Here is a 56,184-nt window from a genome sequence, read left to right as displayed (position 1 = left end):
AATCGAGAATCGGCCGTCGTCGCTGGCCCGCTATTGCGCCAGGCGCTCGATCAAGGCGGCGGTGGGCTGATCCCGCTGCAATCGGAGCTATTCGCGGCCTTCGTCGGCTTCGGTGAGGCCGCCCCGGGAAGCCGCCCCGAACGGCTCGTGCTGGCTGGAGCGGGAGGGCCGCTCGCCGGTTTGAGCCGAGCCCAGTTAGTGCGGGTCACTCCGGCGCAACTCGGCACCTCGCGCAACCCCCGTGAACTTGGCGCCGCGGTGGGTGCAGCCTGCCTGATGCGCGACGGCCTGCTGGCGATCGCCGCCAAAGCCTTGCTGCGAGATGCGCCCGATCGGATCGAGGCGATGATCCAACCGCAGGCGCAAACCCACGTGCGGATCGAGTACGACGACGGCCAGCTGCGAATCCAGCCCGGCGCGGCAATGCTGCCGGAGGTGCTTGCCCGCGCATTGGCGTGGCCGGCATCGGCTGAAACGGCGGTCAACACGCCGGACGCCACCGCGCCGGCCATCGAGCAACCGGACCTGGCCAGCTTCCGCTGCCTTGCGCTCGCCTACCACGCCATGCGCGCAGGCGGCGACGCGGCAACCATCCTGAACGCGGCTTACGAGGTGGCGGTAGAGGCCTTCCTCGCCGGCTCCCTGTCGCTGCCGTCGGTTGCCGACCTGGTCGAGCAGATTCTGATGGAACTGCCGCCGATGCCCGTGGTCGATACCCAAACCCTCAGCGAACGCGATCGGGCCGCCCGGGGCGCCGCCCGGCGGGTACTTCGCAACGCTTGCTGATAAGCTTTGAGTTCCCTAGAGACGTACCTGCCTTGATGAATCCCTTTTTCGGCTCGGTGTTTTGGTTGCTGGTCACGCTTGGCGTGCTGGTGACCTTTCACGAATTCGGACACTACTGGGTCGCACGCCGCTGCGGCGTGAAGGTGCTGCGCTTCTCGGTCGGCTTCGGCCGCGCCATCTGGAAGCACGTTGCGCGTGACGGCACCGAATACCAGGTGGCTGCCATTCCGCTGGGCGGCTACGTCAAAATGCTCGATGCGCGCGAGGGCGAAGTCGACCCGGCGCTGCGCGAGCAGGAATTCACCGCGCAGCCGATCTGGAAGCGCATCGCCATCGTTGCTGCAGGCCCCGGCTTCAACATCATCTTTACCGTGGCTGCGTTCTGGCTGATGTTCGTGCTGGGCCGCACCGATTACGCGCCGGTAGTCACCGCGGAGCCGCAGAGCATCGCTGCCCAGGCCGGCATCCGTCCCGGCGACCGGCTGCTGAGCCTCGGCGGCGAGCAGGTCACCACCTGGACGGGCTCGCTCGACGCGATCGCCAACGCCATGCTCGGCCGTACCGCGCTGCCGGTCACCGTGCGCGGCACCGACGGCAGCCAGCGCTCGCTGGTGCTGCCGCTGGATCGGTTGCCGGCCGGGCAAGATATCGGCCAGTACATGGACAAGCTCGGCCTGGAACTGGCCGCCGCCCCTGCCGTCGCCGCCACCGTGTCGCCGGGCGACCCGGCCGCGCTGGCCGGCCTGCAGGCCGGCGACAAGATCCTCAGCATCGATGGCGTGGCCGTGAAGGATTTCAACGATCTGGGCAAGCAGATCGTGGCAGCGGCGGCCAAGTCGCCCAAGCTCAGCGTCGAAGTGGAACGCAACCACCGGCCGATGCAGTTCAGCGTTACCGCACGCATGGAGTCGCCCGAGGGCGGCGCGGCGCGCTGGGTGATCGGCGTAACGCCGGCAGCCTCGGAAGCGGCGATCCAGCATTACGGCCCGCTCAAGGCGTTCAGCGAGTCGCTCGACCTTACCTGGCAGCGCACCACCGACACCTTCACCATGGTCAGCAAGATGCTGACCGGGCAGGCCTCGACCAAGAACCTGTCCGGCGTGATCGGCATCGCGCAGGCGGCCAACATGTCGGCGCAGGCGGGGCTGGACCGTTTCCTGGAATTCCTCGGCCTGGTGTCGCTCAGCCTGGCGATCATCAACCTGCTGCCCATCCCGATCTTGGACGGGGGGCACCTGCTGTATTACCTTATCGAGCTGATCAAAGGCAGCCCGGTCAGCGAACGGACCATGATCGCGGGCCAGTATGTGGGCATCGCTTTGTTGTTCACGCTGATGGGGTTGGCGTTCTACAACGACATCCATCGCATCATCCTGCCCTCGTGATACGGATGCGCGCCGCTGACAACCTCTGGTTGGACGCTGGCCGCGGCTTCCCGATCGCATGGCAACCCACCCGCATCGCGCGGCGTCCGCGGCGAACGCTACGGGCAGGCCAGGCGCAGTGCGGTTAAAAACACGAGACCGGCACCAGGCCGGCCTCGCAAAAAAATACAGCGGGCCGGTCGCATGACCGGCCCGTCCGAATAACACAACGGATTCGACGATGAAGCGTATCGCCGCCCTGATTTTGCTTGCCTCCCTATCTACGAGCGTGCTCGCTCTCGAACCATTCGTCGTTTCCGATATCCGTATCGAAGGTCTCAGCCGCATCTCCGCAGGCACGGTGTTCAACTACCTGCAGATCAACAAGGGCGACCGCCTCACCAACGAAGAAGCCCAGCAGGCCATCCGCGCCCTGTACAACACCAAGTTCTTCAGCGATGTGGAACTGGAGCGCGATGGCGACATCCTGGTGGTCAAGGTGGTGGAACGCCCGTCGATCACCAAGCTGACCATTCGCGGCAACAGCGACATCAAGACCGACGACCTGAAGAAGGGCCTGAAGGACATCGGCCTGTCCGAAGGCGAAACCTTCGACCGCCTCGCGCTCGACCGCGTGCAGCAGGAACTGATCCGCCAGTACTACAACCGCGGCAAGTACAACGTGTCGGTCAGCCCGCACGTGACCGAGCTCGACCGCAACCGCGTGTCCATCGACATCGAAATCCGCGAAGGCAAGGTCGCCAAGCTCAAGGAAGTGAACATCGTCGGCAATACGGCGTTCACCACCCACGACATCGAGAAAGATTTCGAATCCGGCACCACCAACTGGCTGTCCTGGTATTCGAAGAACGACCAGTATTCGCAGGACAAGCTCTCGGGCGACCTGAAGAAGCTGCAGTCCTACTACATGGACCGCGGCTACGCCGACTTCGGCATCGATTCCACCCAGGTCACCATTGCGCCCGACAAGCGCGCGATGTACATCGCCGCCGACGTCACCCAGGGCGAGATCTACCACATCTCCGACACGCACCTGCTCGGCCAGCTGATCCTGCCGGAAGACACGCTGCGCAGGCTGGTGTTCGTGAAGAACGGCGACCTGTTCAACCGCCGCGCCATCGAAGCCACCTCCGACTCGATCAAGGCCCTGCTGGCGAACATCGGCTACGCCTTCGCCAAGGTCAATTCGGTACCGAAGCTCGACAAGGAAAAGAAGACCGTCGACGTGACCTGGTACATCCAGCCAGGTCCGCGCGTCTACGTGCGCCGCGTGATCTTCCAGGGCAACACCCGTACCGAAGACGACGTGCTGCGCCGCGAAATGCGCCAGCTCGAAGGCTCCTGGTACTCGCAGGCGGCGATCGACCGTTCCAAGATCCGCCTGCAGCAGCTGGGCTTCTTCAAGACGGTCAAGATCGACAAGCAGACCGTGCCGGGCACCGATGACGAAGTCGACCTGACCGTGAAGGTGGAAGAACAGTCCGCCGGCAGCCTGACCTTCGGCGTGGGCTACTCGCAGTATTCGGGCATCATCCTGTCCAGCTCGGTGTCGCAGCGAAACTTCCTCGGTACCGGCGACCAGTTCTCGATCGGTGCGGAACGCAGCGACTACCTCACCCAGATCAATGCGAGCTACTCCAACCCCTATCTGACCGACAGCGGCATCGGCATCGGCTACAACGCCAGCTTCTCGCGTGCGGACTACACCGACCTGGGCAGCGAGTACGCCAGCTACTCCAACAGCACCAAGTCGTTCTCCACCACGCTGGGCATCCCGATCACCGACTTCGACCGCCTCAGCGGCAGCCTCGGCATCAGCAGCACCACGATCAATACGTATGTGGGCTACACCCCGCAGATCCTGATCGACTACATGAATGCGCTGGACCACAAGACCATCCACACCTGGAACGGCTCGCTGAGCTGGGTGCACGACACGCGCAACTCCTACTGGGCGCCGACCCACGGCGGCCAGCTCACCGCCACGGTGAACGCGGCGCTGCCCGGCTCCACCGTGCAGTACTGGACCTTCAACGGCGAGGCCAACCATTACTGGCCGATCGGCGGCGGTTTCGTGCTGTACCTGGACGGCAAGGTCGGCTACGGCAGCACCTATGGCGGCAAGACCTTTGCCAACACCACCGACGACTACACCGCCGCCACCAGCACCAGCAGCCAGGTCGGCTACAAGGCTGGCCAGCAGGTCACCTTCCCGTTCTGGATGAACTTCTACGCCGGCGGCGTGACCGACCTGCGCGGCTTCCAGGACAACACCCTGGGCCCGCGCGCCTGCGCCGGCACCAACGCCAGCGGCGGCCCGATCTTGCCGTCGTCCAACGGCTACTGCGCCAACAGCACCTACTCCTATGCGCAGCCGATCGGCGGTGCGTTCAAGGTGCTGGGCACCGCGGAAATCTACCTGCCGCTGCCGTTCCTGAAGGACATCAACACCGCCCGCGTCTCGCTGTTCATGGACGTCGGCCAGGCCTACCAGGACATCAGCAGCTTCCGCGCCAAGCAGCTCGACGCCTCCGCCGGTATCTCGCTGCACTGGCAGGCGCCGATCGGTCCGCTGATCATCAGCCTGGGCATGCCGTTCCGCACCCAGCCTGGCGACAACCAGTACGAAGAACGCATCCAGTTCACCTTCGGCAGCCAGTTCTAAGCCGGCCTGCACGGATAGGTCCACAGCAAGCGCGGCCTGGCCGCGCTTTCTTTTGAAGCCGCATGCTGCCGCACGTTGTCCGGGCCCAGCCCGTACAATGCCGCGGATGCCGTGGAGCCCTGCATGAGCAAGATCCAATACAGCGTGGCCGAACTGGCCGAACGTTTCAGCCTGGAATTCCGTGGCGACGGCACGCGCATCATCGACGGCGTGGGTACGCTCGCTGGCGCAGGGCCCAGCCAGCTGAGCTTTCTTTCCAACAGCAAATACGCCGTGCAGCTGGGCAATACGCGCGCCGGCGTGGTCGTACTGCACCAGGACGCCGCCGAAGCCTGCCCCACGGCGGCGCTGGTCGCGCGCGATCCGTATGTGGCGTATGCACATATTGCCGCCCTGTTCGAACGCCTGCCGGCCGCCGTGCCGGGCATCCATCCAAGCGCAGTGGTCGCAGCCGGCGCCCGCGTCCATCCCAGCGCAAGCATCGGCCCCTGCTGCGTGGTCGATGACGGCGCCGTCATCGAGGAAGGCGTGGTGCTTGGGCCGCACTGCATCATCGGCGCCGAATGCGTGGTGGGGGCCCAGTCGCGGCTGGTAGCACGGGTCACCCTGGTCACCCGCGTCACGCTGGGCAAGCGCGTACTGGTGCATCCGGGGGCGGTGATCGGCTCGGATGGATTCGGCCTCGCTTTCGACCGCGACCATTGGGTGAAGCTGCCGCAGCTGGGCGGCGTGCGCATCGGCGACGATTGCGAGATCGGCGCCAACACCACCATCGACCGCGGCGCCCTGGACGACACGGTGCTGGAAGAAGACGTGCGCCTGGATAACCAGATCCAGATCGCCCACAACGTGTATGTGGGCGCACACACGGCGATGGCCGGCTGCGCGGCGGTGGCCGGCAGCGCGAAAATCGGCCGCTATTGCATGATCGGCGGCAATGCCGGCGTGCTGGGCCATCTGGAACTGGCCGACCGGGTTACCATTACCGCCAAGAGCCTGGTAACCCATTCGATTCGGGAGGCCGGCGAATACTCCTCCGGCGTACCGCTGCAGGAAAACCGTCAATGGCGCCGCAATGCCGCGCGCTTCAAGCATCTCGACGAGTACGCGCGCCGGCTGTCGGCGCTGGAAAAGGATAAGAACGATGACTGACAACACCGCTCCGATCGCGCTGCCGGTGACCGTGGAGCAGATCCAACAACTGCTGCCGCATCGCTACCCGTTCCTGCTGGTCGATCGCGTGATCGAGATCGTGCCGGATCAGAGCGTGGTGACGCTGAAGAACGTCACCATCAACGAACCGTTCTTCAACGGCCATTTCCCGGGCCACCCGGTCATGCCGGGCGTGCTGATCGTGGAAGCCATGGCGCAGTCGGCCGGCCTGCTCACGCAGCTCAGCGCGCGCCTGAAAGGCGGCTCGCCCAGCGCGCTGTTCTACCTGGCCAAGGTCGACAACGCCCGCTTCAACGCGCCGGTGGTGCCGGGCGACCAGCTGCGCATGGAAGTGCGCCTGAAGCGCCTGCTGCGCAGCATGGGCCTGTTCGAGGCGCGCACCCTGGTCGACGGCAAGGAAGTGGCCAGCTGCGAGCTGATGTGCGCAGCGAGGTCCGAAAAATGATCCATCCGACCGCGCAGATCGATCCCTCTGCCGTTATCGGCAATAACGTCAGCATCGGCGCCTATACCGTTATCGGCGCCCGCGTGCAGATCGGCGACGGCACCGTGATCGGCCCGCACGTGGTGATCGAAGGCCCCACCCGGATCGGACGCGACAATCGCATTGCGCAGTTCGCCTCGCTCGGCGGCGATCCGCAGGACATGAAGTTCAGCGGCGAGAGCACCGAGCTGGTCATCGGCGACCGCAATCTGATCCGCGAATTCGTCACCATCAACCGTGGCACCGGCGACGGCGGTGGCATGACCCAGATCGGCAACGACAACTGGCTGCTTGCCTACGTGCACGTGGCGCACGATTGCAAGATCGGCAACCACACCATCTTCTCCAACTACTCCGCGCTGGCCGGGCATGTGGAAGTGGGCGACTGGACGGTGTTCTCCGGCTATTCCGGCGCACATCAGTTCTGCAAGATCGGCGAGCACGCCTTTATCGCCATGGGCTGCCTGCTCGGCGCCGACGTGCCGCCGTTCCTGATGATGGCCAACGAGCAGAACGGTCGTCCGCGCGGCCTCAACACCACCGGCCTGAAGCGCCGCGGCTTCGAGCCGGAACGCATCACGGCGATCAAGCGCGCCTACCGCACGCTGTACACCTCGGGCCTGTCGCTGGCCGAGGCGCGCGAGCAACTGGCGACGCAGGCCAAGGACAGCGAAGACGTACGCCATATGCTCGACTTCCTCGACCGCAGCGAGCGGGGGTTGGCGCGTTGATCCTATGCGCCCCGCATAGGACCAAATCAAACACGAGCTCTTGCTTGGGGTGTCCTCATGCATGACGACAACCACCGGCCCCTGATCGCCATCATCGCCGGCGAAGAATCCGGCGACCAACTCGGCGCCGACCTGATCCCCGCACTACGCCGCCACTACCCGAACGCCCGCTTCGCCGGCATCGGCGGCAGCCGCATGCAAGCGCAGGACTTCGTGTCGTGGTACGACATGCGCGAGCTGTCGCTGTTCGGTTTCGCCGAAGTGGTGAGTCACCTGCCGCGCCTGCTCCGGCTGCGCAAGGAACTGGTGGCCCGACTCATCGCCGAAAAACCGATGGTGGTGATCGGCATCGATGCTCCCGATTTCAATCTCGGCGTCGAACGGCGCATCAAGCAGGCCGGTCTGCCGACCGTGCATTACGTCAGTCCATCGATCTGGGCCTGGCGCGAAAAACGCGCCGACAAGATCGGCGCCAGCGTCAGCCGCGTGCTGTGCCTGTTCCCGATGGAGCCGCCGATCTATGCGCGACACGGCATCGATGCGCGCTTCGTCGGCCATCCTCTGGCCGATCGCTTTCCGCTGGTATCCGATCGCATCCCGGCACGCCGCGCGTTGCAGCTGCCGCTGGATGTGCCGGTGCTGGCGGTGCTGCCGGGCAGTCGCCATTCCGAGCTGGAGCGGCTGGCCGTGCCGTTCCTGGATGCAGCGCGACGCCTCAGCGCCGCACTGCCCGGCCTGCGCGTGGTGATCCCCGCGGCCAATTCGCGGGCCCTGGCCACGCTCAAGACCTTGCTTGCACGCGGACCGCACGACGACATGGCGCCGATCCTGCTGGACGGCCACGCACACGATGCCATGCTCGCTGCCGATGTGGTGATGCTCGCCTCCGGCACCGCCACGCTGGAGGCGATGCTGGCCAAGCGGCCGATGGTGGTGGGCTATCGCGTGTCGCCGCTGAGCTATCGCATTGCGCGCATGCTGAAAATGCTCAAGACGGATGTATACGCGTTGCCGAACATCCTGGCCCGCGCCTGCGGCATGGGCAAAGACGCCCTGCTGGTGCCCGAGCTGATGCAGGACAACTGCACCGCCGCCAAATTGACCGAAGCCACCTTGACGCTGTTCCGCGACAGCGAACGGCGCGGCGCGATCGTGGCGGCGTTCGAGCAATTGCACGATGCCCTGCGTGGCAATCTGCATGGCCACGCCGGCGATCATGCTGCCGCGGCGATCGTGGATCTGTTGAACGGCACGGCGCATGACCAGCACTGATCGCCGCCGCAAAGCTGCGCTGCCGTCGATCGAGGAACTGCGCATTGCCGGTGTCGATGAAGCCGGCCGTGGGCCGCTGGCCGGCCCGGTAGTGGTCGCTGCGGTGGTGCTGGATCCGCGCAAACCGATCGACGGCCTGGACGATTCGAAAAAGCTCAGCGAAGCCAAGCGCGAGCGGCTTTATCCGCTGATCATGGAGCGCGCGCTGGCGCATTGCGTGGTGGTGATCGAGACCGAAGAAATCGATCGCCTGAATATTTTCCAGGCCACCATGGTCGGTATGAGCCGCGCCGTGGCCGGCCTGATGCCTGCCGCCACGGAGGCCTTGATCGACGGCAACTACGTGCCCAAGCAGTTGCCCTGCCCCGGCCGCGCCATCATCGGCGGCGATGCACTGGAACCGGCGATCAGCGCCGCGTCGATCCTCGCCAAGGTCAGCCGCGATCGCCTGATGGTGGCGATGGAAGCGCTGCATCCAGGCTACGGTTTCGCCACCCACAAAGGCTACGGCACGCCCGCACATCTGGCCGCGTTGCAGCAACTGGGTCCATGCAGCCAGCACCGGCGCAGTTTTGCACCGGTAAAAGAATGGCTCGATCAGGGTCGGCTTTTTTAGCGAAGTCTGTGCCGATAGTGCGTGCAGGTCATGCGCGTCACGGCAGCTTCACGCCGCAGATCCGATTACGCGCGATGACTTCCGACCCATGCAACGCTTCCTATTGCATCTGCATCAGAGCAGGTATAGGAATGGATTCGGAAAGCCGCTGCGGCAGACCGCATGCACTGCCGCCACGACCGCCTCGCAAGGACGCCAACGTAGCTGTCCGGTGACTAGCCGCGGAACGCCTGCCCGGCTTCGAGCACCGGAACTGGAGGGTGTCATGATGCTTCCTTTCCGCCGCCGCCCCAACTCGCCCAAACAGACCGCCGCCACACCGGCTGCCGATAGCGGCGAACCCCAGTCCTGCAAAATTGAAATCGGACTGAAACACCTCGACTACAACCTGCAGCCTCTCAATGTAGAGAGCCTGTCGCACTACATTGAACCGACCGTGGATGAGGAACGGTTCCGGGTGCATTAGCCAGCCGCAGGACCGGGAAAACGGAGCGCCGAACGTTAAGTTCGCCGTAACCCATGCGTTCCCCGTTTCCGGTTCCCCGATCCCCGCGCTTGTCAATTCTTGCCCGCTTCAGACCGCCCCGCTAGGCTGGGCCATTGCTTCGCGTGCGAGCCATGTCCCTCCGTTTCGCTCATCTGCATCTGCACAGCGAATATTCGCTGGTGGACTCGACCATCCGCATCAAGGCGCTGGTGGCTGCCTGCGTGCAGGCCGGCGTGCCCGCGGTCGCCCTCACCGACGAATGCAACATGTTCGCCCTGGTGAAGTTCTACAAGGCGTGCAGCGCGGCCGGCATCAAGCCGATCGGCGGCTGCGACCTGTGGATCAGCTCGCCGGATGATCCGCGCCCCTGGCGTCTCACCGTGCTGTGCCAGAACCACGAGGGCTACCTGAATCTGTCGCGCATGGTTTCGCGCGCCTGGCGCGAAGGCCAGCAGGGCGGACGCGCGCTTACCGAAGCCGCGTGGCTGACGCCCGACGCCACCGCCGGCCTGATCGCCGTGCTCGGACGCGAAAGCGAGGTGGCCCGCAGCGCCGTCAACCAGGGCACCGAGGCGGCCACACCGCGCCTGCGCTCGCTGATGCAGCTGTTTGCCGATCGCCTCTACCTTGAGCTCACCCGCACCGGTCGCGAGGGCGAGGAATCCTGGAACAACGCCGCACTGTTGCTGGCCACCGAACTGGATCTGCCGGTCATTGCCAGCAACGACATGCGCTTCCTCAAGCAGGAAGACTTCGAGGCACATGAAGCACGCGTGTGCATTCATCAAGGCCGCGTGCTGGCCGATCCCAAGCGCCCGCGCGACTACAGCGAACAGCAATACCTGAAGACGCCGGAAGACATGGCCACGCTCTTCGCGGATATTCCCGAAGCGCTGGAAAACACCGTCGAACTGGCCAAGCGCTGCAATCTGGAACTGAACTTCGGCACCTATTACCTGCCGAATTTCCCGGTGCCCGACGGCCATGACCTGGCCAGCTACATCCGCGAGCTTGCCCGCGACGGCCTGAAGGAGCGCCTTGCCGGTGCGCCGCTGGCCGAGGGCTACACGCTGGCCGATTACGAAGCACGCCTGGAACGCGAGCTGGACGTGATCGTCAAGATGGGCTTCCCCGGCTACTTCCTGATCGTGGCGGACTTCATCAACTGGGGTAAGCAGAACGGCATCCCGGTGGGTCCGGGCCGCGGCTCGGGCGCAGGCTCGCTGGTAGCCTGGGTGCTGAAGATCACCGATCTGGATCCGCTGCAGTTCAACCTGCTGTTCGAGCGCTTCCTCAATCCCGAACGTGTGTCGATGCCCGACTTCGACATCGACTTCTGCATGGATCGCCGCGACGAGGTGATCGACTACGTCGCGCGCAAATACGGCCGCGATCACGTCAGCCAGATCATCACCTATGGTTCGATGGCGGCGAAGGCGGTGCTGCGCGATTCCGGTCGCGTGCTGGGCATGGGCTACAACGCGGTCGACCGCATCGCCAAGCTGATTCCGCCGCGCCCGCTCGATCTCACCTTGTCCTGCGCGCTCGGCCGTTCGGAGAAGGCGCAGAAAGAACCCGATCGCGTGGTCAAGGAGTTCTGCGATCTCTACGCGCAGGACGAAGAAGCACGCACGCTGATCGACCTCGCGCTGAAGCTGGAAAGCCTGACCCGCAACGCCGGCAAACACGCCGGCGGCGTGGTGATCGGGCCCAAGCCGCTGACCGAATTCGCCCCGCTGTACTGCGAACCGGGCGGCGCCGGCGTGGTGACGCAGTACGACAAGGACGACGTGGAAGCGGTCGGCCTGGTGAAGTTCGACTTCCTCGGCCTGCGCACGCTCACCATCATCGACTGGGCGGTGAAAGCGATCAACGAACGTCGCGCCCAGACCGACGAAGCGCTGCTGGATATCGCCGCGCTACCGCTGGACGACAAAGAATCCTACGAGCTGCTCAAGCGCGCCCAGACCGTGGCCGTGTTCCAGCTCGAATCCTCCGGCATGCAGCGCATGCTGAAGGACGCCAAGCCCGACCGCTTCGAGGACATCATCGCGCTGGTGGCGTTGTACCGTCCCGGCCCGATGGACCTGATCCCCAGCTTCGTCGCGCGCAAGCACGGGCGCGAGGAAGTGGAATATCCCGACCCGCGCGTCGAGCCGATCCTGAAAGAGACCTACGGCATCATGGTCTACCAGGAGCAGGTGATGCAGATGGCGCAGATCGTCGGCGGCTACTCGCTCGGCGGCGCCGACCTGCTGCGCCGCGCGATGGGCAAGAAGAAACTCGAGGAAATGGCCAAGGAGCGCGCCAAGTTCCGCGAAGGCGCCGCCAAGGATGGACTGAGCGGAGAAAAAGCCGACTCCATCTTCGACCTGATGGAAAAATTCGCCGGCTACGGCTTCAACAAGTCGCACGCCGCCGCGTATGCGCTGGTCTCCTATCAGACCGCCTGGCTGAAGGCCCACTACCCCGCCGAATTCATGGCCGCGACGATCTCGTCGGACATGGACAACACCGACAAGGCGGTGACCTTCCTCGACGAATCGCGCGCGATCGGCCTGACCGTGCTGGCGCCCGACGTGAACGCGTCGGAATTCATGTTCGTCGCGGTAGAGCCCCGGGTAATCCGCTACGGCCTGGGCGCGATCAAGGGCGTGGGCCAGGGTGCCTGCGAGGCGATCGCCGACGAACGCCGCAACGGCGGCGCCTACAAGGACCTGGCCGACTTCTGCCGCCGCGTCGACAGCACCAAGCTCAACCGCCGCGTGCTGGAGGCCTTGATCCTGTCCGGCGCGCTGGATGCGCTGGCGCCCAACCGCGCCAGCCTGATGCTGCAGCTGCCGGGGGCGATGAAGGCAGCCGAGCAGCATCTGCGCGATCGCCAGTCCGGCCAGAACGACATGTTCGGCGCCATGATGGGGGCGGTCGCCCCGGTCGTGCAGGTCGAGCTGCCCACCGCGCCGGAGTGGCCGCTGGAGCAGAAGCTGCAGGGCGAGCGCGAGACGCTCGGCCATTACCTCTCCGGCCACCCCACCGACCCCTGGCGCGAGGAACTGGCCCAGCTCGCCACGTGCCCGCTGGGTGAGATCGCCGACCGTTACCAGCCGCCGCGCCCGCGCAAGAACGACGGCGACGACGGCAACCGCTTCCGCCGCGGCCCCGATACGCCCTGGACCGTCGCCGGCATGGTCACCGCCGTGCGCAAGCGCGGCGACAGCGACGCCTTCGTGCGCCTGGAAGACGGCAGCGGCATCATCGAGGTGAGCTTCTTCGGCGAGCTGTACCAGCAGGTGGCGCCGCTGCTCACGCGCGACGAAATGCTGGTGGTGGAAGGCGGCCTGCGCATCGACGAATTCTCCGGCGGCGGCTTCCAGGTACGCGCCCGCAGCGCCTACACCCTGGCCGACGCCTGCCGCCGCTACGCGCGCCTGCTGCGCGTGAAGGTGAACGGCATCGGCGCCGACTTCATCCCGCAATTCCGCCAGGCGCTGGCCGGGCATCGCGGCGGTCGCGCCAGTGTCATCCTCAGCGGTTATCACAATGCCAAGGCGCAGGCCGATTTCGAGCTGGGCGAGGAATGGCATGTCAACGCCATTCCGGAGCTGTTGCGGACCGTGCGCGGCATGCCCGGTGTGATCGCCGCGGGGGTCAGGCTGGTGAAAACAGGGGGCGGCGACTAGCCCCAGGCCCTCCCGACAGCACCCATACGGCCCCGTTTCCGCGTTTTTAGCGCCCCCGGTATACTGCCCCGCTTCTGTGCCATCCCAAGACCGGAATGAACCCCAATTTCCTCGACTTCGAACAGCCGATTGCCGATCTGGAAGCCAAGATCGAGGAGCTGCGCTTTGCGAGCAGCGGGCAGTCGGTCAACATCGACGACGAGATCCGGCGCTTGCGCGAAAAGCTCAAGATCAAGACCGCCGACATCTTCCGCAACCTGGATTCCTGGCAGACCACCCAGCTGTCGCGCCACCCGGCGCGCCCGTACACGCTCGACTACATCAGCGTGATCTGCGAGGAGTTCCACGAGCTGGCCGGCGACCGCGCGTTTGCCGATGACGGCGCCATTGTCGGCGGCCTGGGCCGCATCAACGGGCGGCCGGTGATGATCATCGGCCACCAGAAGGCGCGCGATACCAAGGGCAAGCTCAAGCGCAACTTCGGCATGCCGCGCCCGGAGGGTTATCGCAAGGCGCTGCGGCTGATGAAGATGGCCGAACGTTTCAAGCTGCCGCTGTTCACCTTCATCGACACCATGGGTGCCTACCCGGGCGTCGGCGCGGAAGAACGCGGCCAGAGCGAAGCCATTGCGCGCAACCTGCTGGAAATGGCCGAACTGAAAACCCCGATCATCTGCACCGTGATCGGCGAAGGCGGCTCCGGCGGCGCACTGGCGATCGGCGTGGGCGACCGCACGGTGATGCTGCAGTACTCCACTTACTCGGTGATCACGCCCGAGGGCTGCGCCTCGATCCTGTGGAAGAGCGGCGAGAAAACCAAGGATGCCGCCGAAGCGCTGGGCATGACCGCCCCGCGCCTGCTGGAGCTGGGCCTGATCGACAAGGTGGTGCGCGAGCCGCTGGGCGGCGCGCATCGCAATCCGCATGCGATGGCGGTGCGCCTGAAGGCCGTGCTGCTCAACGAGCTGGACAAGCTCCAAGCCGTCCCCGCCAACGAGTTGCTGGAACTGCGCTATCGCCGCCTGCGCGGCTACGGCGCCTTCCACGAATAACTGGCGGCATTCCACGTTTTGCTGAAGAATCGCCCGACATCTCACTGACGCGGTTCTTCCATGCAGGCTCGCTCCCTTTTGCGTCGCGCCCTCGCCGGCGCGGCCCTGGTTTGTGCCACGCACGCGGCGGCCCAGGCCGCCGCAGTGCAGGCCGGCTCCGCCGAAGTGCGCACCGCGCAGGCCTTCGAAGCCGCGCGCCAGCAAGGGCCGCTTGCACTGCACGCGTTCCTGGCCGGCATGCCCAAGGGCGGCGACCTGCATAACCATCTCAGCGGCGCGGTATATGCCGAATCGTGGATTGCGCAGGCTGCCGCCGACGGACTGTGCGTAGACATCGCCACCTCCAGCTTGCTGGAAAAGCACGCAGCCAGCGCACCGAACTGCGGTGCGGGACAACGTCCCGCGGCAGATGCGCTCAAAGACCAGCATTTTTACGATGCACTGGTCGATGCGTTTTCCATGCGCAGCTTCGTGCCTTCGGCGGGGCGCTCCGGCCACGACCAGTTCTTCGACACCTTTGGCCGCTTCGACAACATCAGCCCGCAGCAGCACATGGGCGACTGGCTCAACGAAGTCAGTGCGCGCGCCAGTACACAGAACGAGCAATACCTGGAACTGATGGTGACGCCGCCCTTTGCGCATGCAGCAGAACTCGCGCGCACGCTGGGCTGGCAAAACGATTTCGATGCTTTGCGCCGGCAATTGCTGGCGCACGGATTGAAAGACGAAATCGCCGCCGACGAACAGTTGCTCACCAGCGCCCTGGCCGAGCGCAAGCGCCAGCAGCATTGCGATAGCGCGCAGGCCGATGCTGCGTGCAAGGTGCAGATCCGCTTCCTGTACCAGGTATTGCGCGGCGCGGCGCCCGAACGCGTCTTCGCGCAGACCTTGCTTGGCTTCGAACTGGCCTCGGTCGATGCACGCTGGGTCGGCATCAATTTCGTGATGCCCGAAGACGGCTATCTGTCCATGCGCGACTACAGCCTGCAGATGCACATGCTCGATTACCTGCACCAGCACTATCCCAAGGTGCATATCAGCCTGCACGCCGGCGAACTGGCGCCAGGCCTGGTGCCGCCGGATGGGCTGCGTTTCCACATCCGCGAGGCGGTGGACATCGGCCATGCCGAGCGCATCGGGCACGGCGTGGACGTGATGTATGAGGATCGTCCCGAAGCACTGCTGGACGAACTGGCTGCGCGCCACGTGCTGGTGGAAATCAACCTCACCAGCAACGACGTGATCCTCGGCATCCAGAAAGCCGATCATCCCCTGCCGATGTACCTCAAGCACCACGTGCCGGTAGCGCTGTCCACCGACGACGAAGGTGTGTCGCGCATCGACCTCACGCACGAATACGTGCGTGCCGCGGAAGATTTCGCGCTCGACTATCCCACGCTCAAGCAGATGGCACGCAACAGCCTCAGCTACAGCTTCCTGCCCGGCGACAGCCTGTGGGCATCGGCCGCATGCCGGGACCCGTTGCCGGGCAGCGATCACCTCACTGCCGCCTGCCGCCAGCTGCTCGAACACAGCGCCAAGGCCAGCGCGCAATGGGAACTGGAACGCCGCCTGCAGGTCTTCGAGGCCGCACACTAAATAGCGCCGATTAGCGATACCATCCAGCCAACCTCACCGGGAGCCGCATCCATGGCCAACAACCATGCCACCAAGCTCGCCGTGCTGATCGATGCGGACAATGCACAACCCGGCATCGCCGACGGCCTGCTCGCCGAAGTAGCCAAGTACGGCACCGCGCACGTCAAGCGCGCCTATGGCGACTGGACCAGCAACCATCTGAAAGGCTGGAAAGACCAGCTGCTGATGCAGTCGATCCAGCCGATCCAGCAATTCGGCTATACCAGCGGCAAGAACGCCACCGATTCGGCCATGATCATCGACGCGATGGATCTGCTTTATTCGGGCCGCTTCGATGGCTTCTGCATCGTCTCCAGCGACAGCGACTTCACCCGCCTGGCCGCACGCATCCGCGAATCCGGACTGATCGTCTACGGCCTGGGCGAACGCAAGACGCCCGAGCCCTTCGTCGCCGCCTGCGACAAATTCATCTACACCGAAAACCTCGTCACCAAACTCGACGAAGAACAGCCGTTGAAACCGCGTACCACTGCGCAGCTGAAACAGGACAGCGGCCTGATCAACTTGCTGCGCAATGCCATCGAATCCTCGTCCGATGACGACGACGAAGGCTGGGCCGGCCTGGGCGGCGTCGGCTCCATCATCACCAAGCAGCGGCCGGACTTCGACTCGCGCAGCTACGGCTATGCCAAGCTGAGCGAACTGATCGACGCGATCAAGCTGTTCGAACTGGACCGGCGCAGCCCCGGCGATGGCCGGCCCAGGGCAATCTACGTGCGCAACAAGAGGAAGCCGGCAGCACGTGACTGACCACGCCGCCTTGCTCGATACCTTGCGGCAAGCCCTGTACACCCAGCCGCACGGAACACTCTGCGTCGCCTACAGCGGCGGCCCCGACTCCACCGCCCTGCTGCACGCCCTCGCCCAATTGCCGGCGGCGCAGGCACGCGGCCTGCGCGCCATGCATATCGATCACGGCCTGCATGCAGACAGCGCACGCTGGGCTGCGCATTGCCGCGCCTTCTGCGCCACGCTGGGGCTTCCCTGCGACGTGCACACTGTGAAAGTCGACCGCGCAGCCGGCATCGGCCTGGAAGCCGCCGCACGACACGCACGCTACGGCGCCTTCGCCGCGCATCTACATACTGGCGAACGGCTGATCTTCGGCCATCACCAGGACGACCAGGCAGAAACCGTGCTGATGAAATTGCTGCGCGGCGCGGGGCCGGAAGGCCTGGGCGGCATGCGCACCGAACGTCCGCTCGGCCACGGCATCGTCTGGCGCCCCTTACTCGCACTGCCCCGACAGGTGCTGCGCGACTACGTGACCGCGCACGCACTGCCGTGCATCCACGATCCCTCCAACGACGATCGCCAGCTGGCGCGCAACCAGCTGCGGCACGAGATCATGCCGCGCCTGCAATCGCACTGGCCGCAAGCGGCCATCTCCATCGCGCATAGCGCGATGCTCTGCCGCAAGGCGGCCGATACCTTGCAGCAGGATTGGCTCGCCGCCTACGAAACCTTGCGCGACGACAGCAGCAACAGCCTCGACGCACGCAGCTGGCTCGCCCTCCCCGCCGCCTTGCGCGAACCTCTGCTCGCCCATTGGCTGCACACCCAGGGACTGACCGCGCCGACCACCGCGCAACGCCAGCAGATCGAACGCCAATGCGTCGCGCAGGATGGCCAACTGCCCTGCATCCAGTGGCCCGGTGCTGAAGTGCACGTGTGGAAACATCGCCTATGGGCATTGGCGCCCCGGGCCACTGCCGAATGGCCCGGCGATCTGCGTTGGCAGGGTGAAACGCTGATGCTGCCAGGGGGCGGCCGGCTCCAATTGGAACCTGCTGCGCAGCTGCCAATGACGCTGACCGTTCGTCCACGCCGCGGCGGTGAACGCATCAAGCCCGCTGGCGATCGATATACCCGCGAACTGCGTGCGTTGTTTCAGGCTGGTGCTGTTCCGCCGTGGCAGCGTGCTGATTGTCCGTTGATTTATGAAGGCGATGCATTGATTGCCGTTGGCGATCGTTGGCTTAGCGAGCGGGCTGAGGTGATCTTTGGTCAGATCGGTACGCGTCCGCGCTGGATTGCAGCCACGTAGGCTGGACCATCCCGAACTTGGTCCGGGAAGCGCAGCAAATGCATGTGCGCAAGCATTGAAATGTGCGGCGTGGGTGCGGATTTTGTTGGGTTACGCTGCGCTAACCCAACCTACATGCCTCGCATCGTCTTCATCGCAAGAGTGCCCCCTCTCCCCGCAGGGGAGAGGGGGCAGAGCGTGCCTTGCGCACTCGATCACGCATGCGAAGAGCTCCACGCCTTTACCGGCGCAACGCGCCGTCACAGAGTGCGCGCCAGGATGGCGCGCCGCTCTACCCGGGGCCCCTAGGGAGCGGTGAAGGGTGGGAGGACAAGGCCCCGCAGGGGGCATGGGCACGACGCCCATGCCTTTTCGTCAGCACAGGATGTGCTGTCGAAAAGCCCCTCCCATCCTTCACGCACTTGATGGGCAGGACGCCCATCAAGCGCTCCCTCGGGGTGCCCTTCTCTTTGGTTACTTTCTCTCGAGCCCGCAGGGGCCGAAAGCGCCGCAGGCAATCGCACAGATCAACGCGACATGCACGCCAGGTCAAAGGAGGGAACAGACATCCAACCTACGCGAGCACAGCGCTCACGACTCCTGCCCAGCATTGCCCGGCAACACCGGCACCGCAGCAGCCGACACCCGCCGATTGACAAAAAACATCAACACAAACGACAGCAGCGTCGTACACACCAGCACATCGCCCAGCACCTCGAAGTGCAGCAGCCGCCCATCCGCCGCCTCCTTCACCACCAGCCCGCCAAGCATCGCCGCAATCCCGCCCGACATCTGCTGCAGCGACGAACTGATCGACATATACGCACCACGATCAGCCGGCTTCGGCAACGCCGACATCAAGGCCGAAGATGAAATCATGCGCGAGAAAATACCGATCTGCAGCAAGGCGCTGATCACGATCAGTACCCACAAGCCCACATGCGACATGCGCGTATAAACCAGCACCATCACGATCGTCGCCGCACAGCCAAAGGCAAACACGCGGAACTTGCCGAAGGTATCGCTGGCCCGGCCGATCAGCGGCCCCATGATCGCCGACACCGTGCCGGTAATCAGATACACCAGCGACAACTGCTCCACCGGAATGCCCACGTTGTGCACGATGAACAAGGTGGAATACGGCATCAGCAGAAAACCGCCCATGGTGAGCATGGCGGTGGTGATGTAGCCGATCAGGTAGGAACGCGTGGTCAACGTCTGTCGCAAGTGATGCACCGGATTGCGATCCGGATGCAGGGTCAGGTGTGCATTCACCGGCCGCAGGCGGCTGAAGATGGCTGCGCCAACCAGCGTGCACACCACCACGATCATGAAAAACGGCGCGTTCCAGTTCCAGCGGCTAGACAGTGCCAGACTGAGCGGCAAGCCCAGCACCGTACTGGCGGCGAACGCGGACTGGATAAAGCCCATCACGCGGCCGCGCATCGCCATCGGGAACAGATCGGTGACGATCGCCATCGAGGCGGCGCCCACCACGCCGGCAAACAGGCCGGTCACCATGCGTGCCAGCAGCAGCTCGTTATAGGTATGCGCCAATGCGCAGCACAGCGTGCCGAGCATGAAGCCGCTGTAGAAAAACAGCAGCAGTTTCTTCCGGTCGAAGCGATCGGCGAAACCTGCCGCGAGAATGCCCGATACGCCGGCCGCAAAGGCATACGCCGAAACCACGTCGCCGAACTGGCCTGGCGTGATCTTCAGCGCCGGAATGACGATCGCGCCCAGCGGCGCCAGCAGCATGAAATCCAGCACGATGGTGAACTGCAGGAATGCCAGCACGCCCACCACGAATTTCTGATAGCCGGAAAAGCCCATGCCACCGGATGCAGCGGCGGGCGAGGATGAAGGATTGGTCACGAAGAACTCCATGAGCGAACCAGATCCATCGGTTCGCGCGGTTTTGAGGATGGTCGCACAATAGTATTTCGATATATCGAAATCAAGCCTGCCGATAGTCATGACGGCGCGGCGGTGGCCTATCCTGACGCTGCATCACATTGAATTGTGACGATGATTGATTCCGCCCCGGCCCTGCGTTAGCGTTGCGGCCCATGGCCAAACCCACTTCCGCCCCCGCAGCCACCGCACCCGTCGCCGATTTCGAGCAGTCGCTGGACGAACTCGAGCAACTGGTCGCGCGCATGGAAGGCGGCGAGATGAGTCTGGATGAGTCGCTGAGCGCCTTCGAACGCGGCATCGGCCTGTATCGCCACTGCCAGCAGGCCCTCGACCAGGCCGAACTGCGCGTACGCCTGCTGCTCGACCCCGATGCGCCGGAGCACGCGGAGCCGTTCCAGCCCGAGCTTTGAGAGCCGCCGCCTGCGCATTGAAAAGCCCGTGCTAGCACGGGCTTTTCTGTTTATGGCGTGGCGTGAACCAGCGCCGTTCAATTCACCAGGCGCAGCGCAAACGGATAGCGATAGTGTCCGTCCGAGCTCACCTTCACTGCCGCGACAATGCAGAAGACCAGGTTCGCCAGCCACACCACGGTCATCAGCAGGCCGCCGATCAGGATGATCAACAGCACCCAGCTGATCACCCAGGCCAGCAGCACGGTGATCTGGAAATTCAGCGCTTCCTTGGCTTCGGTGGTGAGATAGGCCTTGTCCGGACGATCTTTGTGCAGCAGCCACACGATCAGCGGCACGATGACGGAAAGCACAAAACCCGAAAGATGAGTAAGCATGGCCAGGTTGCGATCGTTGCTGGATGCAACCGGCTCGGACGGCGGGGTGATCTGATCGGACGGCGTGCTCATCAGCTTCCTCCTTGCATGGCGGTAACCGACCGGCCCGCTGTCGGCAGCGGGTGGCGCGTATGCATCAATGCGGCTACTTGATCAGCCGCAGCGTAAACGGATAGCGATAACGCACGCCTTCATTGGCTTTCACCCCCGCAACGATCGTGAGCACCAGCCAGCCCACGCCGATCACTACCCACATCGGAATGGCGATGATGAAGCCGATGCCGAAGGTGAGCAGGGAAAGCAGCAGCAGGGCAAGCGTCGCGATGGCTACGCTGATATTGAAATTCAGCGCTTCCTTCGCCTGGTCGGCGACGAACGGCATGCTGTCTTTCTTGATCAGCCACACCACCAGCGGGCCGAGGAAACAGGCCCAGCCCGCGCCGTGCACCGAACTCAGCAGGGCGCCCAGCAAGGCGGAAAGGTGGGCCATCATGGCCCAGGTGCGTTCCTGGGCAGGAATATCGCTGGCAGGCGAAGAACTGCTCGGCGGAGGTACAGCAGACTCGGGCGGAACGCTCATATGCATCTCCCTTCAAGTCGTGCAAAGCACCGGCGCGGCCGGTTGCGGGCATCCTAGCAGGGCCCGCAACATCTTGCTGCAAAGTGCCGCGGCGCCCTTATTCGCCGGCGATGGTCATGTTGTCGAGCAGGATCGAACCGGTGAGCAGATGCGAGCGGCGATCCACATCGCTGCCGATGGCGCGGATGCCGGTGAACATGTCGCGCAGGTTGGCGGCGATGGTGATTTCCTCCACCGGATAGGCGATTTCGCCGTTTTCCACCCAGAACCCGGCGGCGCCGCGCGAATAGTCGCCGGTAATCGCATTCACGCCCTGCCCCATCACTTCGGTGAGCAGCAGGCCGGTGCCCAGTCGCTTGAGCATGCCCTGGAAATCATCGGCCGCGCCGCCGTCCGCATTGCCCGACTCGACCACCAGGTTGTGGATGCCGCCGGCGTTGCCGGTGGATTCCAGCCCCAGCTTGCGGGCGGAATAGCTGCCCAGGACATAACGCGCCAGCACGCCGTTCTCTACCAGCACGCTGTCGCGGCTGGCCACGCCCTCGGCATCGAACGCGCCGGAGCCCTGGCCGCGCAGCAAATGCGGGCGCTCCACGATATTCAGCCAGCCCGGCATGATCTGCTTGCCGGCGTGATCGACCAGGAAGCTGGCGCGCCGATACAGCGCGCCGCCGCTGACGGCGCCGAGCAGATGGCCGATCAGCCCGCGCGCGGTTTCCGGTGCAAACAGCACCGGACTCTGCCGGGTGGTCAGGCGGCGGGCGCCGACGCGTGCCAGCGTGCGTTCCGCAGCCTTGTCGCCCAACACCTGGGCGCTGATGAAATCGTTGGCGCTGCGTACGCTGTCGTACCAGTAATCGCGCTGCATGCTGGCTTCCTCGCCGGCAATCAGCGACAGCGACAGTGAATGCCGCGTACCGCGCTCGCGGCCGATGAAACCATGCGAATTGGCATACACCGACAGATTCTCGCCGGCCTGCACGCTGGCGCCCTCGGAATTGGTGATGCCCGCATGCGCGCGGCCCGCGGCTTCGACCTGCTGGCCCAGCAGGATCGCGTCGCTGGTATCGATCGCCCACGGATGCCACAGGTCCAGATCCGGAAACTGGGTGGCCATGCGCGCCGGATCGGCGAGCCCGGCGGCGGGGTCTTCCTCGGTGTAGCGGGCGATCGCGCAGGCCTGTTCCAGCGTGGCCTGGATCGAATCGGCATGCAGGTCCGCGGTGCTGGCCGAACCCTTGCGCTGGCCGAAATACACGGTCAGCCCAAAGCCGCGGTCGCGGGTGTGCTCGACCGTTTCCACCTCGCCCAGGCGCACGTTGACGTTGAGGCCGGTATCGATGCTGGCCGATACCTCGGCCTGGCTGGCGCCGGCGGCGCGTGCGCGGCGGATCACGTCCTCGGCCAGTTCAGCCAAGCGGTCGAGTTCGCGCCGGCTGGCGTCCTGGCTGATCGCAACATTGCTCACGAGGGGTTTCCTGCGGGGTTAGTGGCTACAATACGCAGACATAGGGCCGCCCACACCCATTGCCAACGCTGAATTTCAAAGGTTGCCACAGGAGCGGCCCATGTCCATAGCCACCGGTATCTATCGTCACTACAAGGGCCAGAGCTATCGCGTGCTGGGCATCGCCCGCCACAGCGAGACGATGGAAGAGCTGGTGGTCTACCAGGCGCTGTATGGCGATTTCGGGCTATGGGTGCGCCCCGCGGCGATGTTCGCCGAAAGCGTGGAACTGGATGGCGAACCCATCCCGCGCTTCGCCCTGATCGAGGCCCAGCCCGGCGCCCTTTCCTCCGAGTAAGCATTGTGAACCGCACGTACACCGACGATCCCGAACACGACTACGGCCCCACCCGCACGCAACAGCGGCGCGATGCGCTGGCCGTGCTGGCGCTTGCCACGCAGCTGTCAGAAATGCCGGCAAGCAAGCTCGCCCGTGCCGAACTGCCGGAGGATGTGCTGCGCGAGCTCGACAATTTGCGCCGCATCAACTCGCATATCGCACGCAAGCGGCAGTTGGCTTTTCTGGCCAAGGTGATGCGCCGCCATGACGACCAGGCCTTCGATGGGGTGAGGACACTGCTCGGTGAGAATCGCGACCAGCAGCGCAAGGAAACCGCCGCCATGCATCGGCTGGAAGCGCTGCGCGAAAAACTGCTGGACAGCGATGAGGCGCTACAGGAACTGATCGACCAGCATCCGGAAATCGATCGCCAGCATGTGCGCTCGCTGATCCGCCAGGCGCGGCTGGAGCGCGACGGCAACAAGCCGCCGCGGGCTTATCGAGAGATTTTTCAGCTGCTGAAGCAGTTGGGCAGCGACGCGGAAGATGCATAGCGCGTAGGTTGGGTTAGCGCAGCGTAACCCAACGATACTTGCCGCTTCGATGGAGATGGGTTGGGTTACGCTGCGCTAACCCAACCTACCCATCCGCGCTTACGAAGCGGTACCGCCTACCGTCATGCTTTCCACGCGCAGCGTCGGCTGGCCCACGCCTACGGGCACGCTCTGCCCATCCTTGCCACACACGCCGATGCCCTCGTCCAGCGCAAGGTCGTTGCCGATCATCGACACGCGCGTCAGCACGTCCGGGCCACTGCCGACCAGGGTGGCGCCCTTCACTGGCGCGGTGATCTTGCCGTCTTCGATCAGATAGGCCTCACTGGCGGAGAACACGAACTTGCCGTTGGTGATGTCGACCTGGCCGCCACCGAAATTCACCGCGTACAGGCCCTTTTTCACCGAACGGATGATGTCCTGCGGATCGTGCTGGCCGGCCAGCATGTAGGTATTGGTCATGCGCGGCATCGGCAGTTGCGCGAAGGATTCGCGACGGCCGTTGCCGGTGGGCGCCATGCCCATCAGGCGTGCGTTGAGCTTGTCCTGCATGTAGCCCTTGAGGATGCCGTCCTCGATCAAGGTGGTGCACTCGGTCGGCGTGCCTTCGTCGTCCACGCTGAGCGAGCCGCGGCGGCCGAACAGGGTGCCGTCGTCCACCACGGTGACGCCGGGCGCCGCCACGCGCTGGCCCATGCGGCCGGCGAAGGCGGAGCTGCCCTTGCGGTTGAAATCGCCTTCCAGGCCGTGGCCGATCGCTTCGTGCAGCAGCACGCCGGGCCAGCCCGGGCCGAGCACTACGGTCATGCTGCCGGCCGGCGCATCCACCGCATCGAGATTGACCAGTGCCTGGCGCACCGCTTCGTCGGCGAAAGCCATGGCGCGGCCGTTTTCCAGCAGCTCGCGATAGCCGTAGCGGCCACCGCCACCGGCATAACCCTGCTCGCGGCGACCATGGTGTTCGGCGATCACCTGCACGCTCAGGCGCACCAGCGGGCGCACATCGGCGGCCAGCGTGCCGTCGGAGGCGGCGATCAACACCGTATCGAGGGTGGCGTTGAGGCTGACGATCACCTGCTTCACGCGCGGATCGCGCGCGCGCGCATACGCATCCACTTCGCGCAGCACGGCGATCTTTTCCGGATTGGGCAGGCTGTCGACCGGATCGATCGCCGGATACAGCGCCTTGGCGCCGTGCACCGCCAGCGGCTTGCCGCTGCCGTTGCCGCCCTGCGCGATCGCGCGCGCCGCCTTGGAGGCGTCCAGCAGCTGCGGCAGCACGATTTCGTCGGAATAGGCGAAACCGGTTTTCTCGCCGCTGATCGCACGCACGCCCACGCCCTGCTCGATCGCATGGCTACCGTCCTTGACGATGCCTTCCTCCAGCAGCCAGGACTCGCTGCGCGAATGCTGGAAATACAGATCGGCCGCATCGATGGACGGTCCCATCAACTGCGCAAACACGCGGTCGAGGTCGCCGGTGGCGAGGCCGCCGGGCGTAAGCAGGCGGTGCTCGGCCTGTGCGATCAGGGAATTCATGCGTTGGCTACCGTGACAAAGCTGAGTGAATAAACGTAAGGGCGAATCCTGGCCCTTAAAGAGCCGCCTCACAAGCGCTGCTAGCGCCCTGCGGCGGAACTGGCGGCGGCAGGCGCAGGCGCCGAGGCGGCAGGTGCCGGCGCTGAACCGGCAGCGGCCGGTGCCACTGGGGTGGTTCCGCCCGAGGTGATCACCGGTTTATCCCAGGTGCCTCCAACGTGATAGCGCTGCGTGGCCACATGACTGAGGCCGCGCCCCAGCACACCCTGCACCGCAAAACCCGCTGCCGCGCCGATCGGGCCGCCGATCACCGCGCCGACCACCGGCAGGCTGCTGCCGACGTGCGGCAGCACCACCACCTGTTGGTCGTAGTCGCGGGCATGCAGGCCGGTGCGGCCGCTGACGCTGATATCCGCCGCCGGCCCCTTCACCTTCAGATTATTGGTGACCGCGTTACCGTCTTTCAGCCGGAAATCGCCGGTGATCGAATCGAAGCCGAAGCCCTTGCCGAACACGTCGCCGAAATCCAGCGACAGGCGGCGCGGAAATTCCACGATCGACGCCAGTCCGAAGAAGCGGCCGGTGACGCCGGGCGAGGCTTTGGGAATGCTGCCGTGGGTGACATCCACTTTCAGCGTGCCGTCCATATTGCCCAGCTCGAACGACCACGGGCCGCCCGGCCAGGTGGCATTGAGTTCGGCCTGGGTCTTGCCGCCCTCGAACAGCCCCTGGTAACCGAAGGTGGTGAGCATGTCGCCGATATTGTCGGAGCCGAAATCCACCCGCAGATGCGTGCTGCTGTTGCTGGCCGAACCGTTCCAGTCGCCGCCGGCATTGAGCTGCACGCTGCGGGACTGGGTCGAGAGCTGGTCGATATGCATGCCGGTCGCGGTCGGCCAGGTTTCCAGGCGTGCTTCGCCAAGCCGGGTATCGCCCAGGCGCAGGTCGTGCACCCAGATATGTTGCGGCGGCATTGCGGCAGGGTCGATGCCGGTATTGGCCGGATCGATCACCGGCACCGGCGCGGCGCCCGGCTTCTTCGGCGGCGCCGTGGGCTCTTTCGGCCAGTACATGCGCTGCAGGCGCGCGGTGACGCCACGCTTGTTCAGATCCTTGGTCGGCACGCTGAAATGGCCGGCGGCGGATTTGCTGTCGACATCCAGTTCGAGCGTGTCGGTCTTCGGTGCTGCGGTGATGTGCATCTGGTCGAAGTCGCGTCCGAACATTTCCGCATGCGCGGTGCTGACGTCGATGGTTTCCAGGCTCATGCCGTTATTGGCAGCGCTGCCGCCGATCGACTGCTTGACCCAGCCGGTAACGTCCAGCTCCGGCGCCTCGCCGCGAATGCGCAGGCCTTGCGTGGGCAGCGTATCGGGCATCTGGTCGCCGAACGCGAAGGTCGCCGCCAGCGGCGACTGGCCGGCCAGCGGCAGACGCAGCCTTCCGCGCATGACCGAGCCCAGCGAAATCTGCAGCATGCTGCCGCCGGTCGGCAGGCCCACGGTCGCATGCAGCGGCAGGCTGCTGTCGGCCGGCTTGTTCAACGGCACCGGAAAATTGAGTGCGACGCCGGACATTGGCGAATCGATGCTCAGCGTCTGCAAGTCAGCGCCGCCATCGCTGGCATGCGCGATCTGGTAGCCGATGTTGAACTGGCCGCGGCCGCTGGCGATATCGCCCAGCCATTTCAATTCCGGATAGCCCTGCAGCAATTCCTGCACGGTGTAATTGCCGCTGATAGTGGCGGCCAGCGCAGTGTTCGGATCGCCGGTAGCCTGCGCAATGGCCAGGTCCACTTGCGAGGGCTCGCCGCGGAATCCGCCGACAAGCGGGCCCGCATGGAAGCCATGCCGATCGAAGGTGGCCGGTCCATTGAGCTTGCTCAACTGCAGATTCCAGGCCTGTGCGTTGAGGTCGACATCCTGCAATTGCGCCGTGCCGTCGAGCAGGAAACTTTGCTGCATGTCGTGCGTGGGCAGCGACAGATGGAAATCGAAATTGCCGGTACCGCCAAGCTGCAATTTGCTCAGCACGTCGGCATGTTTGTTGGCGATCGGGCTCTTGGCGACGAAGTTGAGCAGATCCTGCGCATTGCCGTTGCCACTGACGTTGAGATCGAGCGTGGTATGCGCCAGCAGCGGAATCAGCGCCACGGCATTGGTAATTTTCACGCCCAGCGAATCGCCGCCGCTTGCTTGCACCAGCAGGCCGGCATCGATAAAGCTGGCGACCGCCTGGATATGGTCGGCCACCGGCCAGCTCTTGCCGTAGCTGAGGCTGAGATCGTGCAGGTTCGCGCGTGCCTCGAAGCGGCCTTCGTTATGGTGAAACGGCCAGTCGGCAAGGCTGCCGCGCAGCGTGACATCGGCATCCATGGTGCCGGCGACGAAGGCCTGGTCCAGCCACGCCACGGCCGGCGGCGGCGTGGAGTCGACCGGCCAGAACAGTTTCGCGGCGGTGACATCGGCATGCGTCACTGCGGCATAGATATCCATGAAAGGACGGCCACCCGCACTCGGCAACTGGATCTCGCCCTGCGCATTGCCGCCATAACCCTGCCCTTCGACATCGAGCTGGGCGATGCCGATATGGGTGGCATCGGCGTCGCGCCAGAAGGCGAAATCGCCGGAAAAACGACTCATCGCGAACGGCTGGCGAAATGTATGCGGCAGGCTGATCGCGGTGGCTTGTGCCGGCAACTCCAGCGAAACGGCTTCGGCATCGCCGCGCACTTCGCCTTGCAACGCATCCACGCCCGGCAATTTCCCGACCGAGGCAATGCCCAGGTTGTCGAACGTGCCATCCAGCTGTTGCAAACCGTCTGCCGCAGTCCAATGCACCACCGCCTGCCGCACGCGGCCATGCGGCTGCCCGGTCGCCAGCCACTGCGCTACGCCGGGCGACAGCCCCGGCTTCAGGCCTAGCCACGGCAACAGCGGTGCAAGCTGCAGGTTGCTGGCCTGCACATCGAGCCGTGCCTGCGGGGTGCCCAGCTGATCGAACTGTGCGCGCAAGGCGCTGCCGTCGTTACCGCCCCAGCGCACGGTATAACCCTTGTCGTTGCGGGCCAGTTCGGCCAGGCCGCTCCAGGCCGGCACGCTTACTTTCACCTGGTCCGGATTGGTCACGGCCAGGTTTTGCAGATCGAACTGGAACAGATCGCGCACCACCTTGCCGCGCCGCCAGTCCAGCCACGCGGCCAGGTCGCCGCTGCCGCTGTCGACCGAGTAGCCGCCCAGGTCGATGCCGGCCAGCATGCCGCGCAGATCCGCATTCTTGGTGGCGAACCAGAACTGGCCGGCGGCGCCGTCGTCGCGGAAACGTCCTGCCGCCTGCAATTGGCCGGTTGCGCCGAGCCGGTGCAGGCGTGCGCCGACGCGCACGTGATTGCCTTGATGCGTGATGCGCAACTGATCGGCCAGCAAGGTGTATTGCTGGTTCAAATGCAGGTCGGTGATGTTCACCCGCAGATCGTCCAGCCACAGCTCGACCGACAAATTGCCGAACGAAACATTCTGCCGCTGCGAACCGCCGGCTACGCCGAAGCCGTTGATATGCCAGGCGCCGTCCGCATCGCGGCTGAGGTCGAGCTCCAGCCCGCGCGCCTCGAGGTTCAACAGATGCCTGGAGGGAAACAGCCAGCCGCCGAAATCCAGCTTGAGATCCACCTCCGGCACCTGCAGCGGCGCATTGCTGCCATCTTGCGCCACGGCAAAGTCGCGCATCACGAAGCGCGGTCCCGAAGGCTCCCAGCGGCCATCCAGCGAGGCAAAACGCACCTCACGATGAAACTTGGCGCTAAGTTCGGCCGCCACCCATTGCGGGTGCTTGGCCAGCATCGGCAACAGCACCTGCGCCAGCGCGGCGCTGAGCGCGAGCGTGATGACCAGTATGCCCAGCACCCAACCGATTCCACGCGCTGCACGCTGCAGCCATGATTGCCAACGCACGCTCACCAAGCGACCAGGCGGTTAAAGAAGTACGACATCGAACTGCTCCTGCGAGTAATGCTCCTCGGCTTGAAAACGAATGCTCTTGGAAATGAATTCCTCCAGTTCCGCCACTGCCGTGGATTCTTCTTCCAGAATGCGGCCAACTACCTTGGGACTGGCCATCACCAGCAGCTTCTGCGCGTTGAACTGGCGCACCGCGCGGGTGATCTCGCGGAAAATTTCGTAGGTGACGGTTTCGGCGGTCTTCACCGTGCCGCGTCCCATGCAGGCCGGACACGGCTCGCACAGCTGGCGCTCCAGGCTTTCGGTAGTGCGCTTGCGGGTCATCTCCACCAGGCCCAGTTGCGACATCGGATACACCGTGGTCTTGGCGTGGTCGCGGCTCAGCCCTTTCTCCAGCATGCGGATGACCTGGCGCTTGTGTTCCTCGTCGGTCATGTCGATGAAGTCGATGATGATGATCCCGCCCAGGTTGCGCAGGCGCAGTTGCCGCGCAGCCGCCTGCGCGGCTTCCAGGTTGGTGCGGTAGACGGTTTCCTCCAGGTTGCGCGTACCCAGGTAGCCGCCGGTATTCACATCGATGGTGGTCATCGCCTCGGTCTGATCGACGATCAGGTAGCCGCCGGACTTCAGCGGCACTTCCTTGCGCAGCGCGCGCTGGATTTCGTCTTCCACGCCGTACAGGTCGAAGATCGGCCGCTCGCCGGCGTAATGTTCTACGCGGTCGTCCAGGTTCGGCATGAACTTGTGCACGAACTTGACCACCTTCTCGAAGGTTTCGCGCGAATCCACGCGTACTTTCTCGATATCGTCGTTGAGTAGATCACGTAGTGCGCGCAGCGGCAGTGAAAGTTCCTCGTACACGCGCTCGCCCACTTTGGCCTTGGCGATGTTCTCCTGCACCACGCGCCACACCTTGCCCAGGTAGGTGACGTCGAAGGCCAGCGATTCGGCCGACTGGCCTTCGGCATTGGTGCGCACGATGTAGCCCAGCGGGGTCTCGCCGAGCAGGGGGGTGAGTACGTCCTTGAGGCGCTGTCGCTCGGACTCGTCCTCAATGCGGGTGGAAATGCCTAGCGTGCGCGCATGCGGCAGCAGCACCAGGTAGCGCGACGGAATCGACAAATGGGTGGACAGCCGCGCGCCCTTGGTGCCGATCGGGTCCTTGACCACCTGCACCACGATTTCCTGCCCCTCGTGCACCAGCTCGCTGATCGAGGGCACGTGGCTGTTGCCGTTGCCGCCCCCGGCGGACGCCACTTCGGCGCCCTCCGGCAACGGCGGGCGCACGATGTCGGAGGCGTGCAGGAAGGCGGCCCGCTCCAGGCCGATGTCCACGAACACCGCCTGCATGCCGGGCATCACCCGCTGCACCCGCCCCTTGTACACATTGCCGACATAGCCGCGGCGGGAGGTCCGCTCGACATGCAATTCCTGCAGCATGCCGTTCTCCACCACGCCGACCCGGGTCTCGCGCGGGGTCATATTGATCAGAATTTCTTCGCTCACCGACTTCCCCGAAGGTCTGGGGATGCCTGGGGCTCAGCCCGGCATCCCGATGCCGGTCTTTATAGCGGTTGTAGGCGAAATCTGTCGATGCGCATCGCACATCTCCTGCTGTACTGACGCGTTCGGTAAAGTGCCCGGACCTTGTCCCCGCTTGACCTTCCGCGCGATGCCCAGCAAGCCCCAGCCCCCGATCCTGCCCGACGTGCTGCAGCCCGGCCTGCGGCTGGTGTTCTGCGGCACCGCCGCCGGCAAGCGCTCGGCCGCGGAAGGCGCCTATTACGCCCACCCCGGCAACATGTTCTGGCGCGCCCTGTTCCAGTGCGGCCTGACGCCGCGGCTGCTGGCGCCAGCGGAATTCCCGCTGTTGCCGCAATTCGGCATCGGGCTCACCGATCTGGCCAAGCGGCATGCCGGCAATGACGACGAACTGCCCGGCGATGCCTTTGACGCGCCCGGCCTGATCGCCAAGATCAGGCGGCATGCGCCGGGGGTGCTGGCCTTCACCAGCAAGAACGCGGCGCGCGCCGCGCTCGGCGCGCCCGCGAACTATGGATTGCAGGCGCAGCAGTTCGGCACCACCGCCGTGTTCGTGTTGCCGTCGCCCTCCGGCCAGGCCCGCGGCCACTGGACCCTCGCGCCGTGGATCGCGCTGGCGAAATACGTGTCGATGATTTCGATGCACCGCTGATACGGCGCAACCCGTAGGCTGCAGGAATTTTCGAGCCGGCAAAGCGCTTTGAAACAGCTGCGCCTTGCCATAAAACGCCGTTATTTCAGGCAAAAAGCGTAATTCCATGCGAACTAATTAATTGCCTATGGCATATGGTTGCCGACAAGAAAATTGTCTAGGCTGCTATCTTCCCGGCAACCTCTATGTCAGCCTGCGGCGATGGTGCTCCGTCCCCAGGGCTGATGGAAAACATCGGTTATGTGGATCGTCAAAATTGCGCTTGAGCGGCCGCTCACCTTTATCGTTCTGGCGCTGCTGTTGTTGATACTCGGTCCGCTGGCGATCCTGCGCACACCGACCGATATCTTCCCCAACATCGATATTCCGGTGGTCTCGGTGGTGTGGAACTACACCGGCCTGCCCGCCGAGGACATGAACAACCGCATCGTCACCGGTTTCGAGCGATCGCTCACTACCACGGTGAACGACGTCGAGCACACCGAGACCACCTCGCTCAACGGCGTGGGCCTGGTGAAGGTGTTTTTCCAGCCGAACGTGAAGATCGACATGGCCGTGGCCCAGGTCACGGCGATCTCGCAGACGGTGCTGCGCTCGATGCCGCAAGGTGTGACGCCGCCGCTGGTGCTGGTCTACAACGCATCCACGGTCCCGGTGCTGCAGTTCGCGCTGTCCTCGAAGGAACTGTCGGAAACCACCATTTTCGACGACGCCAACCAGATCGTGCGCACCTTCATTACGTCGGTGCGCGGTGCAGCTACGCCATATCCCTACGGCGGCAAGCAGCGCCAGGTGCAGGTGGACCTCAATCCGCAGGCGCTGCTCGCGCACGGCCTCTCGCCCAGCAGCGTGGTGCAGGCGATCGCCAACCAGAACCTGATCCTGCCGGCCGGCACCGAGAAAATCGGCGATACCGAATACAGCATCAAGTTGAACGGCAGTCCCGAGCAGATCGACGAACTCAACAACGCGCCGCTCAAAACCGTCAACGGCGTCACTACCTATATCCGCGACGTGGCGCACGTGCACGATGGCTCGCCGCCGCAGACCAACGTGGTGCGCGTGAACGGCCAGCGCGCGGTGCTGATGTCGATCCTGAAAATCGGCGATGCCTCCACCCTCGATATCGTGGACACGCTGCAAGGCATGCTGCCGGCGATCCGCGCCGCGGTGCCGCAGAACCTTGAAATCAACTCGCTCTCCGACCAATCACTGTTCGTGCGTGCGGCGATTTCCGGCGTGATCCGCGAAGGCGCGATCGCCGCCGGCCTCACCGGCCTGATGATTCTGTTGTTCCTGGGCTCGTGGCGCTCGACCCTGATCATCGCCATTTCGATTCCGCTTTCCATCCTGGCCTCGATCATCGCGCTGTCGGCACTGGGCGAGACGATCAACATCATGACCCTGGGCGGCCTGGCGCTGGCAGTGGGCATCCTGGTCGACGACGCCACGGTGACGATCGAGAACATCAACTCGCATCTGGAAGAAGGCAAGGAGGTCTACGACGCGATCATGGAAGGCGCGCAGCAGATCGCCATTCCCGCCTTCGTGTCGACCTTGTCGATCTGTATCGTGTTCGTGCCGATCTTCTTCCTCGGCGGCGTAGCCAAATATCTGTTCGCACCGCTGGCCGAGGCGGTGGTATTCGCGATGATGGCCTCCTATGTGCTGTCGCGAACGCTGGTGCCGACGCTGTCGCTGTTCTGGCTGAAGAAGCATGAGCACGACGCCCCGCCGAAGGGCCCGTTCGGCCATTTCCAGCGTGGTTTCGAGAACCGCTTCGAACGTCTGCGTGAAGGCTATCGCGGCGCGCTGGAAACCACCGAGCGCCATCGTGGCCTGTTCGCCATGCTGTTCTTCGCCAGCTGCGCGCTGTCGATCGCCCTGCTGGTGCCATGGCTGGGCCGCGACTTCTTCCCGTACGTGGACGGCGGCCAGATCAAATTGCATTTCCGCGCACCCACCGGCCTGCGCATCGAGGAAACCGCACGCCTGGCCGACGGCATCGAGGACATGATCCGGCAAACCATTCCGAAGTCGGAATTGAACAGCATCGTCGATACGCTGGGCCTGCCGTACAGCGGCATCAATCTTTCCTATAGCAATACCGGCGTGGTGGGCACCTCCGACGGCGACATCTTCGTGACGCTCAACGAAGATCACCATCCCACCATCGACTATGTGCGCAACCTGCGCAATCAGCTGCGGCACAAATATCCCAGCGTGGTGTTCTCGTTCCTGCCGGCGGACATCGTGGGCCAGATCCTCAACTTTGGTGCTCCCGCACCGATCGACGTGCAGGTCTCCAGCCACGATGCGAATGCCTCGGCCAAGGTCGCCAAGGAGCTGTACGGCGATCTGCTCAGCGTGCCGGGCCTGGTGGATCTGCGTATCCAGCAGGCGCAGAACCTGCCGCAGATCAACGTCAACGTGGATCGCACACGCGCCAGCCTGGTCGGGCTCACCACCAATGACGTGGCGAGCAATCTGTTGACTGCGCTGGCCGGTTCTACCCAGGTCAACCCTACCTTCTGGGTCGACCCGCGCACCGGCATCAGCTACTCGGTTGCCACCCAGGCGCCGCAGTACCGCATCGACACACTGCAGGAACTGAAGAACCTGTCCATCACCAGCACCACCGGCGCGGCCGGCGCGTCGAACCAGATCCTGGAAAACCTGGCCAGCTTCGCGCGCAGCGACGGTCCGGCGGTGGTCACGCACTACAGCACGCGCCCCACCATGGATATCTACGGCTCGGTCGACAAGACCGACCTGGGCAGCGTCGCACGCGATGTGCAGAAGATCGTGGACGAACATTCCAAGCATCTGCCGCGCGACGTGAATATCGACGTGCGCGGCCAGGTGCAGACCATGCAGGCGTCGTACAAGGGCCTGATCGGCGGACTGCTGTTCGCGATCGTGCTGGTGTATCTGCTGATCGTGGTGAATTTCCAGAGCTGGCTGGATCCGATGATCATCATCGCCGCGTTGCCCGCCGCCCTGGCCGGCCTGGTGTGGATGCTGTTCCTCACCGGCACGCGGCTGTCGGTGCCGGCGCTGATGGGCGCGATCATGTGCATGGGCGTGGCCACGGCCAACTCGATCCTGGTGATCAGCTTTGCGCGCGAGCGCCTGGAACATCACGACGACCCGGTACGGGCCGCGATCGAAGCCGGTTTCCAGCGTTTCCGTCCGGTCTTGATGACCGCCCTGGCGATGATCATCGGCATGGTGCCGATGGCCCTGGGCATGGGCGAAGGCGGCGAACAGAACGCACCGCTGGGCCGCGCCGTGATCGGCGGCCTGCTGCTGGCCACCGCCGCCACCCTGTTTTTCGTACCCACTTTCTTCAGCTTGATGCATCGCGGCCACAAGGCCAAACACGATGCAGCAACCGCGTGAGAGCACCAATATGTCTAGCGCAAACGTTTCGCATCATCCCGGCCAGCCTTCGCACGGCGCGCGGCTGGTCCTGATCGGCCTCGGTGTCGTCCTGGTCGGCCTGGGTGTCTTCGGTATCGTCAGGCGCGTGCATGCACGCCATGAATTGACCCAAGAGACCCAGCGTGACGCCATCGCCACCGTGGCCACGATGACACCCAAAGCCGCGCCCATGGATCAGGCGCTCACCCTGCCCGGCACGGTCGCGTCCTGGCAGGACGCGCAGATCTATGCGCGCACGACCGGCTACGTCGCCAAGTGGTACGTGGATATCGGCGCCCGCGTGAAGAAAGGCCAGCGCCTGGCCGACCTGGATACGCCGGATGTCGACAACCAGTTGCTGCAAGGCAAGGCGCAGATGCGCACCGACATCGCCAACATGAACTTCGCCAAGGTCACGGCCGACCGCTACGAAAAGCTGGTCAAGCAGGGCCTGGTCGCCACCCAGACCGGCGATCAATACGAAGCGCAATACAAGGCGGACGTCGCCACCGTGCAGGCGGACGAAGCGAATGTCGCGCACCTGCAGAATCTGGAAGATTTCAAATACATCGCCGCGCCGTTCGACGGTGTGATCACGCAGCGCAATCTCGACGTGGGCGCCCTGGTCGATGCCGGCTCCACCGGCTCCAACTTGTTCGTTATCGCCGACACCAGCACCTTGCGTGTCTACGTCGATGTGCCCGAGACCTACGCGGCCAGCGTGAAGATCGGCATGCCGGCCGAAGTGGGCCTGAACACCTATGGCGCCAAGCCGATCACCGGCACGGTGGCGCGCACGGCCGATGCACTGGATGCGACCACCCGCACCCTGCGCACTGAAATCGACGTGGACAATCGCGCACAGGAACTGGTGCCGGGCGTGTACGCCAATGTGAAGCTGGCCGTCGCCACCGCCACGCACAACTACATAGTGCCCGCCAACACCTTGCTGTTCCGCAGCGAAGGCTTGCGCGTGGCGCTGGTCGACGGCACGCGGCACGTGCACTTGCAGCCGGTCACGCTCGGCCGCGATTTCGGCAGCACGGTGGAAGTGACCGACGGCCTCAGCGAGCAGGACCGCATCGTGCTCAGCCCGCCCGATTCGCTGGCCGAGGGGCAGCAGGTGAATATCACGGCGCCGTCGATACCCTCGCGCGCCGGCAAGTAAGCCGGCACCTAGTCGGTCGGCGTGCGCCGATACTTGATCACATCGCGCTCCAACACCAACGGCGCGCGATTGCTCCAGGCCTGGCGGATATAGCTCACCACCGCGGCCACATCTGCATCGTTCAACTGCTGCGCGAACGGCGGCATCGAGTACGGCCGTGCATTGGTCGCCGTCACCGGCGCAAAACCGCCCAGCAATACCGCGCGCATCGCGTTGATGCCGGTAGGTTCGAGCACGGAAACATTGCCGTCCAGCGGCGGATACACGCCGGCCACGCCCTCGCCATTGCGTCCGTGGCAATCCATGCAGCGATGCGTGTAGATGTCTTCGCCGCGATCGGCCAGCGGCTTGCTGTCGAAGGCAGCCGGCGCAACAGCTGCCTGCGGGCGTGACGGCAATGACTGCAGATATTGGGCGATCGCCTGCAGGTCATCGTCGCTCAGATGCTGCGTGCTGTTCGCCACGATATCGGCCATCGGCCCCAGCGCCACGCCTTTGGCGGATTGCCCGGTTTTGAGCAGGTCGACGATATCCTGCGCGCTCCACCCGTGCAGGGCGCCGTTGGCCTGCGTCGAAAGATCGGGGGCATACCAGTCCTGCGCGGGAATCTGGCCGCCGGACAACGGCGCGGGTGCACTGACACCACCCCACAGATCGCGCGCGGCATGACACTCGTTGCAGTGCCCCAGACCCTGCACCAGATAGGCGCCGCGATTCCAGGCAGCGCTCTGGCGGGAATCGGGGCGATACACACCCGGCTTGAAATACACCGTGCGCCAGGCCGCCAGCGCGCTGCGCACGTTGTAGGGAAAACGCAGGCCCAGCGGCTGCCTTGCCTGCCGCACCGGCGGCAGTGATTGCAGATACGCGAAGATGGCCAGTGCATCGTCGTGCGTGACTTTGGTGAACGCGGTATACGAAAAGGCCGGATAAAGCAGTTCTCCATCGTGGCCGACGCCGGTGTGCAACGCGCGCCAGAAATCGTCGAAGCGCCAGCGGCCGAGACCGGTATCCGGATCGGGCGTGATATTCGGCGCGGGAATGCTGCCGAACGGCGTCGGCAACGCGCGACCGCCGGCATACGGCTGGCCGCCTTGAGCGGTATGGCAGGACACGCAGTCGCCGGCCAGCGCGAGATACTTTCCCTGCGCGATCACGGCGGGATCTTTCAGCATCGCCGCCACAGCAGGATCTTCGTTCGCCGCGGCAGCCGGACGCCGATGCCCCAGCCACCACCATACCGCCAGCAGCACGATCGCCAGCACGCAGGGAATCCACAGCAGGCGCAGCGATTTCATGCACCACCTCCCCGCGTTTCGAGCACTCCGCAATGCAAGGGCGGCGTAATCGAACCGGCCGGCTGCGGGTGCGTATCCGGCGGCACTTCATGACTGGCCAGCCACGCCGCCACCGCGGTGATATCGGCGGGGGTAAGACGATTGGCGATCGTGGCCATGCAATCGGACGCTGCCGATGCACGCGTGCCGGTACGCCAGGAACCGAGCTGGGCGCTGAGGTAGTCATACGGCAAGCCGACCAGGCCCGGCACCGACGGTTCGGTGCCGGTCAATTGCTTGCCATGGCAGGCCTGGCATGGCGGCACCTGCAGCGATGGATCGCCGGAGGTCACCAGTTGCTGGCCACGCTGCAACATCGCCGGCGCCAGCGCCGGTACCGGCTTGCGCTCGTACGGCACCTGCTGCGCGGCGAAGTAATCGGCAATCTCGTGCATATATGCGGGACTGAGCTGGCGCACGGTGTATTCCATCGGTGCGTATTTGCGCAGTCCGCGCTGGAAGTTCTGCAATTGCAATGCAAGATACGCCGCCGGTTTGCCGGCCAGGCGCGGAAAGAAACCATCGCCCGGCGAACCTTCGCCATGCGTGCCGTGGCAGCTGGTGCAGGCAGCGATACGCTGTTGCAGCGTATCGGGTATGGACGGCTGATCGGCCAGCGCCGTGGCCGCCCACAGCAGCAGTACGAGCGACAGTATCCACTTCGTGGCAAGACTGGGCTGAACCGGCATGGCAGTCCTCCTCATGCCGCGAGTATAGGCGCGCCGCACGCGCGCGGCAGGCAGCGTGCCGTTATGCTGCGGCATCCTGCCACGTCACTGCTGTCCGCATCCGGGGGTTCTCATGCATCGTCGTCCGTCGCTGTTGTGCGCCGCGCTTGCGCTGGCGGTTTTTCCGGCCCTTGCATCAACGACTCAGGATGACGGCGGTGTCGCCTGGCAAAGCATCGGCCAGCTGCAGCAGCGCATGGATGCCGGCAAGCTCAGCAGCAAGAGCCTGGTCCAGGACGATATCGCGCGTATCCACCGGCTTGATCAAGCTGGACCGACCCTGCGTTCGGTGCTGGAACTCAATCCCGATGCGGCGAAAATCGCCGGCACGCTCGATGCCAAGCGCAGCGCCTCGCATGGACCGCTGTACGGCATTCCGGTACTGCTGAAAGACAATATCGATACCGGCGACCGCACCCTGACCACCGCCGGCTCGCTGGCCCTGGCCGGCGCACCCGCACCTGCCGATGCGCCCCTGGTCGCTCGCCTGCGCCAGGCGGGCGCAGTGATCCTGGGCAAGACCAACCTCAGCGAATGGGCCGACTTCCGCTCCAGCCACGCCAGCAGCGGCTGGACCGGCCGTGGCGGCCAGACGCGCAACCCGTATGCATTGGATCGCAATCCCTGCGGCTCCAGCTCGGGTTCGGCGGTGGCGGTGGCGGCAGGCCTGGTGCCGGTGGCAGTGGGCAGCGAAACCGATGGCTCGATCATTTGCCCCGCCTCGATGAACGGCATCGTCGGCATCAAGCCGACGCTGGGGCTAGTCAGCCGCAGCGGCATCATTCCCATCAGCCACAACCAGGACACCGCCGGACCGCTGGCGCGCAACGTGACCGATGCGGCGATTCTGCTCAGTGCCATCGCCGGCAGCGATCCGCGCGATCCGGCCACCGCCGAGGCGAACCAGCACGCCACCGATTACACGCGCTTCCTCGATCCGAACGGCCTGCGCGGCAAGCGCATCGGCGTAGTGCGCCAGCTGGCCGGCAGCGAACCTAATGCCGATCGCGTGCTCGACGAAGCCATCGCGGCGATGAAGGCACAGGGCGCGATCATCGTCGACCCGGTCGCCCTGCCGCATCTGGCCGAGCTGGGCGAGCCGGAAATGACCGTGATGCTGTACGACTTCAAGCACGACCTCAACGCTTATCTTGCCGGCCGCCCGCAACTGCAGGTGAAAACGCTGGCCGATCTGATCGCCTACAACAACCAGCATGCGGCGCAGGAAATGCCGTGGTTTGGGCAGGATCTGTTCGAGCAGGCGCAAGCCAAGGGGCCGTTGACCGACAAGGCCTATACCGATGCGCTGGCGAAAGCGAAGCAGCTTTCCGGACCGCAGGGTATCGATGCCGCGCTGCAAGCCGATCACCTCGACGCACTGCTGGCGCCGTCATGGGGCCCGGCCTATCTGACGGACCTGGTGCTGGGCGATCACGTCGTCAGCGGCAATCCCACCATCGGTGGCGCTTCGCAACCGGCGGCGGTGGCAGGTTATCCGTCGATTACCGTACCCGCCGGATGGGCGCACGATTTGCCGGTTGGGATCGTGTTCTTCGGTACGAAGTGGAGCGAGCCCACGCTGATCTCGATCGCCTATGGCTTCGAGCAGCATACGCATGCGTGGCAGGCGCCAAAGTTCTTGCCGACGGTGGATGCGCAATCGTATGCGCCGGTAGCAGCCGGACGCTGAGCATCCAGCGAGTTATGCGCGCAGGCACTCGCGTGCGTGATCCACTGTTACTGCCGCGTCATTCCGAAGGCCGGAATGACGCGGCTGCAAGTCAGGCTACATGCTCCGACTTGCGCACGATCAGCATCGCCAGCTCCAGCGACTGCTCGTAATTCAAGCGTGGATCGACCATCGATTTGTACGCACGCTGCAGATCCGCTTCGCTGAGATCGCGCGCGCCGCCCATGCACTCGGTGACATCCTCGCCGGTCAGCTCCAGATGCACGCCGCCCAGGCGTGTACCGGCCGCTGCGTGAATATCGAACGCCTGCTCCAGCTCACCGCGGATATTGTCGAAGCGGCGCGTCTTGTAGCCGATCGAAGTGCTTTCGGTATTGCCGTGCATCGGATCGGCCACCCATAGCACGCGCCGTCCTTCGCGTTTTACTGCTTCCAGCAGCGACGGCAGTGCACTGGCGATCTGCGCATTGCCCATGCGGTGAATCAGTGTGAGGCGGCCGGGCTCGTCCTCGGGATTGAGCAGCTCGATCAGCGGCAGCAATTGTTCCGGCGTCACCGATGGGCCGACCTTCACCGCGATCGGATTGCGAATGCCACGGAAATATTCCGCATGCGCGCCATCCAGGGCGGCCGTGCGCATGCCGATCCACGGAAAGTGCGTGGACAGATTGAACCAACCGCGATGACGCGGCACCTGACGTGTCAAAGCCTGCTCGTAGTGCAGCAGCAGCGCTTCGTGCGAGGTGAAAAAATCCACCCGGGTGAAGCCGGCGATGGGGCCGGCCAGGGTTTCCATGAAGCGCAGGGAATCGCCGATGCCCTGCACCATGCGCCGGTACTCGGCAGCCAGCGGCGAATGTTCCACCCAGGCCAGATCCCAGTATTCCGGGTGATGCAGATCGGCGAAGCCGCCGTCGATCAGGGCGCGCACGAAGTTCATGGTCAGCGCCGAATGCGCGTGGGCGCGGATCAGGCGCTGCGGGTCGGCGCGACGTGCTTCGGGGGTGAATTCCGGACCGTTGATCACATCGCCGCGGAAACTCGGCAGCGTCACCCCGTCGCGGGTTTCGGTATCGATAGAACGGGGCTTGGCGTACTGCCCGGCAAAGCGGCCTACACGCAGCACCGGCCGCTTGAGTCCGTGCACCAGCACCAGGCTCATCTGCAGCAGCACTTTCAGGCGGTTGGAAATGATCGGACTGCTGCAGTCGGCAAAGCTTTCCGCGCAGTCGCCGCCTTGCAGCAGGAAGCGCTTGCCTTCCTGCGCTTCGGCCAAAGCCTGCTTCAGCGCCAGCACTTCCCAGGAGGTGACCAGCGGCGGCAGCTGCGCCAGCTCGGCGATCGCATGGGTCAGCTCGGCCGAATCCTCATACTTGGGCTGTTGCAGCGCCACGCGCTGCTGCCAGGAGAGCGGCGACCAGTTCGGCGGCAACGCCGTGACTACATCATTCATAGACGCAACCTCGGCGCCGCGCGCTGCAGGGTCGCGCGAATCGCCAGCACAGACAAAAGGATGAACCACAACAAGGTCCAGAACGGCATCGGCAGCCCAAGAATCGGCTGCACCTTGGCGCATTCGCCGGAACCGGTGAACACCAGCTTCAGCACCTTGGCCAGCGGAAACGCATCGAACATATAGGCCAGATTGGGGCCGCAGGCAGGGATCTGGTCCGCCGGCAGCGACTGGATCCACAGATGCCGGCCGGCCACCGCCATACCGAACAGCGCGCCTACCAGCACCAGGCCGGTATAGAACCAGCGGCCGCCGGCCTTGGGACCGTGAATCGCGCCAAGCAGGAAAAACACCGCCATCACCATAAAGCCGATGCGCTGGAAGATGCACAGCGGACACGGTTCCATACCCAGCCCGTATTCGGCATACAGCGCAAACGCGAGCAGGGCGACGCAGATCAGAAAGCCAACGAGAAAGCTGACGCGGTAGGACCAGCGGAGGGGGTTCATGGCGGGACGGAGTGGGGGGCGGGACGCTGACATTACCCGCTCGCCGGGGCGCTGTCAGCTGCCGTGCGTGGCGTTCCGGAAAAGCAAAACCCCGGCAGGTTGCCCGGCCGGGGTTTTGGCATTTGGACGTCCAGATCGCGCCGGGCGCGGCTTACTCGGCGTCGACCGCCTCGGTGGTGCGCGGACGGTCAACCAGTTCGACATACGCCATCGGCGCATTGTCGCCCGGGCGGAAGCCGCACTTGAGGATGCGCAGGTAGCCGCCGGGACGCTCGCGGTAACGCGGGCCCAGTTCCACGAACAGCTTGCCCACGGCCTGCTTGTCGCGCAGACGCGCGAAGGCGAGGCGGCGGTTGGCAACGCCATCGGTCTTGGCCAGGGTGATCAGCGGCTCGGCCACGCGGCGCAGTTCCTTCGCCTTGGGCAGGGTCGTGCGGATCAGCTCGTGCTTGATCAGCGACGCGGCCATGTTCTTGAACATCGCTTCGCGATGACTGCTGGTACGGTTGAGCTTACGCCCGGATTTCATATGACGCATGATGAGACTCTCTTGTCTGTTGTTATGAAAAACCGGTCCTTATGGCCGGCTTCCCGCGGGTTTCCCGCTATCGAAGCCCTTGCTGAAACGGGCTCTTATAAGAGTGCGGCCAGGCATGGCCGCATTTAACCAACACGGCGATCAAAGGTGATCGCCTCACAAACCAACAGCCGCAGTCGATGTTCGACTGCGGCTGCGGTAGATCAGCCCAGCTGCATGCCGTGCGAGAGGCCCGGCGGCGGCCAGTTTTCCAGCTTCATGCCCAGGGCGAGACCACGCACGCCGAGGACATCCTTGATTTCCGTGAGCGACTTCTTGCCGAGGTTCGGCGTCTTCAGCAGCTCCACTTCGGTCTTCTGCACCAGATCGCCGATGTAGTAGATGCTCTCGGCCTTCAGGCAGTTTGCCGAACGCACGGTGAGCTCCAGATCGTCGATCGGACGCAGCAGCAGCGGATCGAAACCGCCCTTCTCCGCCTTGTCCGTGGCGCTTTCGCGGCGCGAGAAGTCACCGAACACCGACAGCTGGTCGTTGAGGATTTCAGCGGCCTTGCGAACCGCGTCTTCCGCACCGATGGTGCCGTTGGTCTCGATGTCGAGCACGAGCTTATCGAGGTTGGTGCGCTGCTCGACACGAGCCGCGTCCACTTCGTAAGCCACGCGCAGCACCGGCGCAAACGAGGCATCGAGCTGCAGGCGACCGATCGGACGCGCTTCGTCGTCCGGGTGCTGGCGCAGGCTGGCCGGCTGGTAGCCGACGCCCCGACGCACCTTCAGGCGCATGTTCAGCGCGATGTCCTTGGTCAGGTGGCAGATCACGTGTTCCGGATTGATGATCTCCACCGTGTGATCCACGGTAATGTCACCCGCGGTCACTACGCCCTTGCCCTTTTTGGACAAGGTCAGGGTGACTTCATCACCCGTGTGCTGACGAATGGCCACTTCCTTGAGGTTCAGCAGGACTTCGATCACGTCCTCCTGCAGACCTTCCAGCGTGGTGTATTCGTGCAGCACGCCATCGATTTCCACCTCGACAATGGCACTGCCAGGGATCGAGGAAAGCAGCACGCGGCGCAGCGCATTGCCCAGGGTGTGACCAAAACCACGTTCAAGCGGCTCCACCACGACCTTGGCGCGATTCGGTCCGAGCTGCTCGACGCTGAGGCCGCGAGGCCGCAGCACGCTAGTTGACGAAACTGCCATGCAGGGCTCCGGTTGATTACTTCGAGTAAAGCTCGACGATCAGCGCTTCGTTGATGTCGGTCGGCAGGTCTGCACGATCCGGCACCGACTTGAACGTGCCGGCGAACTTCTTGCTATCCACTTCCACCCACTGCGGGCGCAGATCCATGGTGTCGAACACGGTGCCGGCTTCCTGCACGCGCAACTGATTGCGCGCACGCTCGCTCACCGCGATCTCGTCACCCGGGCGAACCTGGTAGGACGGGATGTTGACCTTCTTGCCATTGACCAGCACGGCCTTGTGCGAGACCAGCTGACGGGCCTGGGCGCGGGTGACCGCGAAACCCATGCGATAGACGACATTGTCCAGACGGCATTCGAGCAGGCGCAGCAGGTTTTCACCGGTGTTGCCCTTGAGGGTCGACGCCTTGGTGTAGTAGTTGCTGAACTGACGCTCGAGCACACCGTAAATGCGCTTGACCTTCTGCTTCTCACGCAGCTGCACGGCATAGTCGGACAAGCGAGCGCGCTTGTTGGCGCCATGCTGGCCGGGCTTGTTCTCCAGTTTGCACTTGGAGTCGAGGGCGCGCGCCGGGCTCTTCAGGCTCAGGTCCGAACCTTCACGACGCGCGAGTTTGCAGGTAGCTCCACGATAACGTGCCATGGTTGTGCTCCTTAGACGCGACGCTTCTTGGGGGGACGGCAGCCGTTATGCGGAATCGGCGTGACATCGATAATGTTCAGAACCTTGTAGCCGAGGGCGTTCAGCGAACGCACCGCCGACTCGCGGCCCGGGCCGGGGCCCTTGATCCGCACTTCCACCGTCTTCACACCGTAGTCGCCTGCAGCACGGCCGGCCTTTTCGGCGGCAACCTGGGCAGCGAACGGGGTCGACTTGCGCGAACCGCGGAAGCCCGCGCCGCCGGCAGTGGCCCACGACAGCGCGTTGCCCTGGCGGTCGGTGATGGTGACGATGGTGTTGTTGAAGGATGCCTGCACGTGGGCCACCGCATCGGTGACTACGCGCTTGACTTTCTTCTTGGTCTTAACTGGCTTTGCCATGTTCGGAATCCAAATCTCTTAGTAAGCGACCAATTACTTCTTGATCGCGCGGCGCGGACCCTTGCGGGTACGGGCGTTGGTACGCGTGCGCTGGCCGCGCACCGGCAGGCCGCGGCGGTGACGCAGACCGCGGTAGCAACCCAGGTCCATCAAACGCTTGATGGCCATACCGACTTCGCGGCGCAGGTCACCTTCCACCACATACTTGGCGATCTCGTGGCGGATCTTCTCCACCTCGCCTTCGCTGAGCGACTTGATCTGCACGTTCGGGCTCACGCCCGCCGCTTCGCAGACCTTCTTGGCCCGGCTGCGGCCGATGCCAAAGATGCTCTGCAGGCCAACCCAGACATGCTTCTGGACCGGCAAATTGACACCCGCAATGCGCGCCATGATGTACTTTCTCCGATGCTTTCTTGCGCGGTAAACGCGCAATTCTAACCTTAATCAAACTGTCAGGAAAGCCCTGCGGCAGCCGCCGCCCTCTTTCCACCCTAGCCCACCTGCAGCCTCAGCCGCGGCGCAGATTGGCCTTTTTAAGCAAACCTTCGTACTGGTGACTCACCAGATGCGCCTGCACCTGTGCCGTGAAGTCCATTACCACTACCACCACGATCAGCAGCGAGGTGCCGCCGAAGTAGAACGGAACATGCCAGGCGTTCTGCATGAACGTTGGTACCAGACAGACCAGCACGAGGTAGAGGGCACCCACGCCAGTCAGACGGGTCATCACGGAATCGATGTAGTCAGCGGTGGAGCGACCCGGGCGGATACCCGGAATCAGCGCGCCAGACCGCTTGAGGTTGTCGGCCGTGTCCTGCGAGTTGAACACGATCGCCGTATAGAAGAAGGCGAAGGTGATCACCAGCACTGCATAAACGATGTCGTAGAGCGGCTCGCCCGGCGTCAGCACCTGGATCAGGTCCTGCAGCCAGCGCGACTGGTGGCTGGCATTGCCCCAGGTCGCCGCCATCGCCGGGAACATCAGGATACTGTTCGCGAAGATCGGCGGAATAACGCCCGACATATTGATCTTGAGCGGCAGATGCGAGGTCTGGTTCATATAGGAACGCTGACCACCCGACCGCCGTGCGTAATTCACGGTGATGCGCCGCTGCGCACGCTCCATGAACACCACGAAGGCCGTCACCGCGAGCACCAGCGCCACCACCATGACCAGCTTGATCGTGCTCAGCTCGCCATTGCCGGACATCGACAGCGTATGCGCTACCGCACCCGGCAGGCCCGCGACGATACCGGCGAAGATCAACAGCGAAATGCCGTTGCCGATGCCGCGCTCGGTCATCTGCTCGCCCAGCCACATCAGGAACATGGAGCCGGCCGTCAGACCCACCACCGAGGACAGCACGAAGCCGAACCCGGGCATGTACACCACCGGCATGCCGCCACTGGACTGCTTCATCAGCGCCATGGCGATACCGAAGGCCTGGAAGGCCGACAGGCCGACCGTGCCGATGCGGGTATACGTGGTCAGCTGACGCTGGCCGGACTGCCCTTCCTTACGCAGCGCCTGCAGGCTCGGGATCACGGAGCCCATCATCTGCACCACGATGGATGCCGAGATGTAGGGCACCACGCCCAGCGCAAACACTGAAAAACGTCCCAGCGAACCGCCCGAGAACATGTTGAACATGTCCAGCAGACCGCCGCTCTGGCCAATCAGATTGGCCATCGCGTCCGGGTTCACGCCCGGCACCGGGATGAACGAGCCGAGGCGGTACACGATCAACGCACCGATCACGAAGAAGATGCGCTGACGCAGCTCGGTCAATTTACCGAGCGATCCGACCGATGTGCCCTTGGCTGCGGCCACGTGTGATTACTCCACGCTGCCGCCGGCAGCTTCGATGGCTGCCTTGGCGCCGGCCGTAGCCAGCAGACCCGACAGCTTCACCGAACGACCGATTTCGCCCTTGGCGACGACCTTGACCTTCTTGGCGCGGCTGTCGATCAGGCCGGCCTGGTGCAGCACGACCGCATCGATCACGTCCGCCTTCAGGTTGGCCAGCTGATACAGGAACACTTCCTGGCTCTCGGCCTTCTTCTTGGAGCGGAAGCCGACCTTCGGCAGGCGGCGCTGCAGCGGCATCTGGCCGCCTTCGAAACCGAACTTGTGGGTGCCGCCGGCGCGGGCATGCTGACCCTTGTGGCCGCGGCCGGCAGTCTTGCCCAGGCCCGAGCCGATACCGCGGCCGACGCGCAGGCGCGTCTTGCGCGAACCAGCAGCCGGCTTGATGTCGTTAAGACGCATGATGCTTACTCCTCAACCCGCACGAGGTAATAGACCGTGTTGATCAGACCACGCACTTGCGGGCTGTCCTTCAATTCACGGACGTCGTTGAGCTTGTTCAGGCCGAGCGCCTTGACGCTCAGGCGATGACGGCTCTGTACACCGCGCAGACCCTTGACCAGGCGGACGCGGACGGTCTTTTCGTTGTTAGCCATTGCCCAGCACCTCTTCCACGGTCTTGCCACGCTTGGCAGCGATCTGCTTCGGCGAGGCAATGGCCTGCAGGCCCTTGATGGTGGCGCGCACCAGGTTGATCGGATTGCGCGAACCGACGGCCTTGGCCAGCACGTTCTTCACACCGACCACTTCCAGCACGGCGCGCATGGCACCGCCGGCGATCACGCCGGTACCTTCGGAAGCCGGCTGCATGAACACGCGGGCTGCGCCGTGGTTGGCCTTGATGGCGTACCACAGGGTGCCGTTGTTCAGATCGATGTTCACCATGTTGCGGCGGGCACGGTCCATGGCCTTGGAGATGGCGACCGGCACTTCACGCGCCTTGCCATAGCCGAAACCGACCTTGCCTTCGCCGTCGCCGACCACGGTCAGCGCGGTGAAGCTCATCTGGCGGCCGCCCTTGACGGTCTTGGCCACGCGGTTGACGGCGATCAGCTTCTCGAGCAGGCCGTCTGAATTTTCACGATCAGTCGAAGACATATCTTTTTCCGTATGCCCGAACCATCCGGGACTTTTACTTGCGGCGGAGCCGCTTGGAGTTGTTGTAGTACTGCTTGATTAGAACTTCAGGCCGGCTTCGCGGGCAGCGTCAGCCAGTGCCTTGATACGGCCGTGGTAGCGGAAACCGGAGCGATCGAACGCAACGGCTTCGATACCGGCAGCCTTGGCGCGCTCGGCAATCGCCTTGCCGACAGCCGCAGCAGCGGTCAGGTTCTTGGTGCCCTTCAGGCTTTCGGCAACCGACTTCTGCACGGTCGAGGCGGCCGCTACCACCTTCTCGCCGGAGGCGTCGAACACCTGGGCGTAGAGATGCTGGCCGGTGCGATGCACCGACAGGCGGGCCACCGCAAGCTTGCGGATGTGGGCGCGCGTGGACTTGGCGCGGCGCAGACGAGCTTCATTCTTGTTCATAGTCATATTCCTCGGAAACGGATCGGCTCTCGACGTTGGATCTTCTGCAGAATCCGGCCATGACTGGCCGGCTTCATCGCGGAGGATTCGCCTTAGGCCTTCTTGGCTTCCTTCAGGGTGATCTTCTCGCCGGCATAGCGCACGCCCTTGCCCTTATAGGGTTCCGGCGGACGATAGCCACGGATCTTGGCGGCAACCTCGCCCACCACCTGCTTGTCCGAACCCTTGATCAGGATTTCGGTCTGCGTGGGGGTTTCGAGGGTGATCCCTTCCGGCGCATTGAAGACGACCGGGTGGGAGAAGCCGAGGCTGAGGTTCAGCGCCTTGCCGGTCATCGAAGCGCGATAACCCACGCCGACCAGTTCCAGCTTGCGCTCATAGCCTTCCGACACGCCCTTGATCATGTTGGCCAGCAGCGCGCGAGCGGTGCCGCCGAACTTGTCATCCGTGCCTTCGGCAACCTGGATGTTGATCGTGCCGTTGTCGTTGACCACCGTCACGCCCGGCAGGGCATGCACGGACAAAGTGCCCTTCGGGCCCTTCACGGCGACGCTGTCGTCCGAGATCTTGAGCTCGACGCCCTTCGGCAGGGAAATGGGTTTCTTGGCAACACGGGACATCGGAGGCTCCTTACGCGACCAGGCCGATGACTTCGCCGCCCACGCCCTTGGCACGGGCCTGCGCATCGGTCAGCAGACCGTTGGAAGTCGAGATAATCGAAATACCCAGGCCGCCGAGCACCTTCGGCAGGTCGCCCTTGCCACGGTACACGCGCAGACCCGAGCGGCTGACGCGCTCGATGCGCTCGATGGCCGGACGGCCTTCGAAATACTTGAGCTTGATCTCGAGCACCGGTTTGCCCTCCTGGGTGGAGGACTTGGCGTCGAGGATGTAGCCCTCGTTCTTGAGAAGGTTGGCCAGTGCCACCTTCAGCTTCGACGACGGCACGCTGACAGCCTGCTTGCCCGTAGCCTGGGCATTGCGGATGCGCGTAAACAGATCGGCGATGGGATCAGTCATGCTCATGAAAACTTCCTTCAGAGTGCACCGATATCCGATAAAACCGGAAATCAATTCTAGATTGTGAGCCGGCACGAACGCCGACCTGCGGTATGCAGACCGTCGATCATAACAGCATTTTTCGGTTTTTGCGAATACCGATGCTTCAAAGTCGCATCGACGGCAGCGTGTCACCACGCCGCCGGGTCTGGCTGCCCTGCCCACCCGGGGCCGGGCAACCGTTAAAACATTTACCAGCTGGCCTTGCGCAGGCCGGGCACGTCACCACGCATGGTGGCTTCGCGCAGCTTGTTACGGCCCAGGCCGAACTTGCGGTACACGCCACGGGGACGACCGGACAGCTCGCAGCGGTTGCGCTGGCGGCTCGGGCTGGCATCGCGCGGCAGCTTCTGCAGCTTGGCCTGCGCGTCCATCTTTTCCTCGTAGGAGGACTTCGGGTTCAGCACGATCGCCTTCAGTTCGGCGCGCTTGGCGGCGTACTTCTTGACGAGCTTGGTCCGCTTGATGTCGCGGTTAACCATGGAGGTCTTTGCCATAAATCTCTCGCGATCTCTTAGTTGCGGAACGGGAAGCTGAAGGCTTCCAGCAGCGCCTTGGCTTCTTCGTCGGTCTTGGCGGTGGTGGTGATGGAGATATCCATACCGCGCACGGCGTCAATGGCGTCGAAGTCGATTTCCGGGAAGATGATCTGTTCCTTGACGCCGAAGTTGTAGTTGCCACGGCCGTCGAAGGCGCGACCCGACACGCCGCGGAAGTCGCGGACGCGGGGCAGCGAGATGTTGATCAGGCGATCCAGGAATTCCCACATGTTCGCGCGGCGCAAGGTGACCTTGCAGCCGATCGGCCAGCCGTCGCGGATCTTGAACGAGGCCACGGACACGCGCGCCTTGGTCGTAATCGGCTTCTGGCCGGCGATCTTGGCCATATCGGCCACGGCGTTCTCGAGCACTTTCTTGTTGCCCGCAGCTTCGCCCACGCCCATGTTCAGCGTGATCTTGGTGATGCGGGGAACCTGCATCACGTTCTGGTAACCAAAACGCTCGGTGAGCTTCTGGATGACCTGTTCTTTGTAAAAGTTTTCAAGGCGCGTCATGACTTGTGTTCCTTACGCGTCCACGACCTCGCCGGACGAACGGAACACGCGGACCTTGCGCCCATCACTGAGCGTCTTGGCACCAACGCGTTCACCCTTGTTCGTGGCGGGGTTGAACAGCTGCACATTGGAGATATGGATCGAAGCTTCACGCTCGACGATGCCACCGGCCTGGTTGGCCTGCGGATTCGGCTTGGTGTGACGCTTGACCAGGTTGACGTTGGAGACGAACACGCGATCGCCCTCAACGCGCAGCACGTCGCCGCGCTGACCTTTATTTTTGCCGGTGATCACGAGGACCTGATCACCTTTGCGGATACGGTTCATAGTTCTTCTCCGCCTCAGAGCACTTCGGGTGCGAGCGAGACGATCTTCATGAACTTCTCGCCGCGCAGCTCACGAGTCACGGGCCCGAAGATACGGGTGCCGATCGGCTCGAGCTTGTTGTTAAGGAGTACGGCCGCGTTACCGTCGAAACGGATCAGCGAACCATCGGCGCGGCGTACGCCCTTGGCGGTGCGAACCACCACGGCGTTGTACACCTCACCCTTCTTCACCTTGCCACGCGGAATGGCATCCTTCACGGTGACTTTGATCACGTCACCGATCGCGGCGTAACGGCGCTTGGAGCCGCCGAGCACCTTGATGCACATCAGTTCCTTGGCGCCGCTGTTGTCGGCGGCGGAAAGCGTGCTTTGCATCTGGATCATGTCTGCACCCTCCCCTTACGCTTCGGCGCGCGTGACGATTTCGACCACGCGGTGATGTTTGGTTTTGGACAGCGGACGGCATTCCGCGATGCGGACCACGTCGCCCTCGTTCGCGCCCAGGTCGTTCTGCGCGTGGAGCTTGGTGGAACGGCGCACGATCTTGCCCAGCAGCGGATGCTGCACCTGGCGCTCGATCAGCACGGTAACCGTCTTTTCCATCTTGTTACTGATAACGCGACCCTCGAGGGTGCGTACCTGCTTGTTGTTGTCGCTCATCTCGGCCGCCTCTTACTTCTTGCCGCCGAGCACGAACTTCGTGCGGGCGATATCGCGCCGGACGCGGCGCAGCTGATGCGGCTGGTTGAGCTGGCCGGTACCCTTCTGCATGCGCAGATTGAACTGCTCCTTGCGCAGGTCCAACAGATGCTGCTTCAACTCTTCGGCCGACTTGGTCGTTAGGTCTTTGATGGCCATCACATCACCGCCCTGGATACAAACTGGGTCTGCACCGACAACTTGGCGGCGGCCAGGCGGAACGCCTCGCGCGCGGTGGCCTCGTCGACACCCTCGATTTCATAAAGCATGCGGCCCGGCTGGATCGGTGCGACCCAGTACTCCACGCCACCCTTACCGGCGCCCATTCGGACTTCGATCGGCTTCTTGGTGATCGGCTTGTCCGGGAACACGCGGATCCACAGCTTGCCGCCACGCTTCACGAAACGCGTGATGCAACGACGAGCCGCTTCGATCTGACGCGCGGTGAGTGCACCGTGCGTGGTGGCCTTGAGGCCGTACTCGCCAAAGCTGACGAGGTTGGCGCTGAAGGCCAGGCCGTCATTGCGGCCCTTGAACTGCTTGCGGTATTTGGTTCGCTTGGGTTGCAACATGGCAACTCTCCTTACTTGGTCCGCTCGCGGCGGCCTTCGCCACCATCGCGATCACGACGACCTTCACGACGGCCTTCGCCACCCTCGCGCTCGCGGCGCGGCTGCGCGGACTGCTCTTCCTTCGGCTCCTGGCCGACCTGGGACAAGTCGAAGATTTCGCCCTTGTAGATCCAGACCTTGATGCCAATGATGCCGTACTGGGTCTTCGCTTCGGCGGTGCCGTAGTCGATGTCCGCACGCAGGGTATGCAGCGGCACGCGACCTTCGCGGCTCCACTCGGAACGAGCGATTTCGGCGCCGTTCAAACGACCGGACACGTTGATCTTGATACCCAGGGCGCCCAGGCGCATCGCATTGCCCACGGCGCGCTTCATCGCACGACGGAACATGATGCGGCGCTCGAGCTGCTGAGCGATCGACTCGGCCACCAGCTGGGCATCGATCTCGGGCTTGCGCACTTCGTTGACGTTGATGTGCGCCGGAACGCCCATCATCGTGCTGACTTCCTTGCGCAGCTTCTCGATGTCCTCGCCCTTCTTGCCGATCACCACGCCCGGACGGGCGGTGTAGATCGTCACGCGAGCGGTCTTGGCCGGGCGCTCGATCTGGATCTTCGAGATACCGGCGGCAGCCAGCTTCTTGCGCAGCATCTCGCGGACCTTCAGGTCGGCGGCGAGGTACTGGGCATATTCGCCCTTGTTGGCGTACCACTTCGAGTTCCAGTCCTTGGCAATGCCGAGGCGGATACCGGTGGGATGAACTTTATGACCCATCGTCTACGTCCTCTCAGTTACCAACGACCACAGTGATGTGGCTGGTGCGCTTCAGGATGCGGGAACCGCGGCCTTTGGCGCGGGCGTACATGCGCTTCATCGCCGGACCTTCGTCGACGAAGATCTTGGAGACCTTCAGTTCGTCGACGTCAGCGCCGAGGTTGTTCTCGGCGTTGGCAACGGCCGACAGCAGCACTTTACGAACCATGTGCGCCGCCTTCTTGTTGGTGAACTGGAGCACGTCGCTGGCTCGGCCCACGGGCATGCCGCGAACCAGGTCAGCCACCAGGCGTGCCTTCTGCGCTGAAATGCGAGCGCTGCGCAGGATCGCTTTGGCTTCGGTGCTCATCACTTGCCCTTCTTATCGCCGCCATGGCCCTTGAAAGTACGCGTCACCGCAAACTCGCCGAGCTTGTGCCCGACCATGTTTTCGTTGACGAGCACCGGCACGTGCTGGCGACCGTTGTGGATGGCGATGGTCAATCCCACCATTTCCGGCAGGATCATGGAGCGACGCGACCAGGTCTTGATCGGGCGCTTGGAGTTGGTGGAAACCGCAGCTTCCACCTTCTTCACGAGGTGAAGGTCGACGAACGGACCTTTCTTCAATGAACGCGGCATGACGGTTTCCTATTACTTGCGACGACGCACGATGAACTGCTGCGTGCGCTTGTTGTTACGGGTCTTGTAGCCCTTGGTCGGCGTGCCCCACGGGCTGACCGGATGACGGCCGCCGGAGGTACGGCCTTCACCACCGCCGTGCGGATGGTCGACCGGGTTCATCACCACACCGCGGACGGTCGGGCGGATGCCCTTCCAGCGGGTGGCGCCGGCCTTGCCCAGCTTGCGCAGGCTGTGCTCGGAATTGCCCACTTCACCGATGGTGGCGCGGCAATCGACCGGCACGCGGCGCATTTCGCCGGAGCGCAGACGCAGGGTGGCATAACCGGATTCGCGGGCGATCAGCTGCACCGAGGCGCCGGCCGAACGCGCAATCTGCGCACCCTTGCCGGGCTTCATTTCCACGCAATGCACCGTCGAACCGACCGGGATATTGCGCAGCGGCAGGCTGTTGCCGACCTTGATCGGAGCATCGTGACCCGAGACCACGCGATCACCCACCGCCACGCCGGCCGGCGCGATGATGTAGCGGCGCTCGCCGTCGGCGTAGCACAGCAGCGCGATGTGCGCGGTGCGGTTCGGATCGTATTCCAGACGCTCGACCTTGGCGGCAATGCCTTCCTTGTCGCGCTTGAAATCGATGATGCGGTAAGCCTGCTTGTGACCGCCGCCGCGATGACGCGTGGTGATGCGACCAAAATGGTTGCGACCGCCCGTCTTCGACTGGCTTTCGGTCAGCGGCGCGTAGGGAGCGCCCTTATGCAGCCCCTCGGTGCGGACGCTGACGGCGTCGCGACGACCCGGCGAGGTTGGCTTGTGATTAATTAGTGCCATCTGTCAGAACTCCTGGCTCAGGCCTTCGCCGCCACGTCGATCGTCTGGCCTTCGGCGAGACGGACGTAAGCCTTGCGCTTGCCCTGGCGGCTACCCGCGCGGAAACGGAAGGACTTGACCTTGCCCTTGGCGTTGACGAGATTCACCTGCTCGACCTTTACGTCGAACATCTTCTCGACCGCCTGACGGACATCGGCCTTGGTCGCCTCGGGGGCGACCACAAACACGTACTGGTTGCTTTCGGCAAGACGGGCCGCTTTTTCGGAGATATGCGGCGCGCGCAGCGTGTTCAGAATGCGTTCGTTGCTCATGCCAGCCACTCCTCGACCTTCTTGACTGCTTCAACAGTCATGACCACATGGTCGGAGCCCACCAGGCTGACCGGATTCAGCGCCATCACGTCCAGCACATGCAGGTACGGGATGTTGCGCGAAGCCAGGTACAACGCCTCGTTGGCGTCTTCCGACACCAGCAGCACGCGACCGGAAATCTGCAGCTCGGCCAGCTTGGCGATCATCGACTTGGTCTTGGGGGCTTCGATGCCGAAGCTCTCGACCACCTTCAGACGACCCTGACGATTGAGCTCCGAAAGAATGGAGCGGATCGCCACGCGATAAGCCTTGCGGTTGACCTTCTGCTCATAGCTGCGGGGCTTGGCTGCGAACGTCACGCCACCGCCCACGAAGATCGGGGCACGGTAGTCACCGTGACGGGCGCCACCGCCCTTCTGCTTCTTGAACTTCTTGGTGGTACCGGACAGTTCGCCACGCGAAAGCTGCGCCTTGGTACCCGCGCGACCGCCCGCCTGATAGGCGACGACCACTTGGTGAATCAGGGCCTGCTTGAACTCGCCGCCGAACACATCGTCCGACACGCTGAGCGGCTTGGCGCCAATAACATTCAGTTCCATGCCGTCTCTCCTCAACCCTTGGTGGTCGGGCGAATGATGACGTCGCCACCGGTAGCACCCGGTACCGCGCCCTTCACCGCGATCAGATGACGCTCGGCGTCAACCTTGACCACTTCCAGACCCTGCGTGGTGCGGTTCACTGCACCCATGTGGCCCGACATCTTCTTGCCCGGGAACACGCGACCCGGAGTCTGACGCTGACCGATAGAACCCGGCGCGCGATGCGACAGCGAGTTACCGTGGGTAGCGTCACCCATCTTGAAGTTGTGGCGCTTGATGGTGCCCTGGAAGCCCTTACCCTTGCTGACGCCAGCGACGTCAACGATCTGGCCGACCTGGAACACTTCTTCCGCCTTGATTTCAGCGCCCACGGCGTACTTGCCGAGGTCGGCCGCATTCAAGCGGAATTCCCAGAGGCCACGACCCGGCTCAACTTTCGCCTTCGCGTAATGACCCTTCTCAGCAGCAGTCAGCAAGCTGGCGCGCTTGACGCCGGCAGCAACCTGCACTGCGCTGTAACCATCGTTATCTTCCGTCTTCACCTGCGTCACGCGGTTCGGCGTCGCTTCAATCAGCGTCACCGGAATCGAGCGTCCGTCTTCGGTGAAGAGTCGGCTCATGCCGCACTTGCGGCCAACCAGTCCGATACTCATGTTCGTATCCTGTCTATCGCTCAACCGAGCTTGATCTGAACGTCAACGCCAGCGGCGAGATCAAGCTTCATGAGCGCGTCCACGGTCTTGTCGTTGGGATCGACGATGTCCAGCACGCGCTTGTGGGTGCGGGTTTCGTACTGATCGCGAGCGTCTTTGTCGACGTGCGGCGACACCAGAATGGTGTAGCGCTCGATCTTGGTCGGCAGCGGAATCGGACCGAGAACCGTAGCGCCGGTGCGCTTGGCCGTCTCGACGATCTCGCTGGCCGAACGGTCGATCAGACGATGATCGAACGCCTTGAGCCGAATGCGAATCTTTTGGTTCGCCATAACCGTGTCCTGTTATCTAAAGAACAATTCTGTGAATCGAGGTGGCTTCTCACCGCCTCGCACAACCCTTAAGCACTGCAAGTCCTACAACGAATCTCCGGCTCGTTTTTGCCGTCCAGGAGACTCCAAAACGCCGGGCAGGCCGTATGCCGGCCTGCCCAGACATATAACGTACGCGGAAACCCTTTCAGCTACAGAGACTTAGCTCTACGACCGGGAATCCCCGCAACATCCTTGTTAGCGAATTCGAAGCACTTCCTGCGCCTCATTTCGCGGTAAGCCACACGACATGACAGTTATGTGGCGGGTTAGCTGGGCGACTATAGCGGATCTTTCGCCCTAGGACAAGCACTTGCGAGAAACCGCCTGCAAGCAGGCGGTTTCTGGTCGAGCAACTTACTTGAGGATCTTGGCGACGACGCCGGCGCCGACGGTACGGCCGCCTTCGCGGATCGCGAAACGCAGGCCTTCCTGCATCGCGATCGGAGCGATCAACGCGACCTTCATCTTCACGTTGTCACCCGGCATCACCATT

General features: G+C 63.9%; 60 protein-coding genes (1 of these 60 only partly in view). 21 read left to right on the top strand and 39 right to left on the bottom strand.

Going from position 1 to position 56,184, the window contains the following annotated elements:
- From IGX34_RS14715 to tilS, 14 genes are all read left to right on the top strand, one after another.
- Positions 1-786, top strand: partial view of a 1-deoxy-D-xylulose-5-phosphate reductoisomerase gene (locus IGX34_RS14715; protein ID WP_192556480.1) — the 3' portion only. Its footprint begins 369 nt before the window's first position; 786 of the gene's 1,155 nt are visible here — the last part of the coding sequence; the start codon falls outside the window, past its left edge; its stop codon occupies positions 784-786.
- A 35-nt stretch (positions 787-821) separates the two neighbouring features.
- Positions 822-2,171: an RIP metalloprotease RseP gene (gene rseP / locus IGX34_RS14710; protein WP_192556479.1), complete on the top strand. Its 1,350-nt coding sequence runs from the start codon at positions 822-824 to the stop codon at positions 2,169-2,171.
- Positions 2,172-2,391: 220 nt separating this feature from the next.
- Positions 2,392-4,836, top strand: coding sequence for an outer membrane protein assembly factor BamA (bamA, locus tag IGX34_RS14705; protein WP_192556478.1), 2,445 nt, complete (start codon positions 2,392-2,394; stop codon positions 4,834-4,836).
- Positions 4,837-4,959: 123 nt separating this feature from the next.
- The gene (lpxD, locus tag IGX34_RS14700; RefSeq protein WP_192556477.1) at positions 4,960-5,988 is read left to right on the top strand and encodes a UDP-3-O-(3-hydroxymyristoyl)glucosamine N-acyltransferase; all 1,029 of its coding nucleotides are present in this window, start codon (positions 4,960-4,962) and stop codon (positions 5,986-5,988) included.
- Positions 5,981-6,454 carry a 3-hydroxyacyl-ACP dehydratase FabZ gene (gene fabZ / locus IGX34_RS14695; RefSeq protein ID WP_192556476.1) on the top strand — a complete coding sequence of 158 codons (474 nt, stop codon included), beginning with the start codon at positions 5,981-5,983 and terminating at the stop codon, positions 6,452-6,454. The genes lpxD and fabZ overlap by 8 nt, the downstream gene beginning before the upstream one ends.
- Positions 6,451-7,224 carry an acyl-ACP--UDP-N-acetylglucosamine O-acyltransferase gene (gene lpxA / locus IGX34_RS14690; RefSeq protein WP_192556475.1) on the top strand — a complete coding sequence of 258 codons (774 nt, stop codon included), beginning with the start codon at positions 6,451-6,453 and terminating at the stop codon, positions 7,222-7,224. Before fabZ ends, lpxA begins: the two co-directional genes overlap by 4 nt.
- Before the next feature lie 57 nt (positions 7,225-7,281).
- The gene (gene lpxB, locus IGX34_RS14685; protein WP_192556474.1) at positions 7,282-8,496 is read left to right on the top strand and encodes a lipid-A-disaccharide synthase; all 1,215 of its coding nucleotides are present in this window, start codon (positions 7,282-7,284) and stop codon (positions 8,494-8,496) included.
- The gene (gene rnhB / locus IGX34_RS14680) at positions 8,483-9,112 is read left to right on the top strand and encodes a ribonuclease HII (RefSeq protein WP_192556473.1); all 630 of its coding nucleotides are present in this window, start codon (positions 8,483-8,485) and stop codon (positions 9,110-9,112) included. Before lpxB ends, rnhB begins: the two co-directional genes overlap by 14 nt.
- A gap of 265 nt (positions 9,113-9,377) precedes the next feature.
- Positions 9,378-9,578 carry a hypothetical protein gene (locus IGX34_RS14675; RefSeq protein WP_192556472.1) on the top strand — a complete coding sequence of 67 codons (201 nt, stop codon included), beginning with the start codon at positions 9,378-9,380 and terminating at the stop codon, positions 9,576-9,578.
- 152 nt (positions 9,579-9,730) lie between these two features.
- Entirely contained in the window at positions 9,731-13,279 is a 3,549-nt protein-coding gene (gene dnaE / locus IGX34_RS14670; protein ID WP_192556471.1) for a DNA polymerase III subunit alpha, read from the top strand.
- A 95-nt stretch (positions 13,280-13,374) separates the two neighbouring features.
- On the top strand, positions 13,375-14,331 hold the full coding sequence (locus tag IGX34_RS14665; RefSeq protein ID WP_192556470.1) for an acetyl-CoA carboxylase carboxyltransferase subunit alpha: 957 nt from the start codon (positions 13,375-13,377) through the stop codon (positions 14,329-14,331).
- 78 nt (positions 14,332-14,409) lie between these two features.
- Positions 14,410-15,930, top strand: coding sequence for an adenosine deaminase family protein (locus IGX34_RS14660; RefSeq protein ID WP_225737485.1), 1,521 nt, complete (start codon positions 14,410-14,412; stop codon positions 15,928-15,930).
- 51 nt (positions 15,931-15,981) lie between these two features.
- Entirely contained in the window at positions 15,982-16,740 is a 759-nt protein-coding gene (locus tag IGX34_RS14655; RefSeq protein ID WP_192556468.1) for an NYN domain-containing protein, read from the top strand.
- Positions 16,733-18,037, top strand: a complete 1,305-nt coding sequence (tilS, locus tag IGX34_RS14650) for a tRNA lysidine(34) synthetase TilS (RefSeq protein WP_338015479.1) — start codon at positions 16,733-16,735, stop codon at positions 18,035-18,037. Before IGX34_RS14655 ends, tilS begins: the two co-directional genes overlap by 8 nt.
- Before the next feature lie 570 nt (positions 18,038-18,607).
- On the opposite strand, the gene IGX34_RS14645 is transcribed toward tilS, so the two are convergent.
- On the bottom strand, positions 18,608-19,891 hold the full coding sequence (locus IGX34_RS14645) for an MFS transporter (RefSeq protein ID WP_338015478.1): 1,284 nt from the start codon (positions 19,889-19,891) through the stop codon (positions 18,608-18,610).
- Positions 19,892-20,085: 194 nt separating this feature from the next.
- Between IGX34_RS14645 and IGX34_RS14640 the strand changes: the two genes are divergently transcribed.
- Entirely contained in the window at positions 20,086-20,343 is a 258-nt protein-coding gene (locus tag IGX34_RS14640) for an exodeoxyribonuclease VII small subunit (protein WP_192556465.1), read from the top strand.
- A gap of 77 nt (positions 20,344-20,420) precedes the next feature.
- Here IGX34_RS14640 and IGX34_RS14635 read toward each other — a convergent pair whose 3' ends face one another.
- The 3 genes from IGX34_RS14635 to pmbA all read right to left on the bottom strand — a co-directional run bounded on the left by IGX34_RS14635 (position 20,421) and on the right by pmbA (position 22,768).
- Positions 20,421-20,792 carry a DUF4870 domain-containing protein gene (locus IGX34_RS14635; RefSeq protein WP_192556464.1) on the bottom strand — a complete coding sequence of 124 codons (372 nt, stop codon included), beginning with the start codon at positions 20,790-20,792 and terminating at the stop codon, positions 20,421-20,423.
- Positions 20,793-20,865: 73 nt separating this feature from the next.
- On the bottom strand, positions 20,866-21,300 hold the full coding sequence (locus IGX34_RS14630) for a DUF4870 domain-containing protein (protein WP_274380831.1): 435 nt from the start codon (positions 21,298-21,300) through the stop codon (positions 20,866-20,868).
- 97 nt (positions 21,301-21,397) lie between these two features.
- On the bottom strand, positions 21,398-22,768 hold the full coding sequence (gene pmbA / locus IGX34_RS14625) for a metalloprotease PmbA (protein ID WP_192556463.1): 1,371 nt from the start codon (positions 22,766-22,768) through the stop codon (positions 21,398-21,400).
- A gap of 100 nt (positions 22,769-22,868) precedes the next feature.
- Between pmbA and IGX34_RS14620 the strand changes: the two genes are divergently transcribed.
- Both IGX34_RS14620 and yjgA read left to right on the top strand, forming a co-directional pair.
- Positions 22,869-23,105 (top strand): DUF1653 domain-containing protein, encoded by a 237-nt coding sequence (locus IGX34_RS14620; RefSeq protein ID WP_192556462.1) that lies wholly within the window; start codon positions 22,869-22,871, stop codon positions 23,103-23,105.
- Positions 23,106-23,110: 5 nt separating this feature from the next.
- Positions 23,111-23,641, top strand: coding sequence for a ribosome biogenesis factor YjgA (yjgA, locus tag IGX34_RS14615; RefSeq protein ID WP_338015477.1), 531 nt, complete (start codon positions 23,111-23,113; stop codon positions 23,639-23,641).
- Between the two features lie 99 nt (positions 23,642-23,740).
- Here the strand turns inward: yjgA and tldD are convergent, their stop codons facing one another.
- The 3 genes from tldD to rng form a co-directional block, all read right to left on the bottom strand.
- Entirely contained in the window at positions 23,741-25,180 is a 1,440-nt protein-coding gene (tldD, locus tag IGX34_RS14610; protein WP_192556460.1) for a metalloprotease TldD, read from the bottom strand.
- 80 nt (positions 25,181-25,260) lie between these two features.
- Positions 25,261-29,130 carry a YhdP family protein gene (locus tag IGX34_RS14605; RefSeq protein WP_486599027.1) on the bottom strand — a complete coding sequence of 1,290 codons (3,870 nt, stop codon included), beginning with the start codon at positions 29,128-29,130 and terminating at the stop codon, positions 25,261-25,263.
- A 21-nt stretch (positions 29,131-29,151) separates the two neighbouring features.
- Positions 29,152-30,642 carry a ribonuclease G gene (gene rng, locus IGX34_RS14600; protein ID WP_192556458.1) on the bottom strand — a complete coding sequence of 497 codons (1,491 nt, stop codon included), beginning with the start codon at positions 30,640-30,642 and terminating at the stop codon, positions 29,152-29,154.
- Between the two features lie 166 nt (positions 30,643-30,808).
- On the opposite strand from rng, the gene IGX34_RS14595 reads away from it, so the two are divergent.
- From IGX34_RS14595 to IGX34_RS14585, 3 genes are all read left to right on the top strand, one after another.
- Entirely contained in the window at positions 30,809-31,330 is a 522-nt protein-coding gene (locus IGX34_RS14595) for a mismatch-specific DNA-glycosylase (protein WP_192556457.1), read from the top strand.
- A gap of 240 nt (positions 31,331-31,570) precedes the next feature.
- Positions 31,571-34,732, top strand: a complete 3,162-nt coding sequence (locus IGX34_RS14590) for an efflux RND transporter permease subunit (RefSeq protein WP_192556456.1) — start codon at positions 31,571-31,573, stop codon at positions 34,730-34,732.
- 10 nt (positions 34,733-34,742) lie between these two features.
- On the top strand, positions 34,743-35,921 hold the full coding sequence (locus IGX34_RS14585) for an efflux RND transporter periplasmic adaptor subunit (protein WP_192556455.1): 1,179 nt from the start codon (positions 34,743-34,745) through the stop codon (positions 35,919-35,921).
- Between the two features lie 8 nt (positions 35,922-35,929).
- Here IGX34_RS14585 and IGX34_RS14580 read toward each other — a convergent pair whose 3' ends face one another.
- Both IGX34_RS14580 and IGX34_RS14575 read right to left on the bottom strand, forming a co-directional pair.
- A complete protein-coding gene (locus IGX34_RS14580) occupies positions 35,930-37,219 on the bottom strand; it encodes a cytochrome c (RefSeq protein ID WP_192556454.1) in 1,290 nt (429 codons plus the stop codon).
- The gene (locus tag IGX34_RS14575) at positions 37,216-37,947 is read right to left on the bottom strand and encodes a c-type cytochrome (RefSeq protein WP_225737483.1); all 732 of its coding nucleotides are present in this window, start codon (positions 37,945-37,947) and stop codon (positions 37,216-37,218) included. Before IGX34_RS14575 ends, IGX34_RS14580 begins: the two co-directional genes overlap by 4 nt.
- Before the next feature lie 112 nt (positions 37,948-38,059).
- On the opposite strand from IGX34_RS14575, the gene IGX34_RS14570 reads away from it, so the two are divergent.
- The gene (locus IGX34_RS14570; protein ID WP_192556453.1) at positions 38,060-39,676 is read left to right on the top strand and encodes an amidase; all 1,617 of its coding nucleotides are present in this window, start codon (positions 38,060-38,062) and stop codon (positions 39,674-39,676) included.
- Positions 39,677-39,767: 91 nt separating this feature from the next.
- Here the strand turns inward: IGX34_RS14570 and IGX34_RS14565 are convergent, their stop codons facing one another.
- From IGX34_RS14565 to IGX34_RS14420, 30 genes are all read right to left on the bottom strand, one after another.
- Entirely contained in the window at positions 39,768-41,129 is a 1,362-nt protein-coding gene (locus IGX34_RS14565) for a class II 3-deoxy-7-phosphoheptulonate synthase (RefSeq protein ID WP_192556452.1), read from the bottom strand.
- Complete coding sequence (locus tag IGX34_RS14560; protein WP_192556451.1) at positions 41,126-41,638, bottom strand: disulfide bond formation protein B; 513 nt, start codon at positions 41,636-41,638, stop codon at positions 41,126-41,128. The genes IGX34_RS14565 and IGX34_RS14560 overlap by 4 nt, the downstream gene beginning before the upstream one ends.
- Positions 41,639-41,789: 151 nt before the next feature.
- Entirely contained in the window at positions 41,790-42,176 is a 387-nt protein-coding gene (gene rplQ / locus IGX34_RS14555; protein ID WP_192556450.1) for a 50S ribosomal protein L17, read from the bottom strand.
- Between the two features lie 203 nt (positions 42,177-42,379).
- Complete coding sequence (locus tag IGX34_RS14550) at positions 42,380-43,378, bottom strand: DNA-directed RNA polymerase subunit alpha (protein ID WP_192556449.1); 999 nt, start codon at positions 43,376-43,378, stop codon at positions 42,380-42,382.
- A gap of 16 nt (positions 43,379-43,394) precedes the next feature.
- Positions 43,395-44,021: a 30S ribosomal protein S4 gene (rpsD, locus tag IGX34_RS14545; RefSeq protein ID WP_192556448.1), complete on the bottom strand. Its 627-nt coding sequence runs from the start codon at positions 44,019-44,021 to the stop codon at positions 43,395-43,397.
- 11 nt (positions 44,022-44,032) lie between these two features.
- Positions 44,033-44,419, bottom strand: a complete 387-nt coding sequence (gene rpsK, locus IGX34_RS14540) for a 30S ribosomal protein S11 (RefSeq protein WP_115477094.1) — start codon at positions 44,417-44,419, stop codon at positions 44,033-44,035.
- Positions 44,420-44,452: 33 nt separating this feature from the next.
- The gene (rpsM, locus tag IGX34_RS14535) at positions 44,453-44,809 is read right to left on the bottom strand and encodes a 30S ribosomal protein S13 (RefSeq protein WP_192556447.1); all 357 of its coding nucleotides are present in this window, start codon (positions 44,807-44,809) and stop codon (positions 44,453-44,455) included.
- Between the two features lie 118 nt (positions 44,810-44,927).
- On the bottom strand, positions 44,928-46,250 hold the full coding sequence (secY, locus tag IGX34_RS14530; protein WP_192556446.1) for a preprotein translocase subunit SecY: 1,323 nt from the start codon (positions 46,248-46,250) through the stop codon (positions 44,928-44,930).
- Positions 46,251-46,256: 6 nt separating this feature from the next.
- Complete coding sequence (rplO, locus tag IGX34_RS14525) at positions 46,257-46,688, bottom strand: 50S ribosomal protein L15 (RefSeq protein ID WP_192556445.1); 432 nt, start codon at positions 46,686-46,688, stop codon at positions 46,257-46,259.
- A gap of 5 nt (positions 46,689-46,693) precedes the next feature.
- Positions 46,694-46,882: a 50S ribosomal protein L30 gene (rpmD, locus tag IGX34_RS14520; protein ID WP_026635849.1), complete on the bottom strand. Its 189-nt coding sequence runs from the start codon at positions 46,880-46,882 to the stop codon at positions 46,694-46,696.
- Positions 46,875-47,384 carry a 30S ribosomal protein S5 gene (rpsE, locus tag IGX34_RS14515; RefSeq protein WP_188799883.1) on the bottom strand — a complete coding sequence of 170 codons (510 nt, stop codon included), beginning with the start codon at positions 47,382-47,384 and terminating at the stop codon, positions 46,875-46,877. Before rpsE ends, rpmD begins: the two co-directional genes overlap by 8 nt.
- Positions 47,385-47,462: 78 nt before the next feature.
- On the bottom strand, positions 47,463-47,822 hold the full coding sequence (rplR, locus tag IGX34_RS14510; protein ID WP_192556444.1) for a 50S ribosomal protein L18: 360 nt from the start codon (positions 47,820-47,822) through the stop codon (positions 47,463-47,465).
- Positions 47,823-47,908: 86 nt separating this feature from the next.
- Entirely contained in the window at positions 47,909-48,436 is a 528-nt protein-coding gene (gene rplF, locus IGX34_RS14505) for a 50S ribosomal protein L6 (RefSeq protein ID WP_192556443.1), read from the bottom strand.
- 10 nt (positions 48,437-48,446) lie between these two features.
- Positions 48,447-48,842, bottom strand: coding sequence for a 30S ribosomal protein S8 (gene rpsH, locus IGX34_RS14500; RefSeq protein WP_192556442.1), 396 nt, complete (start codon positions 48,840-48,842; stop codon positions 48,447-48,449).
- Between the two features lie 224 nt (positions 48,843-49,066).
- The gene (rpsN, locus tag IGX34_RS14495; protein ID WP_192556441.1) at positions 49,067-49,372 is read right to left on the bottom strand and encodes a 30S ribosomal protein S14; all 306 of its coding nucleotides are present in this window, start codon (positions 49,370-49,372) and stop codon (positions 49,067-49,069) included.
- A 17-nt stretch (positions 49,373-49,389) separates the two neighbouring features.
- Positions 49,390-49,929: a 50S ribosomal protein L5 gene (gene rplE / locus IGX34_RS14490; protein ID WP_192556440.1), complete on the bottom strand. Its 540-nt coding sequence runs from the start codon at positions 49,927-49,929 to the stop codon at positions 49,390-49,392.
- Between the two features lie 12 nt (positions 49,930-49,941).
- Positions 49,942-50,256 carry a 50S ribosomal protein L24 gene (rplX, locus tag IGX34_RS14485; RefSeq protein ID WP_192556439.1) on the bottom strand — a complete coding sequence of 105 codons (315 nt, stop codon included), beginning with the start codon at positions 50,254-50,256 and terminating at the stop codon, positions 49,942-49,944.
- A gap of 14 nt (positions 50,257-50,270) precedes the next feature.
- Positions 50,271-50,639 carry a 50S ribosomal protein L14 gene (rplN, locus tag IGX34_RS14480; protein WP_115477106.1) on the bottom strand — a complete coding sequence of 123 codons (369 nt, stop codon included), beginning with the start codon at positions 50,637-50,639 and terminating at the stop codon, positions 50,271-50,273.
- Between the two features lie 15 nt (positions 50,640-50,654).
- Positions 50,655-50,915 carry a 30S ribosomal protein S17 gene (gene rpsQ / locus IGX34_RS14475; protein ID WP_192556438.1) on the bottom strand — a complete coding sequence of 87 codons (261 nt, stop codon included), beginning with the start codon at positions 50,913-50,915 and terminating at the stop codon, positions 50,655-50,657.
- Between the two features lie 12 nt (positions 50,916-50,927).
- Positions 50,928-51,113 carry a 50S ribosomal protein L29 gene (gene rpmC, locus IGX34_RS14470; RefSeq protein ID WP_128899626.1) on the bottom strand — a complete coding sequence of 62 codons (186 nt, stop codon included), beginning with the start codon at positions 51,111-51,113 and terminating at the stop codon, positions 50,928-50,930.
- Complete coding sequence (gene rplP, locus IGX34_RS14465) at positions 51,113-51,526, bottom strand: 50S ribosomal protein L16 (protein ID WP_115477109.1); 414 nt, start codon at positions 51,524-51,526, stop codon at positions 51,113-51,115. The genes rpmC and rplP overlap by 1 nt, the downstream gene beginning before the upstream one ends.
- An 11-nt stretch (positions 51,527-51,537) precedes the next feature.
- On the bottom strand, positions 51,538-52,299 hold the full coding sequence (gene rpsC, locus IGX34_RS14460; protein ID WP_192556437.1) for a 30S ribosomal protein S3: 762 nt from the start codon (positions 52,297-52,299) through the stop codon (positions 51,538-51,540).
- 13 nt (positions 52,300-52,312) lie between these two features.
- Positions 52,313-52,648 (bottom strand): 50S ribosomal protein L22, encoded by a 336-nt coding sequence (gene rplV, locus IGX34_RS14455; RefSeq protein WP_192556436.1) that lies wholly within the window; start codon positions 52,646-52,648, stop codon positions 52,313-52,315.
- The gene (gene rpsS, locus IGX34_RS14450; RefSeq protein ID WP_115477112.1) at positions 52,648-52,920 is read right to left on the bottom strand and encodes a 30S ribosomal protein S19; all 273 of its coding nucleotides are present in this window, start codon (positions 52,918-52,920) and stop codon (positions 52,648-52,650) included. The genes rplV and rpsS overlap by 1 nt, the downstream gene beginning before the upstream one ends.
- 12 nt (positions 52,921-52,932) lie before the next feature.
- On the bottom strand, positions 52,933-53,754 hold the full coding sequence (gene rplB, locus IGX34_RS14445; RefSeq protein ID WP_192556435.1) for a 50S ribosomal protein L2: 822 nt from the start codon (positions 53,752-53,754) through the stop codon (positions 52,933-52,935).
- Positions 53,755-53,771: 17 nt separating this feature from the next.
- Positions 53,772-54,065, bottom strand: coding sequence for a 50S ribosomal protein L23 (gene rplW / locus IGX34_RS14440; protein WP_192556434.1), 294 nt, complete (start codon positions 54,063-54,065; stop codon positions 53,772-53,774).
- Complete coding sequence (gene rplD, locus IGX34_RS14435; protein WP_192556433.1) at positions 54,062-54,664, bottom strand: 50S ribosomal protein L4; 603 nt, start codon at positions 54,662-54,664, stop codon at positions 54,062-54,064. The genes rplW and rplD overlap by 4 nt, the downstream gene beginning before the upstream one ends.
- 11 nt (positions 54,665-54,675) lie before the next feature.
- Positions 54,676-55,317 (bottom strand): 50S ribosomal protein L3, encoded by a 642-nt coding sequence (rplC, locus tag IGX34_RS14430; protein ID WP_192556432.1) that lies wholly within the window; start codon positions 55,315-55,317, stop codon positions 54,676-54,678.
- Positions 55,318-55,337: 20 nt separating this feature from the next.
- Positions 55,338-55,649, bottom strand: coding sequence for a 30S ribosomal protein S10 (gene rpsJ / locus IGX34_RS14425; protein WP_014402136.1), 312 nt, complete (start codon positions 55,647-55,649; stop codon positions 55,338-55,340).
- A gap of 396 nt (positions 55,650-56,045) precedes the next feature.
- The coding region (locus IGX34_RS14420; protein WP_486599026.1) for an EF-Tu C-terminal domain-related protein at positions 56,046-56,184 on the bottom strand (139 nt) is incomplete at its 5' end.

The organism is Dyella acidiphila (assembly GCF_014863405.1).
Taxonomy (GTDB): domain Bacteria; phylum Pseudomonadota; class Gammaproteobacteria; order Xanthomonadales; family Rhodanobacteraceae; genus Dyella_B; species Dyella_B acidiphila.
Note: the sequence above shows the minus strand (reverse complement) of the source record. Positions and strands in the feature narration are given on the sequence as shown.

Excerpts from the sequence above, each read along its gene's own strand:
- rplV (WP_192556436.1), bottom strand. The coding sequence starts at position 52,648 with ATGAGCACCGAAGCCAAAGCGATCCTGCGCAGCGCTCGCATTTCAGCG.
- rpmD (WP_026635849.1), bottom strand. The coding sequence starts at position 46,882 with ATGGCTAACAACGAAAAGACCGTCCGCGTCCGCCTGGTCAAGGGTCTG.
- lpxD (WP_192556477.1), top strand. The coding sequence starts at position 4,960 with ATGAGCAAGATCCAATACAGCGTGGCCGAACTGGCCGAACGTTTCAGC.
- rpsK (WP_115477094.1), bottom strand. The coding sequence starts at position 44,419 with ATGGCAAAGCCAGTTAAGACCAAGAAGAAAGTCAAGCGCGTAGTCACC.
- rpmC (WP_128899626.1), bottom strand. The coding sequence starts at position 51,113 with ATGGCCATCAAAGACCTAACGACCAAGTCGGCCGAAGAGTTGAAGCAG.
- IGX34_RS14550 (WP_192556449.1), bottom strand. The coding sequence starts at position 43,378 with ATGGCAGTTTCGTCAACTAGCGTGCTGCGGCCTCGCGGCCTCAGCGTC.
- rplF (WP_192556443.1), bottom strand. The coding sequence starts at position 48,436 with ATGTCCCGTGTTGCCAAGAAACCCATTTCCCTGCCGAAGGGCGTCGAG.
- rpsM (WP_192556447.1), bottom strand. The coding sequence starts at position 44,809 with ATGGCGCGCATTGCGGGTGTCAATTTGCCGGTCCAGAAGCATGTCTGG.
- IGX34_RS14620 (WP_192556462.1), top strand. The coding sequence starts at position 22,869 with ATGTCCATAGCCACCGGTATCTATCGTCACTACAAGGGCCAGAGCTAT.
- lpxB (WP_192556474.1), top strand. The coding sequence starts at position 7,282 with ATGCATGACGACAACCACCGGCCCCTGATCGCCATCATCGCCGGCGAA.
- rplO (WP_192556445.1), bottom strand. The coding sequence starts at position 46,688 with ATGCGTCTTAACGACATCAAGCCGGCTGCTGGTTCGCGCAAGACGCGC.
- IGX34_RS14665 (WP_192556470.1), top strand. The coding sequence starts at position 13,375 with ATGAACCCCAATTTCCTCGACTTCGAACAGCCGATTGCCGATCTGGAA.
- rplP (WP_115477109.1), bottom strand. The coding sequence starts at position 51,526 with ATGTTGCAACCCAAGCGAACCAAATACCGCAAGCAGTTCAAGGGCCGC.
- rplX (WP_192556439.1), bottom strand. The coding sequence starts at position 50,256 with ATGAACCGTATCCGCAAAGGTGATCAGGTCCTCGTGATCACCGGCAAA.
- IGX34_RS14565 (WP_192556452.1), bottom strand. The coding sequence starts at position 41,129 with ATGAATGATGTAGTCACGGCGTTGCCGCCGAACTGGTCGCCGCTCTCC.
- rpsC (WP_192556437.1), bottom strand. The coding sequence starts at position 52,299 with ATGGGTCATAAAGTTCATCCCACCGGTATCCGCCTCGGCATTGCCAAG.
- IGX34_RS14640 (WP_192556465.1), top strand. The coding sequence starts at position 20,086 with ATGGCCAAACCCACTTCCGCCCCCGCAGCCACCGCACCCGTCGCCGAT.
- bamA (WP_192556478.1), top strand. The coding sequence starts at position 2,392 with ATGAAGCGTATCGCCGCCCTGATTTTGCTTGCCTCCCTATCTACGAGC.
- IGX34_RS14630 (WP_274380831.1), bottom strand. The coding sequence starts at position 21,300 with ATGAGCGTTCCGCCCGAGTCTGCTGTACCTCCGCCGAGCAGTTCTTCG.
- IGX34_RS14595 (WP_192556457.1), top strand. The coding sequence starts at position 30,809 with ATGCCCAGCAAGCCCCAGCCCCCGATCCTGCCCGACGTGCTGCAGCCC.
- fabZ (WP_192556476.1), top strand. The coding sequence starts at position 5,981 with ATGACTGACAACACCGCTCCGATCGCGCTGCCGGTGACCGTGGAGCAG.
- IGX34_RS14580 (WP_192556454.1), bottom strand. The coding sequence starts at position 37,219 with ATGAAATCGCTGCGCCTGCTGTGGATTCCCTGCGTGCTGGCGATCGTG.
- IGX34_RS14655 (WP_192556468.1), top strand. The coding sequence starts at position 15,982 with ATGGCCAACAACCATGCCACCAAGCTCGCCGTGCTGATCGATGCGGAC.
- rplR (WP_192556444.1), bottom strand. The coding sequence starts at position 47,822 with ATGACTATGAACAAGAATGAAGCTCGTCTGCGCCGCGCCAAGTCCACG.
- IGX34_RS14590 (WP_192556456.1), top strand. The coding sequence starts at position 31,571 with ATGTGGATCGTCAAAATTGCGCTTGAGCGGCCGCTCACCTTTATCGTT.
- IGX34_RS14585 (WP_192556455.1), top strand. The coding sequence starts at position 34,743 with ATGTCTAGCGCAAACGTTTCGCATCATCCCGGCCAGCCTTCGCACGGC.
- rpsN (WP_192556441.1), bottom strand. The coding sequence starts at position 49,372 with ATGGCAAAGACCTCCATGGTTAACCGCGACATCAAGCGGACCAAGCTC.
- rpsQ (WP_192556438.1), bottom strand. The coding sequence starts at position 50,915 with ATGAGCGACAACAACAAGCAGGTACGCACCCTCGAGGGTCGCGTTATC.
- lpxA (WP_192556475.1), top strand. The coding sequence starts at position 6,451 with ATGATCCATCCGACCGCGCAGATCGATCCCTCTGCCGTTATCGGCAAT.
- IGX34_RS14560 (WP_192556451.1), bottom strand. The coding sequence starts at position 41,638 with ATGAACCCCCTCCGCTGGTCCTACCGCGTCAGCTTTCTCGTTGGCTTT.
- rpsE (WP_188799883.1), bottom strand. The coding sequence starts at position 47,384 with ATGTCTTCGACTGATCGTGAAAATTCAGACGGCCTGCTCGAGAAGCTG.
- dnaE (WP_192556471.1), top strand. The coding sequence starts at position 9,731 with ATGTCCCTCCGTTTCGCTCATCTGCATCTGCACAGCGAATATTCGCTG.
- IGX34_RS14675 (WP_192556472.1), top strand. The coding sequence starts at position 9,378 with ATGATGCTTCCTTTCCGCCGCCGCCCCAACTCGCCCAAACAGACCGCC.
- rplC (WP_192556432.1), bottom strand. The coding sequence starts at position 55,317 with ATGAGTATCGGACTGGTTGGCCGCAAGTGCGGCATGAGCCGACTCTTC.
- rplD (WP_192556433.1), bottom strand. The coding sequence starts at position 54,664 with ATGGAACTGAATGTTATTGGCGCCAAGCCGCTCAGCGTGTCGGACGAT.
- rplE (WP_192556440.1), bottom strand. The coding sequence starts at position 49,929 with ATGACGCGCCTTGAAAACTTTTACAAAGAACAGGTCATCCAGAAGCTC.
- rplQ (WP_192556450.1), bottom strand. The coding sequence starts at position 42,176 with ATGCGTCATATGAAATCCGGGCGTAAGCTCAACCGTACCAGCAGTCAT.
- rplN (WP_115477106.1), bottom strand. The coding sequence starts at position 50,639 with ATGATCCAGATGCAAAGCACGCTTTCCGCCGCCGACAACAGCGGCGCC.
- rnhB (WP_192556473.1), top strand. The coding sequence starts at position 8,483 with ATGACCAGCACTGATCGCCGCCGCAAAGCTGCGCTGCCGTCGATCGAG.
- rplW (WP_192556434.1), bottom strand. The coding sequence starts at position 54,065 with ATGAGCAACGAACGCATTCTGAACACGCTGCGCGCGCCGCATATCTCC.
- rseP (WP_192556479.1), top strand. The coding sequence starts at position 822 with ATGAATCCCTTTTTCGGCTCGGTGTTTTGGTTGCTGGTCACGCTTGGC.
- rpsJ (WP_014402136.1), bottom strand. The coding sequence starts at position 55,649 with ATGGCGAACCAAAAGATTCGCATTCGGCTCAAGGCGTTCGATCATCGT.
- rpsD (WP_192556448.1), bottom strand. The coding sequence starts at position 44,021 with ATGGCACGTTATCGTGGAGCTACCTGCAAACTCGCGCGTCGTGAAGGT.
- IGX34_RS14570 (WP_192556453.1), top strand. The coding sequence starts at position 38,060 with ATGCATCGTCGTCCGTCGCTGTTGTGCGCCGCGCTTGCGCTGGCGGTT.
- rpsS (WP_115477112.1), bottom strand. The coding sequence starts at position 52,920 with ATGCCGCGTTCATTGAAGAAAGGTCCGTTCGTCGACCTTCACCTCGTG.
- rpsH (WP_192556442.1), bottom strand. The coding sequence starts at position 48,842 with ATGAGCATGACTGATCCCATCGCCGATCTGTTTACGCGCATCCGCAAT.
- IGX34_RS14635 (WP_192556464.1), bottom strand. The coding sequence starts at position 20,792 with ATGAGCACGCCGTCCGATCAGATCACCCCGCCGTCCGAGCCGGTTGCA.
- IGX34_RS14575 (WP_225737483.1), bottom strand. The coding sequence starts at position 37,947 with ATGCCGGTTCAGCCCAGTCTTGCCACGAAGTGGATACTGTCGCTCGTA.
- rplB (WP_192556435.1), bottom strand. The coding sequence starts at position 53,754 with ATGGCACTAATTAATCACAAGCCAACCTCGCCGGGTCGTCGCGACGCC.
- tldD (WP_192556460.1), bottom strand. The coding sequence starts at position 25,180 with ATGAATTCCCTGATCGCACAGGCCGAGCACCGCCTGCTTACGCCCGGC.